Below are 50860 nucleotides of genomic sequence, written 5' to 3'. Positions count from 1 at the left end.
GGCTGCGAAGCAGCCCCAACGATCAATCAGACTTCGAGATAGTCCAGGATCCCTTCGGCAGCGGTGCGACCCTCGAAAATGGCCGTCACCACCAGGTCCGAACCGCGCACCATGTCGCCACCGGCAAACACTTTCGGGTTGCTGGTCTGGTGCTTGAACTTGCCCTTCTCCGGTGCCACCACGCGGCCCTGGCTGTCCAGCTGGATGCCATGTTGCTCGAACCACGGCGCCGGGCTCGGGCGGAAGCCGAAGGCGATCACCACGGCGTCGGCCGGCAGGATCTCCTCGGAACCCGGAATCGGCTCGGGGCTGCGACGGCCACGGGCATCCGGCTCGCCGAGACGGGTCTCGACCACCTTCACGCCTTCGACCTTGTCCTCGCCGACGATGGCGATGGGCTGGCGGTTATAGAGGAACTTCACGCCCTCTTCCTTGGCGTTCTTCACCTCGCGGCGCGAACCCGGCATGTTGGCCTCGTCGCGGCGGTAGGCGCAGGTCACCGACTTGGCGCCCTGGCGAATCGAGGTCCGGTTGCAGTCCATCGCAGTGTCGCCACCACCGAGCACCACGACCTTCTTGCCCTGCATGTCGACGAAGTCTTCCGGCGATTTCTCGAAGCCGAGGTTGCGATTGACGTTGGCGATCAGGAAGTCCAGCGCGTCATGCACGCCCGGCAGGTCCTCGCCCGGGAAGCCGCCCTTCATGTAGGTGTAGGTGCCCATGCCCATGAACACCGCATCGTACTCGGCGAGCAGCTGTTCCAGGGTGATGTCCTTGCCCACCTCGGTGTTCAGGCGGAACTCGATGCCCATGCCGGTGAAGACTTCGCGGCGGTTGCTGAGCACGGTCTTTTCCAGCTTGAACTCGGGGATGCCGAAGGTCAGCAGGCCGCCGATTTCCGGGTTGCGGTCGAACACCACCGGGGTCACGCCCGCGCGCACCAGCACGTCGGCGCAGCCCAGGCCGGCCGGGCCGGCACCGATGATGGCGACGCGCTTGCCGGTGGGCTTGACCTTGGACATGTCCGGACGCCAGCCCATGGCGAAGGCCGTGTCGGTGATGTACTTCTCCACCGAGCCGATGGTCACCGCGCCGAAGCCGTCGTTCAGGGTGCAGGCACCTTCGCACAGACGGTCCTGCGGGCAAACGCGGCCGCACACTTCCGGCAGGGTGTTGGTCTGGTGCGACAGTTCCGCCGCGGCCAGGATGTTGCCTTCGGAGACCAGCTTCAACCAGTTGGGGATGAAGTTGTGCACCGGGCACTTCCACTCGCAATACGGGTTACCGCAGCCCAGGCAGCGATGTGCCTGCTCCACGGACTGCTGGGGCTTGAAGGGTTCGTAGATCTCGACGAACTCCTTCTTGCGCTGGCGCAGCAGTTTTTTCTTCGGGTCCTTGCGGCCCACTTCGATGAACTGGAAGTCGTTGCTCAGACGTTCAGCCATTTTTCAAAACCTCTTTACCGCAGTTGCCGGCTTCAGCCGCAAGCTGCAAGACGATCACTTGAGCCGGGCAAGCCCCGCGTACGGGGCCCGCCACTTGCAGCTGTTGTTACTGCGGGTTGGCGCGGGTGCTGGACAGCAGTTGCTTGAGGTTGGCCGCCTTGGGCTTGACCAGCCAGAAGCGCCGCACGTAGTCGTCCAGGTTCTCCGAGAGCTCACGCCCCCACTCGCTGCCGGTCTCGTCCACGTATTCGCCCAGGACCCGCGCCAGGTGGCTGCGATAGGCCTCCATCGCCTCACCACTGATGCGCTGGATTTCCACCAGCTCGTGGTTGAGTTTGTCGACGAAGGTGTTGTCCATGTCGAGCACGTAGGCGAAACCGCCGGTCATGCCAGAACCGAAGTTGTAACCGGTCTTGCCCAGGACGCAGACAAAGCCGCCGGTCATGTATTCACAGCAGTGATCGCCGGTGCCCTCGACCACGGCGTGGGCGCCAGAGTTACGCACAGCGAAACGCTCGCCCGCGGTGCCGGCGGCGAACAGCTTGCCGCCAGTCGCACCGTACAGGCAGGTGTTGCCGACGATGGCGCTGTGCTGGGTTTCGAACGGGCTGCCGGCTGGCGGCACGATGGTCACCTTGCCGCCGGTCATGCCCTTGCCGACGTAGTCGTTGGCGTCGCCCTCCAGGCGCAGGTTCAGGCCACCGGCGTTCCACACGCCGAAGCTCTGGCCCGCAGTGCCCTTGAAGCGGAAGGTGATCGGCTTGTCGGCCATGCCCTGGTTGCCGTACAGCCTGGCGATTTCGCCGGAGATACGGGCGCCGATGGAACGGTCGCAGTTGCAGATGTCGAGGTCGAACTCGCCACCGGCCTGGTCGCGGATCGCCGCCATGGCCATCTCGACCATCTTCTCGGCCAGCTCGCCCTTGTCGAACGGTGGGTTCTTGTCCACTTCGCAGAACTGCGGCTTGTCGGCGGGGATGTGCGAGCTGCCCAGCAGCGGGGTCAGGTCCAGGTACTGCTGGCGCTCGGTGTCGCCTGGCAGCACGTCGAGCAGGTCGGTACGACCGATCAGCTCGCCGAGGCTGCGCACGCCCAGCTTGGCCAGCCATTCACGGGTCTCTTCGGCGACGAAGGTGAAGAAGTTGATCACCATGTCGACCGTGCCGATGTAGTGGTCCTTGCGCAGCTTGTCGTTCTGGGTGGCTACGCCCGTGGCGCAGTTGTTCAGGTGGCAGATGCGCAGGTACTTGCAGCCCAGGGCGATCATCGGCGCGGTGCCGAAGCCGAAGCTCTCGGCGCCGAGGATAGCGGCCTTGATCACGTCCAGGCCGGTCTTCAGGCCGCCGTCGGTCTGTACCCGCACCTTGCCGCGCAGGTCGTTGCCGCGCAGGGTCTGGTGGGTTTCGGCCAGGCCCAGCTCCCACGGCGCGCCAGCGTACTTGATCGAGGTCAGCGGCGATGCGCCGGTGCCGCCGTCATAGCCGGAGATGGTGATCAGGTCGGCATAGGCCTTGGCCACGCCAGCGGCGATGGTGCCGACACCGGCCTCGGCGACCAGCTTGACCGACACCAGGGCCTGCGGGTTGACCTGCTTGAGGTCGTAGATCAGCTGGGCCAGGTCTTCGATCGAATAGATATCGTGGTGCGGGGGTGGCGAGATCAGGGTCACGCCCGGTACCGCGTAACGCAGCTTGGCGATCAGGCCGTTGACCTTGCCGCCCGGCAACTGGCCGCCCTCGCCGGGCTTGGCGCCCTGGGCCACCTTGATCTGCAGCACCTCGGCGTTGACCAGGTACTCCGGGGTCACGCCGAAGCGACCGGTGGCCACCTGCTTGATCTTCGAGCTCTTGAGGGTGCCGTAGCGGGCCGGGTCTTCGCCGCCCTCGCCGGAGTTGGAGCGGGCGCCCAGGCGGTTCATGGCCTCGGCCAAGGCTTCGTGGGCCTCTGGCGACAGCGCGCCCAGCGAAATGCCGGCGGAGTCGAAACGCTTGAGAATCGCCTCCAGTGGCTCGATCTCCTCCAGGGCCAGCGGCTGGTCGGCGACCTTGACCTTGAGCAGGTCGCGGATCATCGACACCGGGCGCTGGTCGACCAGCGTGGTGTACTCCTTGAACCTGGCGTAGTCGCCCTGCTGCACGGCGGCTTGCAGGGTGTTGACCACATCCGGGTTGTAGGCGTGGTATTCGCCACCGTGGACGAACTTGAGCAGCCCACCCTGCTGGATCGGCTTGCGCGCGCTCCAGGCTTCGGCCGCCAGCAGTTTCTGATCGCCTTCGAGGTCGACGAAGCGCGCACCCTTGATGCGGCTCGACACGCCCTTGAAGCTCAGCCCGACCACTTCCTCGGCCAGGCCCACGGCTTCGAACAGCTGGGCGCCACGGTACGAGGCGATGGTGGAGATGCCCATCTTCGACAGGATCTTCAGCAGGCCCTTGGAGATGCCCTTGCGGTAGTACTTGAACACTTCGTCCAGGTCGCCCAGCACCTCGCCGGTGCGGATCAGGTCGGCCAGCACTTCGTAGGCCAGGTACGGGTAGACGGCCGAGGCACCGAAGCCCAGCAGCACGGCGAAGTGGTGCGGGTCGCGGGCGGTGGCGGTCTCGACCAGGATGTTGCTGTCGCAGCGCAGGCCCTGCTCGGTCAGGCGGTGGTGCACCGCGCCGACGGCCAGCGAGGCATGTACCGGCAGCTTGCCCGGGGCGATGTAGCGGTCGCTCAGCACCAGCTGGGTCTTGCCGCCGCGCACGGCCTCCTCGGCCTGGTCGGCGATGTTGCGGATGGCCGCTTCCAGGCCGACGCTCTCTTCATAATTGAGGTCGATCAGCTGGCGGTCGAAACCTTCGCGTTCCAGGTTCATCAGCGAACGCCACTTGGCGGGCGAGATGACCGGCGAGCTGAGGATCACCCGCGAGGCATGCTCGGGGGATTCCTGGAAGATGTTGCGCTCGGCGCCCAGGCAGATTTCCAGGGACATGACGATCGCTTCACGCAGCGGGTCGATCGGCGGGTTGGTCACCTGGGCGAACTGCTGGCGGAAGAAGTCGTACGGCGAGCGCACGCGCTGGGACAGCACGGCCATCGGCGTATCGTCGCCCATCGAGCCGACCGCTTCCTGACCCTGCTCGCCAAGCGGACGCAGCACCTGATCACGCTCCTCGAAGGTGACCTGGAACATCTTCATGTACTGCTTGAGCTGGTCGGCGTCGTAGCTGGCCACGCCCTGGTCGTCGCTCAGGGTCGCCTGGATGCGCAGGGCGTGCTGACGCAGCCAGCGCTTGTACGGGTGGCGCGACTTGAGGCGGTTGTCGATGGCGTCGGTGTCGAGGATCTGACCGGTCTCGGTATCGACGGCGAAGATCTGGCCCGGACCGACTCGGCCCTTGGCGATGACATCTTCAGGCTTGTAGTCCCATACGCCGATTTCCGACGCGATGGTGATGTAGCCATTGCGGGTGGTGACCCAGCGCGCCGGGCGCAGGCCATTGCGGTCGAGCAGGCAGACCGCGTGGCGACCTTCGGTCATGACGATGCCGGCCGGACCGTCCCACGGCTCCATGTGCATGGAGTTGTACTCGTAGAAGGCGCGCAGGTCGGCGTCCATGGTCTCGACGTTCTGCCAGGCTGGCGGTACCAGCATGCGCACGCCACGGAACAGGTCGATGCCGCCGGTGACCATCAGCTCGAGCATGTTGTCCATGCTCGAGGAGTCGGAGCCGACGCGGTTGACCAGCGGACCGAGCTCTTCGAGGTCGGGGATCTGGTCGTTGGCGAACTTGGTGCGACGGGCCATGGCCCAGTTGCGGTTACCGGTGATGGTGTTGATCTCGCCGTTGTGGGCGAGGAAGCGGAAGGGCTGCGCCAGCGGCCACTTCGGCAGGGTGTTGGTGGAGAAGCGCTGGTGGAATACGCAGATCGCGGTCTGCAGGCGCTCGTCACCGAGGTCCGGATAGAACGCCGCGAGGTCGCGCGGCATCATCAGGCCTTTGTAGATGATGGTCTTGTGCGAAAAGCTGCAGATGTAGTGGTCGGCATCGTGGGCATTGGCCACGGACGAGCGGCGCCGGGCACTGAACAGCTTGATGGCGAACTCCTGGTCGCTCAGGCCTTCGCCGCCGATGAACACCTGCTCGATCTGCGGCAGGCGCTCCAGCGCCAGGCGGCCAAGCACGCGGGTATCGATCGGCACCTTGCGCCAGCCGACCAGCTTGAGGCCGGCGTTGACGATCTCGCGGTCCATGTTGGCGCGAGCGGCCTCGGCTTTGACCGGGTCCTGGTTGAAGAACACCATGCCGACCGCGTACTGCTTCGGCAGCTCGACGGCGAAGTGCTCCTGGGCCACGGCACGCAGGAATTGATCGGGCTTCTGCATCAGCAGACCGCAACCGTCGCCGGTCTTGCCATCGGCGTTGATGCCGCCGCGGTGGGTCATGCAGGTCAGCGCCTGCATGGCGGTTTGCAGAAGGTGGTGACTCGGTTCGCCCGTCATGTGGGCGATCAGGCCGAAACCACAGTTGTCCTTGAATTCTTCGGGATGGTACAGACCTGTTTTCATAGACACTTTCTCACCAGGTTCACCTCTCAACCGGAGGCAAATCTCTTTTTTAACAACCACTTACCATCCACGCCGATCAAACGCCAGCTTTTTTGCGGTGGCCATGGAAAACCATTGTTGCACAGCGACAGTGACGCCCACAAATTTTCATGTCTCACCATTGAAAATTTATGTCGCAATTTTGAATGTTTTTACGCCAGGCGTCGTGATATCGACGTTGGTCGAGTCTGAAGCGTTTCAGCCAGGACTGCAAGGGAGGGCTTGTGGCCGGCAGTCTGGGACAGAAAAGCCTGCCGCGCTTTGGGCGCAGCAGGCTAGTCGTGAATCAGGATTCGCTCAGCAACTGGGCGGCGGGGTGGTGCCGCCCGGAAGGTATCAGCGGGCCGTGGCCAGCTCTTGTTGGACGCTGCCCACGGTACGTGGCCAAGGTTTACCAGCCTGGACCTTGGCTGGCAAGTTCTTGATTGCCGCAGCGGCGGCGTCGCGGCTGGCGAAGTTGCCGTAGGTGACCACGTAGAGCGGCTTGCCCTGCAGGTTTTTCTTGAAGTAGCGATAGTCGCCACCCTGCGCCTTGACGAACGACTGGGCCGACGCCTCGGAGCTGGTGCCGAAGATCTGCACCACATAATTGCCCGGCTTCTGGCCGGCGTACCAGCTACTGTTGCCCGCGCCACCTGCAGTCGGCTTCGCGGCTGGCTTGGCGCTGGCGACCTGGGTCGGCGCCGGTGCGGGCTTGGCAGGTGCAACCGGTTTTGCCGGCTGGGTAGCAACCGGTTTTGGCGCAGGCGCAACCGGCTGCGCAGGTGCGCTGGTGACAGGCTGGGCAGGGGCCGGTGCCGGGCTGGCGGTCGCGCCTTGGGGTGGCGCGATGGTGGTCACGGTCGGCGGAACGGCAGCCGAAGGCGTCGATGGCTGCAATGCGGTGTTGCCGGCCGGTCCGCCTTCTTCCCCTTCACCCATGCCGGCGGCCTGGGCCAGCGGCTCGCGCATCACCGGCTGCGACTGGCCAACCAGCGGCAATGGCATCGGCTGCGAGGAACCGGAGAACTCGATGGCGGGATTGCCGCTCTGCCCCAGAGGCAACTGGGCCTGGGCGGCAGGTGCGTCGGTCGGCGCCTTGTCGCCTTTCTTCGGCATCAGGACCGCCGCGCCAACGGCGACCACGACCACAGCGGACAACGCGAGCACGTGTTTCTTAGGCATTTTGAACCCCATGGATGGTCGCTTTACCGTGGTACGGCTGGCGATCATGGCTTCGATCAAGGTATCGCGGGCGACCTGGTTGATGTTTCCAGGCCAACCGTCGGAGTTTTCGTGGATGTCGACGATCTGCTCGGCAGTGAACACCTCGATCCCCCGGCCGGCGCCTTCCAGGCGCTGCTCCAGGTACTCGCGGGTTTCTTCCTCGCTGTACGGGGCCAATTCGATGACGTGGAACCGCTCGCCATCTGCATTGAGCTCCTCCAGCCCAGCGATCAGCGAAGGCTCACCGAACAGGAAGACATGCGGACGCCCTTCGGCAACGCCTGCCGCCAACTCCAGCAACGCTTGGAGTGCCGACTCGTCGAGTTGTTCCGCATCGTCCACCAGCAGATAGACTTCCTGGCCGGTCAGCGCCAGTTGCACCACCTGCGACAGGATCGCCTGTACTTCCGGTTGCGCCACGTTCAGCGACTGCGCCACCTGGCCGAGCACGCTGGCTGCGTCGCACGCGCCACGGGCGGACACCACCACGCTCTGCACCGACTGCTTGTTGGTGCTGGCCACCAGCGCCTGGCGCAACAAGGTCTTGCCGCTGCCCACCGGGCCGCTGACCACCAGCATCAGCTGGCTGTAGCGCGCCAGGTGGTGCAGTTGCCCCAGCACCGGTTTGCGTTGGGCTGGGAAGAACTTGAAGCCGGGCACCCGCGGGGCGAACGGATCGTGGCTCAACTGGTAATGATCGAGAAACGCCTCATCGGCATGCAGACTGGTCATCGCGTTGTCACAACCTCAAAGCTGGGCCACGATCGCGCGGTAATCCGCCGCCAGCGTGGCCTGAAGAATCTCTGTCGAATAGTCGTCGGTGACGACGGCTTCGCCCAGCTGGCGCAGCAGCACCAGGCGCAGGCGCCCGTCGAGCACTTTCTTGTCGACCGCCATGTGCTCCATGAAATGCGCCGGGGTCATTTCCTGTGGTGGCACCACCGGCAATCCTGCGTCCTGCAGCAGGCGAATTCCGCGATCACGCGCGGGCTGGTCGATCCAGCCGAGGCGCATGGACATCTCCAGCGCCATGACCGTCCCTGCCGCCACCGCTTCACCGTGCAGCCAGACGCCATAGCCCATGTGGGTCTCGATGGCATGCCCGAAAGTGTGGCCAAGATTGAGCGTGGCACGCACGCCAGACTCGCGCTCGTCGGCTCCGACCACGGCGGCCTTGGCCGCGCAGGAGCGACGGATGGCTTCGGTCAGGGCCGCAGGTTCGAGGGCGCGCAAGGCATGGATGTTGTCTTCGAGCCAACCCAGGAATGGCTCGTCGCAGATCAGGCCGTACTTGATGACTTCGGCCAGGCCCGCGGACAGCTCACGCCCCGGCAGGGTCTTGAGGCTGGTGGTGTCGATCAGCACCGCGTTGGGCTGGTAGAAGGCGCCGACCATGTTCTTGCCCAGCGGATGGTTGATGCCGGTCTTGCCACCAACCGAGGAGTCCACCTGAGACAGCAATGTGGTCGGCACCTGGATGAAGTCCACCCCACGCTGATAACAGGCCGCGGCAAAGCCCGCCATGTCGCCGATCACACCGCCGCCAAGAGCGACCACGGTGGTGCGCCGGTCGTGGCGGGCCGTGAGCAGGGCATCGAAGATCAGTTGCAGGGTTTCCCAGTTCTTGTGGGCCTCGCCGTCGGGCAGCACCACCGGCAGTACCGAGTAGGCACCCAGGGTCTTGCTCAGACGCTCGAGATACAGGGGCGCGACAGTCTCGTTGGAAACGATGGCGACCTGCCGGCCGGCAATGTGCGGCGCCAGCAGCTCGGGCTGGTCCAGCAGGCCCTCGCCAATGTAGATCGGGTAGCTACGTTCGCCCAGGTCGACCTTTAGTGTCTGCATGTATCCCCACAATGTACTTGGGCGCGATGGCCGCGGTGCGGCCCCGCGCAGTGACGTTCAACCCCGTCCCGGCGTTGGACGCCGAGGATAGTCCCCCCTCAGCGGGGCGGCAACTTCTGCAGGCGCTCGAGAATGTCGAGCACCACCATGCGCGGTGGCCGTTCGTCGGTTTCCACCACCAGGTCGGCAATTTCGCGATAGAGCGGGTCGCGCGTCTCCAGCAAGGCGCGCAGCGTGGCTTCCGGGTTGGCGGTGCGCAACAGTGGCCGGTTGCGGTCGCGCGAGGTGCGCCCTACCTGTTGCTCCACCGAAGCATGCAGGTAGATCACCCGCCCGCCGGCATGCAGTGCCGCACGGTTGGCATCGCGCATCACCGCGCCGCCACCGGTGGCCAGGACCACGCCATCGAGCGCGCAAAGCTCGGCGATCATCGCCTGCTCACGATCACGAAAGCCCGGCTCGCCTTCCTTGTCGAAGATCCACGGGATGTTGGCGCCGGTTCGCAGTTCGATTTCCTTGTCGGAATCCTTGAACAGCAGGCGCAGCTCTTTGGCCAACAGGCGTCCGATGGTGCTTTTTCCAGCGCCCATGGGCCCCACAAGTATCAAATTTCGCACAGAATCAACGACTCACAGCAATCGCCTGGTCACTCATGATACGCGGAGTCAGGAAGACCAGCAGCTCGGATTTTTTCTCTTGTAATGCATCGCGTCGAAACAGCCGCCCAACATACGGCAGATCGCCAAGAAATGGCACCTTGTCGACCACTTTGTTCTGCGACGTCGAGTACACGCCACCAATCACAATGGTCTGCCCATCGGTCACCCGGACCTTGGCATTGACCTCGTTCTTGCGTATCGGCGGGACATTGTTCAGCGCGTTGACGAAATCCGGCTCATCCTTGGTCACCCGCACCTCCATGACCACCTTGCCGTCCGGGGTGATCTGGGGCGTCACTTCCAGCGACAACGAGGCTTCGCGGAAAGAAATGGAAGTCGCGCCACTGCGGGTGGTCTCCTGGTAAGGCACCTCGGTGCCCTTGAGGATCCGCGCGGTCTCCTTGTCGGCCGTCACGACCCTGGGCTGGGAGATGATTTCACCGTTGCCGCTCTTTTCCATGGCACTGAGCTCCAGGTCCAGCAGGATGTCACTGCGCAGCAGGCCCACACCCAGCCCGCCACTGGCCCGTTCGACGCCAAGGTCGACGAACAGCTCGCTGCCCAGACGGCTGTTCTGCCCATACAGCGGACCACCCCAGCGCACGCCAAGGCTCTTCTCATAGTCGACGCCGGCCTCGACGATACGGGCCTCGATCATGACCTGGCGCACCGGCACGTCCAGCTGCGCCACCAGCTTGCGCAGCTCGGCCAGGCGCTCGTCGGGCTGCACGACCACCAGGGTGTTGGTCCGCTCGTCCACACCCAGGCTGCCACGCCCCGTGAGGATGCCGTCATCGGCGAGGCTGGTCATCAGCAGCTCGGCCAGCTCGGACGCCTTGGCGTGACTGACCGCGATCAACTCACGGCGCAACGGCGCCAGCTGCGCCGCCAGCACCTGTTCCTGGCGCGCGCCCAGGGAGTGATCGGCAAGCTCCGCCAACGGGGCGACCAAGAGCACATTACCTTCCTGGCGCCGTCCCAGGCCTTTGCTGCGCAGGACCAGATCCAGCGCCTGGTCCCAAGGCACATCCTCCAGGCGCAAGGTGATCCGCCCCCGCACCGCATCACTGGCGACCAGGTTGATACCGGCGTAGTCCGCCATGATCTGCAGCACCGAGCGCACCTCCACATCCTGGAAATTCAGCGACAGCGGCTCACCCTGATGATCCGCCGCCAGAACCGTCCGGATGCCCACCAGCATCAGCACCATCCCGCTCAACCAGCTCCTCGGCTTCATCCCTGACCTCCCTTGGCGCACTCTTCCCGAGTGCCAGATAACGGTGGCGCGCCTGCCAGCCACCACTGATGTAGATGCGCTCGCGTACCGTGACCTGTGCCGTGTCGATAGCCACCACGACCCCATCGTCGCGCCCCAGCCGCGCTCCCACCTCGACCCGATAGACACGCCGCCCCGAACGCAGCAGGGCCTGATGACGCCCATCACGGGACAGACTGCCGACCATCTCCAGCTGCTCCAGCGGAATGCGCGCAAGCCCGTTTTCCGCCACCCTCGATGACCAGGCCCGAAACGGGTCGAACGAGCCAGGCGCCAGGGCAATACGGGCCGGCTCATCCGCCAGCGCCTTCGGCACCGGCAATGGCTCCTCGGTTTGATAGGCATTTATCTGCAACTGTGCGGCAAGCAGCCCTGCGTCGTCGTCCATGGCCAGCGCGAGCCGGGACACGCTCAACAAGCGCAATCGCTGCAGCCACTGTTCCAGCCAGGCACGCAATGCCGGGTAATGTCCCCGCACGCGCATTTCCAAGGGCGTCAGGCTGTACTCCGGCTGCTTCTGCGCCTCGAGCACATCGAGGCGCTCGAACAGCAGGCCATGCTCATGCCCGGACATCGCCAGCTCATCGAGCAGCTCACTCATGCCCTCCCCCGCATCGAGCCGCCAGCGCTCTGTGCGCAGGCGTTGCTCGGCGTCTTCCAGCGCGCTCCGCTCGGCGTCCAGCTCGCCGACCTGCAACTGCCGCTCCTCGAGCGTTTGCAGCAGTCGCCGCTCCAGCGCCACGCTCTCGGCATAGGCCTGGGTTGGCGCCTTGAGGCGAATGAAGTAGCCCGACAGCGTCACCACCAGCACCAGCAACAGCACCGACAGCCCCCTGAACGACGAGCGACTCGCCAATCCTTGCCAATCAGGAAACCACATACGGCTCATGAATCACTGGCCGACAGGCGTGCGGCCAGCAGGAACTCGTCGCCGCGCGCCTTATGTCGAAGGTGGATGAGTTCAAGGTCCTGCACGATGCCTACCCGCTGCAGGTCGCGCATGAACTGCGCGACCACCGATGCTGACGCGGCGAGCCCGGTCAGCCGCAGACCGTCGCCCTCCACTGTCACGCCGGTCAATTGCGCACCGTCCGGCAAGGCCTGCTCCAGGCCAAGGAACAGGCCAGGTAACAGTTCCTGACCAGCGCGCAACCTCGATAGCTCGGCGTGCCGCGCCACGACGACGTGGCGCGCTTCACGCAACTGTTCGATCCGGGCTGCCGTGTTATCGAGCCCCTCTAGCGCCACCTGCTGGCGTGCGACAGCTTCGATCTGGCGCCCCAGACGCGCTCGCGCCGCCTGGTCGAGCACCATCACAACCACCAACGCCAATACCAGGCTGGCCAGCAACAGGACCTGAAAGCGGCGCACATCCCGCGCCCTGCGCCGCTCCCGCCAAGGCATCAGATTGAGCCGCACCCTCATGCCAGCCCGCCCAGCGCAAGCCCGTAGGCCAAGGCCATGGAGGGTTCCTGGCCAGCCTCGATGGCGCCAGGGCCCGACTGCACGCCCGGACGGACCATGCGGCACGCTACACCGAGGAGTTGCGCAAGCTGCGCGGCGCGCTCGGCGCTGGCCAGGGCGCCGGTCAGCAACAGCTCGTCGCCCCGCGCCTGGCCACCACTCGCATGCCAGAGCCTTTCGACACTCTGCGCCCACTGATCTGACGCCATCGGCGCAACATGCTGACGCTGTGGCACGCATGCGTGCAGCCAGCAATGCATCACCATTTCACCCGCTTCCAGCTGAAGCATGGTCTTGCCGGCGCAGCCACCCTCCACCAGCGCACGCTGCAGGGCGATGCTGTCCACCTCCACAGCCACCAGTCGCAGACCGGCCTGCGCGAACAGTTGTTCGAGCGGATCGATCTGACTCTGCCGGCACGCCACGACCAGTGCATCCACCTGGCCCGGATCGTCAACGGACGCGCCCAGCACCTGGAAGTCCAGGGCAAGGTCGTCCAGCGGAAAGGGGAAGAGTTGGTCGGCCTGGTCGAGCAATTGGCTTTCGATGCCGAGATCGGACTCTCCGGCTGGCAATCGGCAAATTTTGCAGATCACCTGGGAGGCCGGCAAAGCCAGTGCGACCTCACGCTGGCGCGTCGCGCAGCGACCATGCGCCTGTCGCAATGCCCTGACCAGGGTGCCTGCGTCGTCCAGCAGACCAGGACCTCGCAATGTCGCGCCGAAGGGTTCTCGGGCCCACCCGGCAACCCTGCAGCGCCCGCGCTGATGGCGCAGTTGCAGCATCCGTATGGAGTCATGGGCGATTTCCACTCCCAGCAGTGAACCTGTCCCCCTGCCAAAGCGTCCAAGCATGGCTGTCACTTCCTTGTCGTCGGTAGCCCGCGCCATCGCTGCGCAGGCGGTCGTCGCCCTGTCCCGGGCGGTCACCCGGTGGGGCGAAAAATGCTTATAATGCCCAGCGAATTTTCCTGTCCGCCGGCCCTGCGCGCCCTTCACTCCTCAACCAGGACACCCCAAAGCCTTGATACGCCTGCTGAAGTTCTTCTGGTGGTCTTTCGTCGCAGTCATCTGCGCGCTCGTACTCGGTGTGAGCGGTGCGTTTCTGTATCTTAGCCCCAGCCTGCCCTCGGTCGATTCGCTCAGAAGCGTCCAGTTGCAAATCCCCCTGAGGGTGTACAGCGGCGATGGCAAGCTGATTGCCGAATTCGGCGAGATGCGGCGCTCGCCCATCAAGTTCGAGGAAATCCCCCCACAGTTCATCCAGGCGCTTCTCTCTGCCGAGGACGACAATTTCCTCAACCACTATGGCGTCGACCCGAGCAGCCTGATGCGTGCCGCCACGCAACTGCTCAAGTCCGGGCACATCCAGACGGGCGGAAGCACCATCACCATGCAGGTGGCGAAGAACTTCTTCCTGACCAGCGAACGCAGCTTCTCGCGCAAGACCAACGAAATTCTCCTGGCCCTGCAGATCGAGCGCGAGCTGACCAAGGACGAGATCCTCGAGCTCTACGTCAACAAGATCTACCTGGGCAACCGTGCCTACGGCATCGACGCCGCGGCACAGGTGTACTACGGCAAGTCGATCCGCGACGTCAGCCTGGCGCAAATGGCCATGATCGCCGGCCTGCCCAAGGCGCCATCGCGCTTCAACCCGCTGGCCAACCCGGTGCGTGCCAAGGAGCGCCGCGACTGGATCCTCGGGCGCATGTACAAGCTTGGCAAGATCGACGAGGCCAGCTACCAGACCGCCCTGGCAGAACCGCTGAACGCCAGCTACCACGTGCCGACCCCTGAAGTGAGCGCACCTTATGTCGCCGAGATGGCCCGCGCCGAGATGGTCGGCCGCTACGGTAGCGACGCCTACACCGAAGGTTTCCGCGTCACCACCACGGTGCCGAGCGACATGCAGCAGATGGCCAACAACGCGGTGCTCAACGGCCTTTCTGCTTACGACGAACGCCACGGCTACCGTGGCCCTGAGTCGCGCTTCCCCGGCAAGACCCGCGCGGCCTGGCTGCAGGATCTGAGCAAGCAACGCCCCCTTGGCGGCCTGGAACCGGCGATCGTCACCCAGGTCGAGAAGGGCGGACTGAAGGTGATGACCCGTGGTGGCCTGGAAGAGGATGTGGCCTGGGACACCATGAAGTGGGCCCGCCCGTACCTCAACAGCAATTCCCAGGGACGCTCGCCGCAGTCGCCGGCCGACGTGGCCCAGGTGGGCGACCTGATTCGCCTGCAGCGCCTGGACGACGGCAAGCTCAAGTTCAGCCAGGTGCCTGGCGCCCAGAGCGCCCTGGTGACCCTCGACCCGAACAACGGCGCGATCCGCGCCCTGGTCGGCGGTTTCTCCTTCGAGCAGAGTAACTACAACCGCGCCATGCAGGCCAAGCGTCAGCCTGGCTCGAGTTTCAAGCCCTTCGTCTATAGCGCCGCCCTGGACAATGGCTACACCGCCGCCAGCCTGGTCAACGACGCACCGATCGTGTTCGTCGACGAGTACCTGGACAAGGTCTGGCGTCCGAAGAACGACACCAACACCTTCCTTGGCCCGATCCGTATGCGCGAGGCGCTGTACAAGTCGCGCAACCTGGTGTCGATCCGCCTGCTGCAGGCCATGGGCGTGAACCGCACCATCGACTACATCACCAAGTTCGGTTTCAACAAGCAGGACCTGCCGCCCAACCTGTCCCTGGCGCTGGGCACCGCGACGCTGACACCGATGGAAATCGCCACCGGCTGGAGCGCCTTCGCCAACGGTGGCTACAAGATCAACCCGTACCTGATCGAGCGCATCGAGAGCCGCAACGGCGAGACGCTGTTCACCGCCAACCCGGCGCGCGTCCCCCAGGGCCATCAGGACCAGGGCGGCGTGGCCGCGCCAGAGCAGGCGATCAGCGTCGCGCCGATGCCGGGCGAGGCGCCATCGGCCAATGGCCAGGCCGCGCCGGCGCCGCAGGCACCGGTGCTGGCCGAGCAGATCATCGATGGCCGCACCTCGTACATTCTCACCAGCATGCTGCAGGACGTGATCAAGCGCGGCACCGGCCGCCGCGCCCTGGCGCTCGGACGCTCGGACCTGGCCGGCAAGACCGGCACCACCAACGAGTCCAAGGACGCCTGGTTCTCCGGCTACAACGCCGACTACGTCACCACCGTGTGGGTGGGCTTCGACCAGCCGGAAACGCTGGGACGCCGCGAGTATGGCGGCACCGTGGCGCTGCCGATCTGGATGAGCTTCATGGGCGCGGCGCTCAAAGGCATGCCGGAGCACCCACCGGCCGAACCTGAGGGCATCCTCAGCCTGCGCGTGGACCCGGTCAGTGGCCGCGCCGCCACGCCGAGCACGCCTAACGCCTACTTCGAGCTGTTCAAGGCCGAGGACACCCCGCCTTCGGTGGACGAGCTGGGCAATGGCGTGGCACCGGGCAGCCCGCTGCCGGCGGATGAAGCGGCGCCGATGGATCTGTTCTGATCGGGCGCGATACAACTGCAAAGGCAACTTCGATCCTGTGGGAGCGGGTTTACCCGCGAAGCAAGCAACGTGGAGCCTGGCACCGGCTGCGCCGGTGTTCGCGGGCAAGCCCGCTCCCACAGGGATCGCGCCAGATCGAGAAAGCTCAGCAAGACTGCTGCTCCCACAACGACTTCGTTGCCCCCCCCACAAACAAAAAGCCCCGACTCTTGCGAGCCGGGGCTTTTTCATGTCGCTACGACCGGATCAGCCGTTGAACACTTCATCCACGCTGTTCAGCGGGTAGTGCTTCGGATACGGCAGGGTGGCCACACCGGATTCGATGGCAGCCTTGGCCACGGCATCGGACACCACGGTGATCAGGCGCGCATCCAGCGGTTTCGGAATGATGTACTCACGACCGAACTCCAGCGCTTGCACGCCGTAGGCCTCGCACACTTCCTTCGGTACCGGCAGTTTGGCCAGGTCCTTCAGGGCGATGGCGGCAGCGATCTTCATTTCTTCGTTGATGCGTTTGGCGCGAACGTCCAGGGCACCGCGGAAGATGAACGGGAAGCCCAGTACGTTGTTGACCTGGTTCGGGTAGTCGGAACGACCGGTGGCCATGATCACGTCGCTGCGGGTGGCATGGGCCAGCTCCGGCTTGATTTCCGGATCCGGGTTCGAGCAGGCGAACACGATCGGGTTGGCTGCCATCGACTTCAGGCCTTCAGGGCTCAGCAGGTTCGGGCCGGACAGGCCGACGAACACATCGGCGCCGTCCAGGGCGTCAGCCAGGGTACGCTTGTCGGTGGCGTGGGCGAACTGGGCCTTGTACTGGTTCAGGTCGTCGCGGCCAGCGTGGATCACGCCGCTGCGGTCGATCATGAAGATGTTCTCGACCTTGGCACCCATGCTCACCAGCAGTTTCATGCAGGAGATGGCAGCAGCACCGGCGCCCAGGCAGACGATCTTGGCGTCTTCGAGCTTCTTGCCGGCGATTTCCAGGGCGTTGATCATGCCGGCGGCGGTGACGATCGCGGTGCCGTGCTGGTCATCGTGGAACACCGGGATGTCGCACTGCTCGATCAGGGTGCGCTCGATCTCGAAGCACTCAGGGGCCTTGATGTCTTCGAGGTTGATGCCACCGAAAGTGATGGAGATACGGCGAACGGTGTCGATGAAGGCCTGCGGGCTTTCCGATTCGACTTCGATGTCGAATACATCGATACCGGCAAAACGCTTGAACAGAACGCCCTTGCCTTCCATGACCGGCTTCGAGGCCAGCGGACCCAGGTCACCCAGACCGAGGATCGCGGTGCCGTCGGAAATCACCGCGACCAGGTTGCCCTTGCCGGTGTACTTGTAGGCCAGCTCCGGATCACGGCCGATCTCGCGCACAGGCTCGGCGACGCCTGGGCTGTAGGCCAGGGCGAGGTCACGGGCGGTGGCGGTTGGCTTGGAGAGCTCGACGCTCAGTTTCCCCGGACGAGGCTGAGCGTGGTATTCGAGAGCGGCGGTTTTCAGGTCTGACATGATGGGCATTCCGCTATTTACTGTTCTGACGGACCGCCGAGGATACGCAAAGTGCCGGAGGGCGACAAGACTGCCCGGTCACTATGTGTCAAGGCCTTTAGCCTACGACTTTACGCTATAACCCACGGGGCTTACGGGGCCAAGTGTGTACAATCCAATAGCAAACTGTCTACAACTATTTAGCCGGAAAGACGCTCCAGCATGCTCGGGTCGGTCAATGGCAACACCCAGCGTCGCTGCCCGGGCTTGAGCCCTCCCTTGCGGGAACGGTCCAGCACCCAGCCACGTGCCTCGACCTGGCGTCCCTTGAGGTTAGCGAAGAAGCTGGCGGGGAAGTTGCGCTGCAGACGAGCGGGAATCTGCAGCACCACGGTATCGTCGAGTTCCAGCCAGACGCCGCCGCGATTGCGCTCGATGCCGTTGATTTTGCCGCCGATGACGGCAAAGCCCGACTGCCGCACATCCTGCGCCCGCTGCACCGGCGACTGGCGCCAGATGCCCGCCCTGGCCTGGCGCGCCTGCTGCTCGGCCTGCTGCTGGCACCCCGCCAGGTCTACGTTGGGCGCGACGGCAACCCGGTAACCAAGCCCCTCGCTGAGCAGTTGCGCTTCCAGATTGTCGCCATTACGGCTGTACAGATGCGCCAGGGTGCGGCCGTACTTGTCCTTGCCCTCGACACCCGGCACCAGCCCGACACGACCGTCGCTGGCCTTGACCAACGCCTGCAGGCGCCGCTTCGCCGCCTCGGCGTAGGGTTCGCTGGTACGCCCCTTGCGCCCGATCTCGGGGGCGTTGATACCGATCAACCGCACGCTGCGGCCGTCGACCAGGCGCACGGTATCGCCGTCGACCACATTGCGCACGGCCACCTGCTGCGGCTGGCCAGGCAACGGGCAGAACGCCTGGGCGGGGAAATGCCAGATCGCGCCCACAAAAAAGGCGCTCACGAGGAGCGCCTTTTTTTGCAGCAGCGCGAACCTCGAAAGATTCGCCATGCGCATGATTACTTCTTGGTACCGAACATACCGAAGCGATCGGCGAACTTCTGTACGCGACCACCGGTGTCCAGGACTTTCTGCTTACCGGTGTAGAACGGGTGGCACAGGTTGCAAACGTCGATCGCCAGGACGCTGCCCAGGGTCGAACGGGTTTCAAACTTGTTGCCGCAGCTGCAGGTGACTGCAACTACTTCGTAGTTCGGATGAATATCTGCTTTCATGGTCACTTCCTCGAGCTGCGTGCCGCCACCCAACACCTATTGTTGAATACCGCACGTAATTAGGCGGCGAATAATACCAGAGCGTCGGGCCAACGCAAGTTGTCGCTTGCACCGACCGTCGTCTGCTAGGCTCGCCTGATTTGCGAAATACCCTTCAGAGACCTTCCGCGTGTCCGACGTCATCCTGCGCCTAGCCCTGCCCTCGCCCCTGCGTCGCCTGTTCGACTACCGGGCCACCGCGAGCATGGCGCGCCAGGCGCTGACCCCCGGCATGCGCATCCGCGTGCCGTTCGGCCGCCGCGAGATGATCGGCGTGCTGGTGGAAGTCGCCGAGCGCAGCGAAGTGCCCGCCGACAAGCTCAAGCCGGCCAGCGCGCTGCTCGACCCGGTATCGCCGCTGCCACCGGCGCTGTTCAAGCTGTGCCTGTGGACGGCCCAGTACTACCAGCACAGCCTGGGCGACACCCTGAACTGGGCGCTGCCGACCCTGCTGCGTCAGGGCGAACCGGCCGAGGCACGCCAGGAGCGCTTCTGGCACGTCGCCCCCGGCGCACGCCTGGAAGACCCTCGCATCGCCCGCGCACCGCGCCAGCGCGATGCCCTCAAGACGCTTTCGCAACACCCGCACGGCGTGGCTCACAGCCTGCTGAGCAAGCTCGGCCTGAACAAGGACAGCCTCGACCTGTTGCTGGCCAAGGAGCTGGTCGACGTCGAGGTGCGTCGTCACCTGCCAGCGGCTCGACACGAGCACTGGCTGGCGCAGCCGGAACTGCCGCTCAACGACGAACAGCGCGCCGCCTTCGAGGCCGTGCGTGCAGGTTTCGGCGCGTTCCACGCCTTCCTGCTGGCCGGCGTCACCGGCAGCGGCAAGACCGAGGTGTACCTGCAACTGATTCGTGAAACCCTCGAAGCCGGCAAACAGGCCCTGATCCTCATTCCCGAGATCAACCTCGGTCCGCAGACCCTGCAACGCTTCGAACAACGCTTCAACGCGCGCATCGCCCTGCTGCACTCGGCGGTGGGCGACCGCGAGCGCCTGGACGCATGGCTGGCGGCCCGCGACGGCGACGCCGACATCATCATCGGCACCCGCTCGGCGCTGTTCACGCCGATGAAGAACCCGGGCCTGATCATCATCGATGAAGAACACGACGGCTCCTATAAACAGCAGGAGGGCTTGCGCTACCACGCCCGCGACCTGGCCGTGGTGCGGGCGCACCAGGAGAACATCCCGATCCTGCTGGGCTCGGCCACACCGTCGCTGGAAAGCCTGCACAACGCCCACAGCGGCCGCTACGGCCTGCTGCGCATGAACCAACGCGCCGGTGGTGCCAAGGCCCCGCGCTTCCTGCGCCTGGACGTGCGCAGCCTGCCGCTGGACAGCGGTATCAGCGGCCCGTTGCAGCAGGCCATCCGCCAGACGCTCGAGGCCGGCCAGCAAGTGCTGGTATTCCTCAACCGCCGCGGCTTCGCCCCCACGTTGCTGTGCCACGACTGCGGCTGGCTCTCCGAGTGCCCGCGCTGCGATGCGCGCATGACCGTGCACCAGCGCTCCGCCGTGCTGCGCTGCCACCATTGCGGCTACGACGAACGCCTGCCGCTGCAGTGCCCGCAGTGCGCCCACGTCGATCTGCGCCCGGTGGGCGCCGGCACCGAACGCGCCGAGGAGCGCCTGAAGGTGCTGTTCCCCGAATATCCGATCCTGCGCGTGGACCGCGACAGCACCTCGCGCAAGGACGCCATGCACAACCTGTTCGCCACCATCCAACGCGGCCAGCCGAGCATCCTGGTCGGCACCCAGATGCTAGCCAAGGGACACCACTTCCCACGGGTCACCCTGGTCGCCATCCTCGATGCCGACGGCGGGCTGTTCTCCGGCGACTTCCGCGCCAGCGAGCGCATGGCCCAGCTGATCGTGCAAGTCGCCGGGCGGGCCGGCCGGGCCGAAGAGCCAGGCAAGGTGATCGTGCAAACCCACCTGGCCGACCACCCGCTGCTGGTGCAACTGACCGAGCAGGGCTATTTCGCTTTCGCCGAGCAGGCCTTGAGCGAGCGCCGCGCCGCCGGCCTGCCGCCATTCGCCCACCTGGCGCTGCTGCGCGCCGATGCGCACAAGCCAGGCCAGGCCGAAGGCTTTCTCGACGAGGCCTGCGCCGCCGCCGAACGCGTGCTCGCCGAGCAGGGGCTGCACGGCATCGAGCTGCTGGGCCCGGTCCCGGCGCCCATGGAGCGACGGGCGGGGCGCTTCCGTGCGCAACTCTTGCTCCAGGCCAATGCCCGGGCACCGTTGCATCGACTGATCAGTGCCTGGTTGCTAGTGTTGGAGCAGATGCCGTCGGGGCGGCAGGTGCGCTGGTCGCTGGATGTCGATCCCGTCGACCTTTATTGAGCGACAAGCTTCAAGCAGCAAGAAACAGCTGCCTTGTGCCGGGGCCTGTACTTGCAGCTCGCCCCCAAAAGGTTGGCAACCCGCCCCCAGCAACGGATAATGCCCAGTTTTTCCACCTGCGCATCGAAGCGCTGCACCGCGCTTGCGGTCGAAAAGAGAACCCCATGAAAGACACCATTCGCCAGCTGATCCAGCAAGCCCTCACCCAACTCGTCGCCGACGGTGTGCTGCCTGAAGGGCTGACGCCGGCGATCCAGGTGGAAAACGCCCGGGACAAGACCCACGGCGACTTCGCCAGCAACATCGCCATGATGCTGGCCAAGCCGGCCGGCATGAAGCCACGCGACCTGGCCGAAAAGCTCATCAAGGCCCTGCCGGCCAGCGCCGACATCACCAAGGTCGAGATCGCAGGTCCAGGCTTTCTGAACTTCTTCCAGAACACCGACGCCCTGGCCTCCCGCCTCGACGCCGCCCTGACCGACGAGCATCTGGGCGTGCGCAAGGCCGGCCCGGCCGAGAAGGTGGTGATCGACATGTCGGCGCCGAACCTGGCCAAGGAAATGCACGTCGGCCACCTGCGCTCGACCATCATCGGCGACAGCGTGGCCCGTGTGCTGGAGTTCCTCGGCGACCGGGTGATCCGCCAGAACCACGTGGGCGACTGGGGCACCCAGTTCGGCATGCTGCTGGCCTATCTGGAAGAAAACCCGATCACCAGCGACGAGCTGTCGGACCTGGAGAACTTCTACCGCGCCGCCAAGAAGCGCTTCGACGAGTCCGAGGACTTCGCCACCCGCGCCCGCGGCCTGGTGGTCAAGCTGCAGGCCGGTGATCCTGAGTGCATGGCCCTGTGGACGCGCTTCAAGGACATTTCCCTGTCGCACTGCCAGAAGACCTACGAGCTGCTCAACGTCAAGCTGACCATGGCCGACGTGATGGGCGAGAGCGCCTACAACGCCGACCTGGCCAACGTAGTCGCCGATCTAAAGGCCAAAGGCCTGCTGGTCGAGGACCAGGGCGCCCAGTGCGTGTTCCTCGAAGAATTCAAGAACGCCGAAGGCGAGCCGCTGCCGGTAATCGTGCAGAAGGCCGACGGCGGCTACCTGTACGCCACCACCGACCTGGCCGCCGTCCGTTACCGCAGCAACACGCTGAACGCCGATCGCGCCCTGTACTTCGTCGACCAGCGCCAGGCCCTGCACTTCAACCAGGTGTTCGAAGTGGCCCGCCGCGCCGGTTTCGTCGGCCATCCGATGAAAATGGAGCACATGGGCTTCGGCACCATGAACGGCGCCGATGGCCGTCCGTTCAAGACCCGCGACGGCGGCACCGTCAAGCTGATCGACCTGCTCACCGAGGCCAAGGACCGCGCCTACGCGCTGGTCAAGGAGAAGAACCCGTCGCTGGCCGAGGACGAGCTGCGCCACATCGGTGAAGTGGTCGGCATCGGCGCGGTCAAATATGCCGACCTGTCGAAGCACCGCACCAGCGACTACAGCTTCAACTTCGAGCTGATGCTCAACTTCGAAGGCAACACCGCCCCATACCTGCTGTATGCCTACACCCGCGTGGCTGGCGTGTTCCGCAAGCTGGGCAAGGGCTTCGACGAAGTCGACGGCAAGATCGTCCTGCAGGCGCCGCACGAGCAGGACCTGGCCGCACGCCTGGCGCAATTCGGCGAAATCCTGAACAACGTCGCCGAAAAAGGTACCCCGCACGTGCTGTGCAGCTACCTGTACGACCTCGCCGGCCTGTTCTCCAGCTTCTACGAGAATTGCCCGATCCTTTCCGCCGAAACCACCGAACAGCAGCAGAGCCGCCTGCGCCTGGCCGCCCTGACCGGCCGCACCCTCAAGCAGGGCCTGGAACTGCTCGGCCTGGAAACCCTGGAGCGCATGTAAGTTGGCTGCAAAGAAAAAGCCCGCGCCAAAGCGCGGCGCCAGCCGTCACCAGCCGCCCGCCAAGCAGCCGATCCCGGGCTGGGTATGGCTGGCGGTCGGCCTGACCGTGGGTGCATTCATCGTCTTCCTGATGAAGCTCGAACCGGGTGGTGAAGACATCAAGCGCACCAAGCCCGAGCAGCAGAAGCCGGAGAAGGTCGCCGAGGCGAGCAAGACCACCACCCCAACGCCACAGCAGCCGGTGAAGCCGAAGTACGACTTCTACACCCTGCTGCCGGAGTCGGAGGTGATCGTGCCGCCGGAAGCCGTGCCCGAGAAAACGCCGCCGGTACCAGCGCAACCGCCCGTGCCGACCACGCCGGTCACCCCCGCGCAAGCGGCGAAGATCGACACCGCCCGCGCCCAGGCCGCATTGATGGGGCAGACACCGCCGCCAGCACCACCGGTAATCAAGCCGGCGACCACCACCCAGTTCTTCCTGCAGGCGGGCTCGTTCCGCAAGCAGGCGGATGCCGACAAGGTCCGCGCGCAGATCATCCTGCTCGGCCAGGCGGTAAAGGTGGAGTCGGGCACCGTCAAGGAAGAGACCTGGTACCGTGTGATGGTCGGCCCGTTCAGCAACCGCGAACAGCTGACCGTGGCGCAGAAGCAACTGGCCGGCGCGGGCTTCAGCAACCTGCTGCTGCAACAGCGCCGCCAGTGACGAAAAAGGCCTTGCCGCTTTCAGCGACAAGGCCTTTTTTCATACCCGACGCCGCTCGGCGTTGACCTGGGAAATCTGGCTGTTGAGTGTCCAGAAGTCATACAACACGCCCAGCAGGAACAAGCCACCGGTGAACAGGTAGATCAGCGCGCTGATCCACTTGCCCTGGTACAGGCGATGCACGCCGAAGATGCCCAGGAAGGTCAGGAGGATCCACGCCAGGTTGTAGTCCACGCCACCGGATTCGAAGCGCAGGTCCGCCTCGCGGTCCATCGACGGAATCAGGAACAGGTCGATCAGCCAGCCAATGCCCAGCAAGCCCAAGGTGAAGAACCAGATCGTCCCGGTGATCGGCTTGCCGTAGTAGAAACGGTGCGAGCCGGTGAAGCCGAAGATCCACAGCAGATAGCCGAGGACCTTGCTGTGGGTGTCATGCGCAGGCCCACCCTGTTGATAACCATTCATTCGAAGCCCTCGTGAATTAGCTGAAAATTTTCTAACGAGAAATGTGACTTTTTCGTTTTTGCCCGACATATGGTACGTGGCTGAGCGACCAACGGATCAGAATTTGATCAAAAAGCTGTTATAAAGTTGCGCGCCAACACTTATAAGAGCTTCATCTATGCCACCTTTCTTCAAGACATGGCTGACCCTCTGCCTTTTATTGCCCCTGGCCGCCCACGCCACCAACCGTGAGCAACGACTTCCCAGCGGATTCACCGGCTACACGACCAATGCCGACACCTCGGTGAAACGCGCCCCGATCCAGTACCGCAAGGCAAGCCTGCAGGCCCGCCCCGGCAACGCCGCCAGGCAACAGGCGATGCAAGCCGTGGCCATGTCCCCCAAACAGAGCAGCGAAGTGCTCAGCCGCGCGGTGAACGTACTCGGCACGCCTTATCGCTGGGGCGGCAGCAGCCCGAAGAAGGGCTTCGACTGCAGCGGCCTGGTCAAGTACGCCTTCAACGATGTGGCCGATGTCGATCTGCCGCGCACCTCCAATGCCATGGCCCAGGGCCAGGGCGTGAAGGTGGCCAAGAGCGACCTTAAACCGGGTGACCTGATCTTCTTCAACATCAAGAGCCGCCGGGTCAACCATGTGGCCATCTACCTGGGCAACGACCGCTTCATCCATGCGCCACGCACCGGCAAGCGGGTGAGCATCGACAGCCTTGAGAAACCGTACTGGCAGAAGCATTACGTGGTGGCCAAGCGGGTGCTGCCCAAGCAACAGGCGCTGAGCCTGGCTAAACGCTAACCGTGGGGTATGGCACCCGCTTCGCGGTTGATCGCGGGCAAGCCCGCTCCCACAGCAGCGGGGCTGTAGCAGTTCCGCGAGAACGATCCGGGGGATCGTCTACAGGTTCGCTATCACGCCCTGTGCCCTCAGCGTCTGCATCGCCCCTTCCATCGTCCGCATTCCCAGCGCCGCCCCGGCCTGCATCAACGAGCACACCTGGGCCATGCGCCCCTCGCGGATCAGGTTGCGCACTGCGGGCGTCGCCACCAGCACCTCCCTCGCGGCGACCCTGCCACCCCCGACGCGCCGGACCAGCACCTGTGCCACCACCAGCCGCAGCGACTCGGCCAGCATCGTGCGCACCAACGCTTTTTCCTCGGCGGCGAACACCTCCACCAGGCGATCGATACTGTTGACCGCCGAGCGCGTGTGCACCGTAGCCAGCACCAAGTGCCCGGTTTCGGCGGCGCGCAGTGCCAGGCGGATACTTTCCAGGTCACGCAGTTCACCGACCATGATCACATCGGGGTCCTGGCGCAGCGCGCTGCGCAACCCCTGGGCAAAGTCGCGACTGTCACGACCTATCTCCCGCTGGTTGATCAGGCTGCGCCGGCCTTGGTGAATGAACTCGATGGGATCTTCCAAGGTAACGACATGGACCGCGCGCTCACGATTGATCTGGTCGAGCAGTGCCGCCAGGGTGCTCGATTTGCCGCTGCCCGTCGGGCCGCCGACCAGCACCAGGCCATCCCGGTGTCGAGCGATGATGTGAAACACATCGTGCAGATCGAGCTCATCGAGGCTCGGGACTCGCGCCGGGATCAGCCGCGCGCTCGCCCCCGGGCCATTGTGCTGGCGGAACAGGCTCAGCCGAAAGCGGCCCAGTTCTGGTAGCACCAAGGCGAGATCCAGCTCGTCACCAGACGCCCATTGCAGGCGTTGCCCTTCATCGAGCAGGCGCGCCAGGCCGTGCTCCAGCAGCACAGGCGCGAGCGCCGGCAGCTCCATCCGCTCCAACTCGCCATCCTTGCGCAGCAGTGGCGGCTCGCCAGCGGCCAGGTGCAGGTCGCTGGCGCCCGCTGCCACCGCCCGGGCCAGCAGATCGGTCACATCCATGAGACTCCCCAATGGCGATCAAGCAGGTAGAATGCCGCAGACCCCAAAGCCGTCGGCGACGAACCATGTCCACCCTAGCAGACAACATTGACGCCATTGCCGCCCGTATCGACCAGGCGGCGCACGCCGCCGGACGCGACCCGGCCGGCATCCAGCTGCTGGCGGTCAGCAAGACCAAGTCCGCCAGCGCCATTCGCGAGGCTTACGCCGCCGGACTGCGCGATATGGGCGAGAACTACCTTCAGGAAGCCCTGACCAAACAACAGGCACTTTCCGACCTGCCCTTGATCTGGCACTTCATCGGCCCCATCCAGTCGAACAAGACCAAGGCCATCGCCGAGCACTTCGACTGGGTACACTCCGTGGATCGCCTGAAGATCGCCCAACGCCTCTCCGAGCAGCGCCCTGCCGGCCTGGCGCCGCTGAACATCTGCCTGCAGGTGAACGTCAGTGGCGAGGACAGCAAGTCCGGCTGCGCCCCCGCCGAACTGCCGGCGCTGGCGCAGGCGGTGAACGCCCTGCCCGGCCTGCGCCTGCGCGGGCTGATGGCGATCCCGGAACCCAGCGATGACCGCGCCGAACAGGAAGCTGCCTTCGCCACCCTGCGCCAGTTGCAAGAGCAGCTTGGCCTCGGCCTGGACACCCTGTCGATGGGCATGAGCCACGACCTGGAAGCCGCCGTCGCCCAAGGGGCGACCTGGGTTCGCATCGGCACCGCCCTGTTCGGGGCTCGCGACTACGGCCAGCCCTGAATCCATGCTTAACTCACTCTTTCCTTCAAGGACCTGACATGAGCAAGACTCGTATTGCCTTCATCGGCGCCGGCAACATGGCCGCCAGCCTGATCGGCGGCCTGCGCGCCCAGGGCCTGGACGCCACGCAGATCCGCGCCAGCGACCCGGGTGCCGAGACCCGCGCGCGGATCCAGGCCGAACACGGCATCGACACCTTCGAAAACAACGCCCAGGCCATCGACGGCGTGGAGGTGATCGTCCTCGCGGTCAAGCCGCAGGTCATGAAAGCGGTCTGCGAGACACTCAAGCCGAACCTGAAACCCGGCCAACTGGTCGTCTCCATCGCGGCCGGCATCACCTGCGCCAGCCTGCAGGCATGGCTCGGCGCGATCCCGGTGGTGCGCTGTATGCCCAACACCCCGGCCCTGCTGCGCCAAGGCGCCAGCGGCCTGTACGCCACCCGCGAAGTCACCGTCGAGCAACGCCAGCAGGCCGAGCAGTTGCTGTCCGCCGTGGGCACCGCCCTGTGGCTGGAGGAAGAACGGCAACTGGATGCCGTCACCGCCGTTTCCGGCAGCGGCCCGGCGTATTTCTTCCTGCTGATCGAAGCGATGACCGCCGCCGGCGAAAAACTCGGCCTGCCACGTGAGACCGCCTCGCAACTCACCCTGCAGACCGCCCTCGGCGCCGCCCGCATGGCAGTCGCCAGCGACGTCGACGCCGCCGAGTTGCGTCGCCGCGTCACCTCGCCGGCCGGTACCACCGAAGCGGCAATCAAATCGTTTCAGGCCAACGGCTTCGAAGCGCTCGTCGAGCAGGCACTGCAGGCCGCGGCGAAGCGCTCCGCCGAGCTGGCCGAACAATTGGGCAAATAAGGAGCAATAGATGAATGCACTGTCAGGCGCCGCGATCTTCGTGGTGCAAACCCTGGTCAGCCTGTACCTGGTGATCGTCCTGCTGCGCTTCGTGCTGCAGCTGGTCAAGGCCGACTTCTACAACCCGCTCAGCCAGTTCGCCGTGCGCGCCACCCAGCCGCTGCTCAAGCCGCTGCGCCGGCTGATTCCCAGCATCGCCGGCCTGGATACCTCGTCGCTGCTGCTGGCGATCGCCATCCAGGCGCTGCTGATGGCCTTCGTGCTGATGGTCACCTACGGCACCTTCGGCGACATCCTGCACCTGCTGATGTGGTCGATCCTGGGCATCACCTCGCTGTTCCTGAAGATCTTCTGGGTCGCGATGATCGTCATGGTGATCGTCTCGTGGGTCGCGCCCAACAGCCACAACCCCGCCGCCGAGCTGGCCTACCAGATCAGCGAGCCGGTGCTGGCGCCGTTCCGTCGCCTGGTGCCCAACCTCGGCGGCATGGACATCTCGCCGATCTTCGCCTTCATCGCCATCCAGGTGATCCAGTCGTTCCTGATGCCCCAACTGGCAGCCTACGCCGGCATGCCGCAAGAGCTGTGGCGGATGATCTGACCCCCTCTGCATCCAGCGGCAAGCCTTTGCTTGCCGCTGGGGGTAGCGCTCTTTAGACTTACGCCTCCGTCAAGCGTGAGCAGGGTCGATGTCCACTGTCCTTCCCGAAGATTCCGTCGGTCTGGTAACACCGCAGATCGCCCGGTTCGATGAACCGCTGGCCCTGGCCTGTGGCCGCTCCCTGGCCACGTACGAGCTGATCTACGAAACCTATGGCACCCTCAACAGCACCGCCAGCAATGCCGTGCTGATCTGCCATGCCTTGTCCGGCCACCACCATGCCGCTGGCTACCATGCCACCACCGACCGCAAGCCGGGCTGGTGGGACAGCTGCATCGGCCCAGGCAAGCCGATCGACACCAATCGTTTCTTCGTGGTCAGCCTGAACAACCTTGGCGGCTGCAACGGCAGCACCGGCCCCAGCAGCGTCAACCCGGCCACCGGCAAGCCCTACGGCGCCGACTTCCCGGTGCTGACGGTGGAGGACTGGGTGCACAGCCAGGCACGCCTGGCCGACCGCCTGGGGATCCAGACCTGGGCCGCCATCGTCGGCGGCAGCCTGGGCGGCATGCAGGCCCTGCAATGGACCATCACCTACCCAGACCGCGTGCGTCACTGTGTGGACATCGCCTCGGCGCCCAAGCTGTCGGCGCAGAACATCGCCTTCAACGAAGTGGCGCGCCAGGCCATCCTCACCGACCCCGAATTCCATGGCGGCTCGTTCCAGGACCAGGGCGTGATCCCCAAGCGTGGCCTGATGCTGGCGCGCATGGTCGGCCATATCACTTACCTGTCCGACGACTCGATGGGCGAGAAATTCGGCCGCGAGCTCAAGAGCGACAAGCTCAACTACGACTTCCACAGCGTGGAGTTCCAGGTCGAGAGCTACCTGCGCTACCAGGGCGAGGAATTCTCCGGCCGCTTCGACGCCAACACCTACCTGCTGATGACCAAGGCGCTGGACTACTTCGACCCGGCCGCGGCCCATGGCGGCGACCTGGCGGCCACCCTGGCCGATGTCACGGCGCACTACTGCATCATGTCGTTCACCACCGACTGGCGATTCTCGCCGGCCCGTTCGCGGGAGATCGTCGATGCCCTGATGGCCGCGCGCAAGAACGTCTGCTACCTGGACATCGACTCGCCCTACGGCCACGACGCCTTCCTCATCCCGACGCCCCGCTACATGCAGGGCTTCGCCAACTACATGAACCGCATCGCTGTCTGAGGACCCCATGAGAGCCGACCTGGAAATCATCCAAGACTGGATCCCCGCCGGCAGCCGGGTACTCGACCTGGGCTGCGGCAACGGCGAACTGCTGGCCTCCTTGCGCGAGCGCAAGAACGTCACCGGCTATGGCCTGGAGATCGACGCCGACAACATCGCCGCCTGCGTGGCCAAGGGCGTCAACGTCATCGAGCAGGACCTGGACAAAGGCCTGGGCAACTTCGCCAGCAACAGTTTCGACGTAGTGGTCATGACCCAGGCCCTGCAGGCCGTGGAGTACCCCGACCGGATCCTCGACGAGATGCTGCGGGTGGGTCGCCAGTGCATCATCACCTTCCCCAACTTCGGCCACTGGCGCTGCCGCTGGTACCTGGCGACCAAGGGCCGCATGCCGGTTTCGGACTTCATGCCGTATACCTGGTACAACACCCCGAACATCCACTTCTGCACCTTCGAGGACTTCGAGAACCTGTGCCACGAGCGCAAGGCCAAGGTTCTCGACCGCCTGGCCGTCGACCGTCTGCACCGTAACGGGTTGGGCGGGCGGCTTTGGCCTAATCTTCTAGGTGAGATCGGTATCTATCGGGTCAGCAGCCCGGGCCTGCAGGAGCATCAGCTCGCGGTCTGACCCTCGCGAACGGAGGAATGGGATCATGCGTCGACTAGCACTGTTTCTGATCAGCCTGTGCCTGGCCTTGCCGGTGCTGGCTGCCGATGCCGCCAGGCCCGAACGCAAGCAGGACTTCGGCGACGTGACGGTCCATTACAGCGCCTTCACCTCGAGCATGCTGCAGCCAGACATCGCCGCCGCCACGGGCCTCACCCGCAGCAAGAACCAGGGCGTGCTCAACATCGCCGTGCTCAAGGCCGGCAAACCGGGCATGGCGGTGGTCAGCGGCACCGTGAAGGACCTCACCGGACGCAGCAATCCGCTGTCGTTCAAGCAGATCACCGACCAGGGCGCGGTGTACTACATCGCCCAGTTCAAGATCGAACAGGCCGAAACACTGACCTTCGACCTCAACATCGAAACCGGCGGTGTCAGCCACCCACTCAGCTTCAACCAGGAAGTGTTCCCAGGCGAATGATGAACCTCACGCAACTCGTATTGGCCAGCCACAACGCCGGCAAACTCAAGGAACTTCAGGCCATGCTCGGCGAGTCCGTGCACCTGCGTTCGATCGGCGAATTCAGCCAGGTGGAACCGGAAGAGACCGGCCTGTCGTTCGTCGAGAACGCCATCCTCAAGGCCCGCAATGCCGCGCGTATCTCCGGCATGCCGGCGCTGGCGGACGATTCGGGGCTGGCGGTGGACTTCCTCGGCGGCGCGCCGGGCATCTACTCGGCCCGCTACGCCGACGGCAAGGGCGATGCGGCGAACAACGCCAAGCTGCTCGAAGCGCTCAAGGACGTGCCAGAAGAGCAGCGTGGCGCGCAGTTCGTCTGTGTGCTGGCGTTGGTGCGACATGCCGACGATCCGCTGCCGATCCTCTGTGAAGGCCTGTGGCACGGTAGCATCCTGTTCGAGGCCAGCGGCGAGCACGGCTTCGGCTACGACCCGCTGTTCTGGGTCCCGGAGCGCAACTGCTCCAGTGCCGACCTTGCCCCGCTCGAAAAGAACCAGCTCAGCCACCGCGCCCGCGCCATGGCCCTGCTGCGTCAACGTCTGGGCCTGGCATGACCGACAAGCTGTCCTTGCAGCCGGCGGGCCTGATTCTCCCCGAACTCCCGCCGCTGTCGCTGTATATCCATATCCCCTGGTGCGTGCGCAAATGCCCCTATTGCGACTTCAACTCGCACCAGGCCGGCCCGACGCTGCCGGAAGCCGAATACGTCGATGCCCTGCTCGCCGACCTCGACCAGGAACTGCCTGCCGTCCAGGGCCGCCCCATCAGCACGATCTTCTTCGGCGGTGGCACGCCCAGCCTGTTCAGCGCGGATGCGCTTGGCCGACTGCTGCGCGGTGTCGAGCAACGCATCCCGTTCGCCCCGGATATCGAGATCACCCTCGAGGCCAACCCCGGCACCTTCGAGCAGGAAAAATTCAAGGCCTACCGGCAGACTGGCATCAACCGCCTGTCCATCGGCGTGCAGAGCTTCCAGCCGGCCAAACTGGAGAAGCTGGGGCGCATCCACAACGGTGATGAAGCGGTTCGCGCCGCCGGCATGGCCCGCGCGGCCGGCTTCGACAACTTCAACCTCGACCTGATGCACGGCCTGCCGGACCAATCGCTGGACGATGCGCTGGGCGACCTGCGCCAGGCCATCGACCTGGGGCCGACGCACCTGTCCTGGTACCAGCTGACGCTGGAGCCGAACACGGTGTTCTGGAGCCAACCACCGGAGCTGCCCGAGGACGATATTCTCTGGGACATCCAGGAGGCCGGCCAGACGCTGATGAGCGAGCACGGCTATCGGCAGTACGAAGTGTCGGCCTACGCCCAGGCCGGTCGTGCCGCACGGCACAACCTGAACTACTGGCGCTTCGGCGACTTCATCGGCATCGGGGCCGGCGCCCATGGCAAGCTGTCGTTCCCGGACGGGCGCATCCTGCGCACCTGGAAGACCCGCCTGCCCAAGGATTACCTGAACCCGGCCAAGCCCTTCAAGGCCGGCGAGAAGCTGCTCCCGGCCGATGAGCTACCTTTCGAGTTCCTGATGAACGCGCTGCGCCTCACCGATGGCGTGGAGGCCGAGCTGTTCAGCCTGCGTACCGGCCTGCCCCTGGCGCAACTTGCCGAAGCCCGCCGCGAGGCCGAACGAAAAGGCCTTTTGCGGGTCGAACCGGATCGACTGGCGGCAACGCCGCGCGGCCAGCTGTTCCTCAACGACCTGCTGCAGTACTTCTTGAATTAAGGATGACCCATGGACCTGGTACTTGACCTGCTCTCGACCGTTTCCCGCTGGAGCCGCAGCAACCTGTCGGAGATCTCGCTGGCCCTGGTGGGCTGCTTGCTGGTGCTGTTCGGCACCGATATCAAGGGCTGGGTGGAAGGACGCCTGGGTGGCTTGGCCGGAGCCCTGCGCGTGCCGTTCATGGCGCTGCTGGTGATGATCGGCAGCGGCGCGGCACTGATCTATGCGACGCCGTGGATCGTCAAGGGGCTGGGACAGTTCAACAACTATGCACTGGCGCCGGTGCTGCTGGTGGTGCTGGTGCTGATTGGCGTGGTGGCCGATCGGCGGGGATGAGCGCTTGCTAAAAGCCGCCCTGGCGAGCCAGGACGGCCCCTCACCCGACTAACCCTTAGCGGGCATCGTCAAAGTGATCGCGCAGGAAGTCCCTGACGGACCTGAAAACGATCAGGATCCGGATCAGCTTCCAGACGCGGCTCAGCGTAGTCAGCAAACGCTTCATATGCCTTGGCCTCCGTGTTGGCTGGGCCAATCTTCCAGCGCCTGACCGGCACTTCGGCGCCTTCGGAGATCATGTAGGGTGGTCTCCAGTGAAGTGGCTAGGTGGATGGCCCTTCGAAACTCTGCCGGCGCGGTTCGTAAGCCGCGTCGAAGGGGCCGAGACAACAGAACGAATTCGTTTCCCGGCCCGCCACTGGAAATGCCCCCATGAGAGCGGGGCAATCTTACGACAGCGAAAGATTCAAGGCTGTTACCTGCTCAGTCACACTTGATGCCTGATATTTCCGTGATTGACGCACTCCACAAGTACTCCTAGTATCGCGTTTGTGGGTGGTCTCCAGTGACGCTTGAAATGCGCAGGCTGAGGATTCGTAACCCGAAGCCCGCAAAAAAAAACCGCCCTTCTCAAGGCGGTTTTTTTGTACCTGCAATTTCGCAGGCTTGAAGGGCAGCGCCGAACGAACTCCGCTCAGTCCACCTTCTCGAACTTCAGGTCCCACACCCCATGCCCAAGGCGCTCACCACGGCGCTCGAACTTGGTGATCGGACGCTCTTCCGGGCGTGGCACATAGGTGCCATCAGCCGCCTGGTTGCGATACCCCGGTGCCACGTTCATGACTTCAAGCATGTGCTCGGCATAGGGCTCCCAATCAGTGGCCATATGGAACACGCCACCCACTTTCAGCTTGCTGCGCACCAGCTCGGCAAAAGCCGGCTGAACGATGCGGCGCTTGTGGTGACGGGCCTTGTGCCACGGATCTGGGAAGAACAGCATCAGGCGATCGAGGCTATTGTCGGCCACGCAGCGGTTGAGCACCTCGATGGCGTCGCAGTCGTACACCCGCAGGTTCTTCAGGCCCTGGGTCAGCACGCCGTTGAGCAGCGCGCCGACACCTGGACGGTGCACTTCGACACCGATGAAATCCAGCTCAGGAGCGGCGGCGGCCATCTCCAGCAGCGAGTGGCCCATGCCGAAGCCGATCTCCAGGGTGCGCGGCGCCGAGCGGCCGAACACCTGGTCGTAGTCCACCGGGCTGTCGGCCAGCGGCAGGATGAACAGCGGACCGCCCTGGTCCAGGCCGCGTTGCTGGCCTTCGGTCATGCGCCCGGCGCGCATCACGAAGCTCTTGATGCGGCGGTGCGGACGGGCTTCGCCGTCTTCGGGGATCGGCGTTTCTTGCGATTCAGTCATCAGGGGCTCTTACTTGATCAGACCTTCCAGCGGCGAGGACGCGCTGGCATAGAGTTTCTTCGGCATACGTCCGGCGAGGTATGCCATGCGGCCGGCAACGATGGCGTGCTTCATGGCCTCGGCCATCAGGACCGGCTGCTGGGCGTGGGCGATGGCCGAGTTCATCAGCACGGCCTCGCAGCCCATTTCCATGGCGATGGTGGCGTCGGAAGCGGTGCCCACACCAGCATCGACCAGCACCGGCACCTTGGACTCTTCCAGGATGATCTGCAGGTTGTACGGGTTGCAGATCCCCAGACCGGTGCCGATCAAGCCGGCCAGCGGCATGACCGCGATGCAGCCGACTTCGGCCAGTTGACGGGCGATGATCGGGTCGTCGCTGGTATAGACCATCACGTCGAAACCGTCCTTGACCAGCACTTCGGCGGCCTTGAGCGTTTCGATCACGTTGGGGAACAGGGTCTTCTGGTCGGCCAGCACTTCCAGCTTCACCAGCGTCCGGCTCTCGTGGGACTTGTAGCCATCGAGCAGTTCACGGGCCAGGCGGCAGGTACGTACCGCTTCGACTGCATCGAAGCAGCCTGCGGTGTTCGGCAGGATGGTGTACTTGTCGGGCGACAGCACGTCGAGCAGGTTCGGCTCGCCCGCATTCTGGCCGAGGTTGGTACGACGCACGGCTACGGTGACGATCTCGGCACCCGAGGCCTCTGTGGCCAGGCGGGTTTCTTCCATATCACGGTACTTGCCGGTGCCGACCAGCAGGCGCGACTGGAAAGTGCGCCCGGCCAGGACGAAAGGCTTGTCGCTTCGAACGTTGCTCATCGATGTTCCTCTGGAAAGGTTACGGGGCTTTCGGGTGAATCGGCGGAACGCGCTCAACCACCGCCAATGGCATGAACCACTTCGACCTGGTCGCCGTCGCTCAATTGCGTGCTCTCGTGCTGGCTGCGCGGCACGATGTCCAGGTTCAGTTCCACCGCCACCCGGCGACCGGCCAGTTCCAGTCGGCCCAGCAGCGCCGCGACGCTCTCGCCCTCGGGCAGTTCGTAAGGTTCACCGTTCAGTTGAATGCGCATGCGCACGGCCACCATTGTTCTTTGGGGCCCGCATTCTAGCCCCGATCAGCCCCGCAACCCAAGGGCGGCGCGCGCCATTAGTCGCGATTGTGGACCGACCGGTCAGCCCAGGCGCCAGGCGGCCAGGCCCAGGCACAGCCAGCCGGCGAGGAAGCACGCGCCACCAATGGGCGTGATCATGCCGAGCTTGCCCAGGCCGCTGAGGGTCAACACGTAGAGGCTACCGGAGAACAGCACGATCCCTGTCGCGAACAGACCACCGGCCCAGCCCACCAGGCGTCCGGGCAGGTGCACCGACAACACGGCCACACCCAGGATCGCCAGGGCATGCACCAGTTGATAAGTGACCCCGGTGTGGAAGATTGCCAGGTAATCGGCGCTGAGTCGGCTCTTGAGGCCATGGGCGGCGAAGGCGCCGAGCGCTACGCCGGTAAAGCCGAAGAACGCGGCGAGCATCAGGAAGCTGCGAAGCATGGGACGACTCCTCGGGAGGGGTCTGTATAATGGCCCGTTCCAACGGTCCGGCCAAGCCATCACCATGCTGTCATCCCTCCTCCGCCACCTCTACCGCGCCCTGCTCTGGTTCGCTGCCGGCAGCATTGCCGTGGTGCTGGTGCTGCGCTGGGTGCCGCCACCCGGGACGGCGCTGATGGTCGAGCGCAAGGTGGAGTCGTGGTTCAGTGGCGAGCCCATCGACCTGCAGCGCGACTGGACGCCGTGGAAGGACATTTCCGACGAGCTCAAGGTGGCGGTGATCGCCGGCGAGGACCAGAAGTTCGCCAGCCACTGGGGTTTCGACATCCCCGCGATCCAGGCGGCACTGGCCTACAACGAGCGCGGCGGCAAGGTCCGCGGCGCCAGCACGCTGACCCAGCAGGTGGCCAAGAATCTGTTCCTGTGGTCCGGGCGCAGCTGGCTGCGCAAGGGGCTTGAAGCCTGGTTCACCGCGCTGATCGAACTGTTCTGGTCGAAGGAGCGGATTCTCGAGGTCTATCTGAACAGCGCCGAGTGGGGCAAGGGCGTGTTCGGCGCCCAGGCAGCGGCGCGCTATCACTTCGGCGTCGATGCCAGCCGCCTGACGCGACAACAGGCCGCACAGCTCGCGGCGGTGCTGCCCAGCCCGATCAAGTGGAGCGCCAGCCGGCCGAGCGCCTATGTAGCCAGCCGGGCGGGGTGGATTCGCCGGCAGATGAGCCAGCTGGGTGGGCCGAGCTACCTGATGCAGCTGGATGCTTCGCGCAGGCTTTGAGGCCCGCTCCCACGCCCCGCCACGCCGCACACAAAAAAGCCGCTGCCTCTTACGAGAGCAGCGGCTTTTTCACTCCAGTCAGGGCGCCGATCAGATCGTAATCAGTGCCTTGACCTTGTTCATCGCGTTCTTCTCCAGCTGACGAATGCGCTCAGCCGATACGCTGTACTTTTCCGCCAGCTCATGCAGCGTGGCCTTTTCCTCGGCCAGCCAGCGCTGGTAGAGGATATCGCGACTGCGATCATCCAGGCCTTGCAGCGCTTCATGCAGGTTGCTGGTGGAGTTGTCGCTCCAATCAGCGTCCTCCAGCTGCACGGCCGGGTCGTAACGGTGGTCTTCCAGGTAATGCGCAGGCGACTGGAAGGCGCTGTCGTCGTCGGCTTCCGCCGCCGGGTCGAAGGCCATGTCCTGACCGCTCAACCGGCTTTCCATCTCCCGCACTTCACGGGGCTCGACGCCAAGGCTTTCGGCCACGCGATGCACTTCGTCGTTGTTCAGCCAGGCCAGGCGCTTCTTCTGGCTGCGCAGGTTGAAGAACAACTTGCGCTGGGCCTTGGTGGTAGCCACCTTGACGATGCGCCAGTTGCGCAGGATGAACTCATGGATCTCGGCCTTGATCCAGTGCACCGCGAAGGACACCAGACGCACGCCCATTTCCGGGTTGAAACGCTTTACCGCCTTCATCAGGCCGACGTTGCCTTCCTGGACCAGGTCGGCCTGGGCCAGCCCGTAGCCTGCATAGCTACGGGCGATGTGAACAACGAAACGCAGGTGGGCCATCACCATTTGCCGAGCGGCCTCGAGATCCTGCTCGTAGTAGAGACGCTCGGCCAGTTCACGCTCCTGCTCCGGTGTCAGCAGGGGAATGCTGTTCACCGTGTGCACATAGGCTTCCAGGTTTGCACCGGGAACCAGGGCATAGGCAGGTTGCAACGAATTGGTCATTCAAGTACCTCCGGCTTACAGACTCATGCCTTTTGGGCATTGCCAGCATAGACAAGAAACCGTTGTACAAGTTCCATGATGAAAAATTTGTCAATACTGGCCAAGAAACATTATCGCGGCGCCAGCTCGTTCAAGTGACGAGCGACCGCGATCCATGCACCGATATACCCCAACAGCACCGCGCCGATCAAGAGTGACAGACCGTCCGAGGCAGGAACGCCACCCAGGGCGAAATCGCTGCCGTACAGGCCGGAAAGCCCGACCACCGCGTCGTTGAGCCAGTTCAGGCCAAACGCCAGGATGCCCCAGGCCAGCACGCCGGCACCCAGCCCATAGAGCGCGCCCATATAGAGGAAAGGCCGGCGCACGTAGCTGTCGGTGCCGCCGACGAGCTTGATCACTTCGATCTCCACCCGGCGGTTTTCAATATGTAGACGAATTGTGTTGCCGATTACTAACAGCAGCGCGGAAATCAGCATTACCGCCAGACCGAAGACGAAACGATCACCCAGCTTGAGTATCGCCGCCAGACGCTCGACCCACAGCAGGTCCAGCTGCGCCACCTCGACCCGTGGCAGCTCGGACAGACGCTGGCGCAGCGCCTCGAGGGCCGGCTTGTCGACTTCGGTCGGGGTCACTACCACCACGCCCGGCAGCGGGTTGTCCGGCAACTCGCGCAAGGCCTCGCCCAGCCCGGACTGCTGCTGGAACTCTTCCAACGCCTGCTCGCGGCTGACGTATTGCGCCTCGGCAACCCCTGGCATGCCCTTGATCTCGTCGCGCAGGGCCTCGCCGTCGCGGCTGCTGGCGTCCAGCTTGAGATAGAGCGAAATCTGCGCCGCGCGCTGCCACGAACCGCCGAGCTTCTCGACGTTCTTCAACAACAGCGACAGGCCCATGGGCATGCTCAGCGCCACGGCCATCACCAGGCAGGTGAAGAAGCTGCCGATCGGTTGCTTGCCCAGGCGACGCAGGCTGTCGGCCAGGCTGGCACGGTGGCTTTCCAGCCAGGCATGCAGCAAGGTGCGAAAATCCGGGCCATCGTCGTCATGATCGCCGCGCTTTTTCCTGGGCTGCTGCGGATCGGCAGCCTTGGGCGCGACGCGCTCGGAAACCTTTGGTGTACGTGTGGTGCTCATTGCCCGGCCTCCCCATCGCCGATCAAGCGGCCGCGTTGCAGCGTCAGCATGCGGTGGCGCATGCGCGCGATCAGCGCCAGGTCGTGACTGGCGATCAAAACGGTGGTGCCCAGGCGGTTGATGTCCTCGAACACGCCCATGATCTCGGCGGCCAGGCGTGGGTCGAGGTTACCGGTGGGTTCGTCCGCCAGCAGCAGGGCCGGCTGGTGGACGATGGCGCGGGCGATGCCGACCCGCTGCTGCTGGCCGGTGGACAGGTCGGCCGGGAACAGCTCGCCCTTGTCGCTCAGCGACACGCGCTCCAGCGCCGAGTCCACGCGCTTGGCGATCTCGGCCTTGGACAGCCCGAGGATCTGCAACGGCAGCGCGATGTTGTTGAACACGGTGCGATCGAACAGCAGTTGGTGGTTCTGGAACACCACGCCGATCTGGCGCCGCAGGAACGGAATCTGCGCGTTGCTGATCTGGCCCAGGTCCTGCCCGGCCAGCAGCAGCTTGCCGCTGGTCGGACGCTCCATGGCCAGCAGCAGGCGCAGCAGGGTGCTCTTGCCGGCGCCGGAGTGACCGGTGACGAACAGGAACTCGCCACGACGCGCCCGGAAGCTCAGTTCGTGCAGGCCGACATGGCCATTGGGATAGCGCTTGGCTACCTGTTCGAATCGGATCATGAAGGTTCCCGCTCGGCGAACAGCGCCTTGACGAAGGGTTCGGCCTCGAAGGTGCGCAGGTCGTCGATACCTTCGCCCACACCAATGAAGCGGATCGGGATGTTGAACTGCTTGGCCAGGGCGAAGATGACGCCACCCTTGGCGGTGCCGTCCAGCTTGGTCAGGGCCAGGCCGGTCAGTTCGACGCTCTGGTTGAAGTACTTGGCCTGGCTGATGGCGTTCTGCCCGGTGCCGGCATCGAGTACCAACAGCACCTCGTGCGGTGCCTCGGCGTCAAGTTTGCCGATCACCCGACGAACCTTCTTCAGCTCTTCCATCAGGTTGTCCTTGGTGTGCAGACGACCGGCGGTATCGGCGATCAGCACATCGACGCCACGGGCCTTGGCGGCCTGCACGGCGTCGAAGATCACCGAAGCCGAGTCGGCGCCAGTGTGCTGGGCGATCACCGGGATCTGGTTGCGCTCGCCCCACACCTGCAACTGCTCCACCGCCGCAGCGCGGAAGGTGTCGCCGGCGGCGAGCATGACCTTCTTGCCTTCGAGCTGCAGCTTCTTGGCCAGCTTGCCGATGGTGGTGGTCTTGCCGGCGCCGTTCACGCCGACCACCAGGATCACGTAGGGCTTGCTCTGGGCCTCGATCTTCAACGGCTGCTCGACCGGACGCAGCAGCGCGGCCAGCTCATCCTGCAGCGACTTGTACAGCGCGTCGGCGTCGGCCAACTGCTTGCGGGCGACCTTCTGCGTGAGGTTCTGGACGATGGTCGAGGTCGCCTCGACACCGACGTCGGCGGTCAGCAGGCGGGTCTCGATCTCGTCGAGCAGGTCGTCGTCGATGACTTTCTTGCCAAGGAACAGGCTGGCCATGCCCTCGCCGATGCTGGCGCTGGTCTTGGACAAGCCCTGCTTGAGGCGGGCAAAGAAGCCTTGCTTGGCGGGCTCGGCGACGACGGGGTCGGGTTCCACGACAGTCGGAACGGAAGCGTCAGGCGCTGCGGGCTCAGGCTCGACCACAGGGGCAACCACCACCGGTGCAGGCTCGGGGACCACCATCTCAGGGGCCGGACGCTCGGGGATGACCGGCGGCGCCTTGGGTTCGAGGTCCGGCACCAGTGCAACCGGCTCTTCCGCAACCGGCAGCACCAGGTTGCTCACGGGGGTAGCTGGCGTTGGCTCGACCTCGACTGTCGGCAGGTCAGCCGCATTCGCGAGCAAGCCCGCTCCCACAGGGGGCTGCGGGGCTTGTACATGAACAACGGGCTCAGCCTCGGCCACCGGGGCAGGCTCGACCGGGGCTTCCATCGGCACGGGCCGAGTTGCTTCGACCACTTGGGTGGGCTGCACCGCCTGCGCAGCAACCGGCTCAGGCTCGATCTGCACGCTTGCCGGCGCAGGCTGGGGTGCCTCGGCCAGCGGAGCGGGCTGCTCGACGGGAGGCTGCTGTACCACCGGCGCCTCGACGGGCGGTTGAGGGGCGTGCGGCTGTTCGGCGACAGGTTGCTCCGGCTTCTTGCGGAACCAGCTGAACAGGCCTTTCTTCTCGCCAGCCGCGGCCGGCGCTTTTTTGTCGTCGTTGGAACCAAACATGGAAGACGGCTATCTCAGGGTAGCGATGGGCCAGCAGTGGCGCATCGGGAATTCTTGACTCACGCAGAACAGACTGCCGGGAGGCCAGCGGGTTCATGCGCAGCATTTTGTCGTATGGGCCTGCGGGCCAGAACGGCGACAGGCATGGTCGCCAGGCAACCGGATCAGTATCCTAGCACCTCCTGGCCCGCCGACGCTAAACCCAAGCGGGCCGCCGAACAGGTTGAACACCGTATGAATGCTCTAGCCCGCCGCGCCGCTGGCCTGTTGCTCGGCACGCTGTGCCTGCCGCTGGCGGCCTTCGCCGCCGATGTGCAACCCACCCACGAATTCATCCTCGACAACGGCCTGAAAGTGGTCGTGCGCGAGGACCATCGCGCGCCCGTGGTGGTCTCGCAGATCTGGTACAAGGTCGGTTCCAGCTACGAGACGCCCGGCCAGACCGGCCTGTCCCACGCCCTGGAACACATGATGTTCAAGGGCAGCGCCAAGCTCGGCCCCGGCGAGGCCTCGCGCATCCTGCGCGACCTCGGCGCCGAGGAGAACGCCTTCACCAGCGACGACTACACCGCCTACTACCAGGTGCTGGCCCGCGACCGCCTGCCGGTGGCCTTCGAGCTCGAAGCCGATCGCCTGGCCAGCCTGCGCCTGCCGGCCGACGAGTTCAGCCGGGAAATCGAGGTGATCAAGGAAGAGCGCCGCCTGCGCACCGACGACCAGCCGAACGCCAAGGCCTTCGAACTGTTCCGCGCCATGGCCTATCCGGCCAGCGGCTACCATACCCCGACCATCGGCTGGATGGCCGATCTCGAACGCATGAAGGTCGAGGAACTGCGGCACTGGTACCAATCCTGGTACGCGCCCAACAACGCCACCCTGGTGGTGGTCGGCGACGTCAAGCCCGACGAGGTCAAGGCTCTCGCCCAGAAATACTTCGGCCCCATCCCCAAACGCGCCGTGCCGCCGAGCAAGCTGCCGCTGGAGCTGGCCGAACCGGGCCAGCGCCAGCTCACCCTGCACCTGCGCACGCAGCTGCCCAGCCTGATCTACGGCTTCAACGTCCCGGCCCTGGCCACCGCCAAGGAGCCGCGCAGCGTCAACGCCCTGCGCCTGATCTCGGCCCTGCTCGACGGCGGCTACAGCGCCCGCATGCCGGCGCGCCTGGAGCGTGGCCAGGAGTTGGTCGCCGGGGCCTCGTCCAGCTACAACGCCTTCACCCGCGGCGACAGCCTGTTCATGATCTCGGCCACCCCCAATGTGCAGAAGCACAAGACCTTGGCCGAGGTGGAGAAAGGCATCTGGCAACTGCTCGACGAGCTCAAGACCACACCGCCCACCGCCGAAGAACTGGAGCGCGTACGTGCCCAGGTGATCGCCGGCCTGGTCTACGACCGCGACTCCATCAGCAGCCAGGCCACCACCATCGGCCAGCTGGAAACCGTCGGCCTTTCCTGGAAGCTGATCGACAGCGAGCTCGACGACCTCAAGCGCGTGACGCCTGAGGACATCCAGGCCGCCGCCCGCACCTACTTCACCCGCGAACGCCTGAGCGTTGCCCATGTACTGCCCGAGGAGTCCGCTCATGAGTGATCGCAGCGCACCGCGCTACACCCTGTTCGGTCTGGCGATCATCGTGCTGGTGGTGGGCCTTGCCCTGTTGCTGGCGCGTCCGGCCCAATCCGACAGTGAAAGCCAGCCGGGCACCGCGGCCCGCCCGGCCAACACCCTGCAATCGCTGGCCGAACTGGACGGCAAGGCGCCCAGCCGGCGCCAGCTGAACATCCAGGACTGGACCACCGCCGAAGGCACCCGCGTGCTGTTCGTCGAGGCCCACGAGCTGCCGATGTTCGACCTGCGCCTGACCTTCGCCGCTGGCAGCAGCCAGGACGGCGGCACCCCAGGCCTGGCCACGCTGACCAACGCCATGCTCAACGAGGGCGTGGCCGGCAAGGACGTCACCGCCATCGCCGAAGGTTTCGAAGGTCTGGGCGCCGATTTCGGCAATGGCTCATACCGCGACATGGCCGTGGCCTCGCTGCGCAGCCTCAGCGCGGTGGACAAGCGCGATCCGGCCCTGAAGCTGTTCACCGAGGTGGTGGGCAGGCCGACCTTCCCCGAAGATGCCCTCAAGCGCATCAAGAATCAGCTGCTGGCCGGTTTCGAGTACGAGAAACAGAGCCCGGGCAAGATCGCCGGCAAGACCCTGTTCGCCAATCTTTACGGCAGCCACCCCTACGCCCACCCCAGCGACGGCACCGCCGAGACCATCCCCGGGATCACCCTCGAGCAGCTGCGTACCTTCCATGGCAAGGCCTATGCCGCGGGCAACGCGGTGATCGCCCTGGTCGGCGACCTCAGCCGCGCCGAGGCCGAGGCCATCGCCGCCCAGGTTTCCGCCGGCCTGCCCAAGGGCCCGGCATTGGCCAAGCCTGAGCAGCCTGCCGCGCCCAAGCCAGGCGTGACCCATGTCGACTTCCCGTCCAAGCAGACCCACCTGATGCTGGCCGAGCTGGGCATCGACCGCAACGATCCGGACTGGCCGGCGCTGTCGCTGGGCAACCAGATCCTCGGCGGCGGCGCCTTCGGCACCCGCCTGATGAGCGAGGTCCGTGAGAAGCGCGGCCTGACCTATGGCGTGTACTCGGTATTCAGCCCGATGCAGGTACGCGGCCCGTTCATGATCAACCTGCAGACCCGCGCCGAACTCAGCGAGGGCACGCTCAAGCTGGTCCAGGACATTCTCGCCGAGTACCTGAAGAGTGGCCCGACCCAGCAAGAGCTGGACGACGCCAAGCGTGAACTGGCCGGCAGCTTCCCGCTGTCCAATGCCAGCAACGCCAGCATCGTCGGGCAGCTGGGCGCGATCGGCTTCTACAACCTGCCGCTGAGCTGGCTGGAAGACTTCATGCAGCAGTCCCAGGCGCTGACCGTCGAGCAGGTCAAGGCGGCCATGAGCAAGCACCTCGCGGCGGACCAGCTGGTGATCGTCACCGTCGGCCCGAAGGTGGCGCAGCAGCCGCTGCCGGCCCCCACTGACAAACCCGCCGAGCAGCCGCTCGGCGTACCGGAGCACTAATGGCAAGACCCACTACCCCAGCGCGCCCGGCCCCGGGCACCAGCAAGGGCCCAGGCCAGCTGCGCATCATCGCCGGCGAGTGGCGCAGCCGTCGCCTGGCCGTGCCGGAAGGCGAAGGCCTGCGACCGACGCCCGATCGCGTGCGTGAAACCCTGTTCAACTGGCTGGCGCCGTACATCGAAGGCGCCCTGGTGCTCGATGCCTTCACCGGCAGCGGCGCCCTGGTGCTCGAAGCGCTGTCGCGCGGCGCCGAAAACGCCGTGGCACTGGACAGCAACCCGGCAGCCATCGCCAACCTCAAGCACAACCTCGAACTGCTGCGCTGCCCGCGTGGGCAGATCCTGCAGACCGACGCCCTGCGCTACCTGCAAGGTCCGGCCAAGCAGCAATTCGATATGGTGTTCCTCGACCCGCCGTTCCACCAGGAGCTGCTGGCCAACACCTGCAACTTGCTGGAGCAGGGTCAGTGGCTGCGCGAGCAGGCGTGGATCTACACCGAAAGCGAAGCCGCGCCTTCAACGCTGGCGATGCCCGGCAACTGGCGCCTGCACCGCGAGAAGAAGACCGGCCAGGTGCATTACGCGCTGTGGCAGCGCGGCTGAGCGGCAGACCTAAGTAACACCGATGGCCGTATCCCATGGCTGAAGCTGCGCCCCTTTCCCGCAGAGGAGCCCTTCAGCCATGCCCACCCCCTTCCCCTCCTCGCCTGCCGCTGCGCCCGTGCAGCAGTTCAGGCTCGCCAACGGTCTGCACGTCTGCCTGCGCAACGACCCTCGCGCGCCCCTGGTCACCGCGCAGCTCTGGTACCACATTGGCGCCAGTGACGAAGCACAGGGCAAGTCCGGACTGTCCCACGCCCTGGAGCATCTGATGTTTCAGGGCAGCGGCAAACTTTCGCCCAGCCAGTACCAGTACGCCATCGCCCGCCTGGGTGCCACGCCGGATGCCTATACGACGGCAGACAGCACCGTGTTCGAGATGAGCCTGCCAGTCACCCGCCTGGAGACCGCGCTGGAGATCCTGGCCGACTCCATGCACAGCGCCACGCTTGGCGAGGCGGAATTTTTCAAGGCCATGAGCGTCATCAAGGCCGAACGCAGCAGCCAGATCGACAGCAACGCCACCCAGATCGCCCTCGAGCGCATCCGCCAGTGCGCCTACGGCGACAATGGCTACGCGACCCCGGTGATCGGTCATGCCGGAGACCTGGCTCGCCTGCAACCGGGGGATGTGCGCCACTGGTACGACACCTGGTACCAGCCCAACAATGCCTCGCTGATGGTCGTCGGCGCCATCGGGCTCGAAGAGCTGCGGTCGCTGGTGCAACGGCAGTTCTCGGGTATCGCCCGAGCCGACCTGCCCTCCAGACGGATACCGGTGCTGGCCAGACCCTCCAGCGAGCGGCGCTTGACCCTCGAACACCCGCTACTCAAACCCGGGCTTGCGCTCGCTTTCCCGGTACCGAGCCTGGCAACGGCGAAGCAGGCAAGCCAGGCGTTCTCACTGCTGTCGCTGCGTGAAATCCTCATGAGCCGGCTGAATCGAGTGCTCGTGCAGAACAGCGCCATCCTGTCGGCCGTGAGGTGTGACTACAACCCGATGCAACGGGGCGACAGCCTGTTCACGGTGTATGGCCTGCTCAACCGCGACAGTGACGGCGAACGCGCCCTCGGCATGGTCAAGCAACAGATCGAGCACTTCCGGCAATCGTCACTCGACACCGCCGAGCTGGAACGGACCAAGGTCCGGATGCTGGCCAGGGAAGTGTTCGACCAGGACAGCCGTGTCGCCCAGGCCTGGCACCTCGGCCTGTACGCGAGCAGCGGCCTGGACCCCGCGCAGATGCCCGAGCGCGGCAGCGTCATTCGCACCTTGACCGTCCAGGACATGCGGCAGGCAGCCAGCACATGCCTGACAGCGGCCGCCTCCAGCGTCATGGCCCTGCAGCAGGAGCCCACCTCACATGCTTGAGCTTTCCACCATCCAAGGCCAGACGCAGGGCTTCGGCGGCCTGACGACCCTCCCCACCAGCGGCCTCCCCGCGATCCCCGAGGCAAAGCCCGATATTCAGCAGTGGCTCACCCCGGCCGGCAGCAAGGTCCTGTTCGTGCAAGCCAGCCACCTGCCCATGCTGGACCTCAGGCTGCGCTTCGACGCCGGCAGCGCGCACGATGGCCTCCACCCGGGCCTGGCGGCAGTCACCCTGGAACTGATCGCCCAAGGGACCCTGCGCTTCACCGGGCAGCAGATCACCGATGAACTGGAGGCCCTGGGCTGCGAGTTTTCCCGATTCGTGCGGGCGGAGTACAGCACGCTGTCGCTGCGCTGCCTGTCGTCGGCCGACGTGCGCGACAGGGCCGTGGACCTGCTGACCGACATCGTCGGGCGCCCTTTGCTGGCCCCCGAACAACTGCAAAGCGCCAGGCAGAAATGGCGCGACACGCTGACCATGCGCCAAGACCACCCCATTTTTGCCTTGAGGCAGAAGCTCTTCGAGCAACTCCATGGCCTGCATCCTTACGCCACCCACTACCTGGGGGGCACCGTGCAGGGCATAAGCGGAATCGGCGCGCAGCAGGTCCTGGATTTTCATCAGCGCGCCTATTCAGCGCAGAACCTGTGCATCACGCTGGTAGGCGACCTGTCTCGCGCGCAAGCCGAACGTCTTGCCCTCGAAATCAGCCATGTCCTGCCCCGAGAGGGCTTCAGCTGCGGGCTGGATCGCCCCGCGCCCAACCTCGCCCAATCCGCCCATGTCCAGATGAGCGGCACAAGTTGCTGGGCTGGGCTGGCCCTGCCCGTTCACGCAGAAGGAGGCGACCGGCCGGCCCTGATGGCGGCTATCCACATCCTTGCCGAAGGCTCGCAGTCGCGCTTGGCAAAGGCGCTGCGAGGCAGGCACGGGACAAGCTACTCCGTGCGCGGCGGTATCATCCGCCACAGCCTTTCCGAGCTGTTCATGGTGCAGTGGGACATCGCCCCAGAGCTGGTCCAGGCCTCGCTGGCACTGGCCGGACAGGTCATTGACGAATTCATCGACACAGGCCCCGACACGTCGGAGCTCAGCCTTGCTCAGGAAGCGATCGCCAGCCAGTGGCTCAAGCAGTCCGCGAGCAATGCCTCACTCGCCCACGAGTTGAACGAAACCGCCCGGTTCTCCGCCGACCCCGCTCGAGCCCTGTCGGAGCGCTGGGTACGGCTGCGCAACCTGACCACCCAGAGCCTGCGTGACGCGCTGGCTCGCTGCCTGTCGCCACAACGCATGGTCAAGGCCAGCACGGGGCCTGCGGTCAAGCAGCAGGCGCTGCCCGACCAATAGCGCACTTGCAGTGACGATGTTTCATGGCACTCTAGGCAGGCACATCACGAGTCGCCCAGCATGCCCAGTCTCACCGCCACCTTCCGCCCGGCCATCGGCCTGTCCAACCCCCACCTGCAGACGTTATGGGGCCCGCTCTGGCGCAAACTCCCGGCCTTGGCGCGCGATCGCGAGCGCCTGTGGCTGGCCGACGGCGACTTCCTCGATCTCGACTGGCACGGCCCGCATCAGCCGGACAGCCCCCTGGTGCTGGTGCTGCACGGGCTGACCGGTTCGTCCAGTTCGCCTTATGTCAAAGGCCTGCAGCACGCCCTGCAGGCGCGCGGCTGGGCGAGCGTCGCGGCGAACTGGCGCGGCTGTTCGGGCGAACCGAACCTGTTGGCGCGCAGCTACCATTCCGGCGCCAGCGAAGACCTGGCCGAGATCATCCGCCATCTGCGCGCCCAGCGGCCGCTGGCGCCGCTGTATGCGGTGGGCTACTCGCTGGGCGGCAACGTGCTGCTCAAGTACCTGGGAGAAAGCGGCTCGGCCAGCCAGCTGGAAGCGGCGGTGGCGGTTTCGGTGCCCTTTCGCCTGGACCAGTGCGCCGATCGCATCGGCCTGGGCTTCTCGAAGATCTACCAGGCGCATTTCATGCGCGAGATGCTGGCCTACGTGCAAGACAAGCAACGGCACTTCCATGACAACGGCCACCACGAAGGCCTGGCCGCGATCGAGCGCCTGGGTTCGCTGCGCAACCTGCGCACCTTCTGGGACTTCGACGGCAAGGTCACCGCGCCACTCAACGGTTTCAGCGACGCAAATGACTATTACCGCCGCGCGTCCAGCCGCTATTACCTGGGTGAGAACCGCACGCCGACGTTGATCATCCACTCCAGCGATGATCCGTTCGTGTTCGGGCATAGCCTGCCGACGCCGGACGAGCTGGCGCCGCTGACGCAATTCGAGCTGCACCGTCGCGGCGGGCACGTGGGATTCGTCGACGGTAGCCTGCGCAATCCAGGGTATTACCTGGAACGACGGATCCCGCAGTGGCTGCTCGACCAGGGCTGAAAACCGGTCGGCCTCAATCGCCAATAGCCACGCCACGCCGTGGATCATTGATCCACTCACTCCACGACCCGGCATACAACCGACCCAGCGGATACCCCGCCAGTGCCAGCGCGAACAGGTTGTGGCAGGCCGTCACACCCGAGCCGCAATACGCCACCAGTTGCTCGGGCGAACGCCCCGCCAGTTTTTCGGCGAACCGTTGCCTGAGCTGATCGGCCGGCAGGAACCGCCCGTCGGCCCCAAGGTTGTCGGTGAACGCCGCGCACTGGGCGCCAGGTATATGCCCAGCCACCGGGTCGATGGGTTCGACTTCGCCACGAAAGCGCGGCAGCCCCCGGGCATCGATCAAGGTCAACGCAGGATCGCCCAGACGCTTGCCCAGGTGTCCGGCGTCAATCAGCAGCTTCATGTCCGGCTCACCGCTGAAGTTGCCTTCGCGGCGCACTGGCGGGTCCAGGCTCAACGGCAGGTGCGCCGCGTGCCAGGCCTTGAGGCCGCCATCGAGGATGAACACCGCCTCGCGCTTGCCCAGCCAGGCCAGCAGCCACCAGGCACGGGCGGCGAAGGCGCCTGGACCGTCGTCGTAGAGCACCACCTGACTGTCATTGTCCACGCCCCATTCGCGCAGGCGCTCCACCAGCCGCTGCGGATCCGGCAGCGGATGACGCCCGGTACGGCCCTTGACCACCAGGCCGCTCAGGTCGCGTTCCAGATCGGCGAAGTGCGCCCCGGCGATATGCCCCTCGGCATAGCTGCGTTGGCCGTAGTCGACATCTTCCAGGGCGAAGCGACAATCGAGAATCACCAGGCCGGGTGCATCCAGGCGTTCGGCCAGCTGTTGCGGGGTGATCAGTTGCGCAAGGGGCATGACAATCTCCTGACAAGTGACTCGAAGGCCCTGGATCAATGCTCCAGGGCCTGGTTGAACGGTACGTGGAATTCGTTGCAGAGGGTGTCCACGGCACCGCGCGCGGAGGGCGTGACGAAGCCCAGTTCCAGCACCAGTACCTGGTAGACGCCGCGCATGAACGCTTCTTCACCCAGATGCGCGGAGTGCTCACGGGTGGTGCTGAGAAAGCGCACCCAGGAGGTCAGCACGATCCAGGCATTGATGGTCAGTGACTCGATCTGCGCGGCATCCATGGCCAGGATGCCGGCCTCGACGAAGCCGCGGTAGATCGCCTGCCCCTGCTGCAGACAGCGCCGGGAAAAACGCCGGTAGCGGGCGGCCAGTTCCGGATCGCTTTCGAGCAGGTGCTCGAGGTCGCGGTGCAGGAAACGGTAGTTCCACATCGCCGCCAGCAGCGCCTTCAAGTAGAAGCGCTTGTCCTCGACGGTGGCGACGCGGCCCTGGGGCGGGCGCAAAAAGCTGTCCACCAGTTCTTCGTACTGGCTGAACAACAGGGCGATGATCGCCTGCTTGTTGGGGAAGTGGTAGTACAGGTTGCCGGGCGAGATCTCCATGTGCGCGGCAATGTGGTTGGTGCTGACGCAACGCTCGCCCTGCTGGTTGAACAGCTCCAGGCTGCTCTGCACGATGCGCTCTCGGGTCTTCATGCGCGGGGCCATGCTCAGCTCCAGTCTCCAGCTTGAATGATCCGGCTCATCTTACGGCCTCCGGCTCGTCGGGTGCACCGCCGGCTGCGTGAAATAGAATGCACCATCGTGCCAATTAGAGTATATGCTCTACACATTCTTCACACCCGGAGCCGCCATGACCTCGCCTGCCGTTCTCCCGCCCGTACAATCCGACCTCGATCTGCAGGCGGCGTTCGACGCCCAGCGCCAGGCGTTCGCCAGCAACCCCATGCCCTCGGCGGCGCAACGCCGGCAGTGGCTCAAGAGCCTGCGCGAGGCGCTGCTGGCGGACCAGGAAACGCTGATCGCCAGCATCGATGCCGATTTCAGCGGACGCAGCCGCGACGAGACCTCGATCGCCGAGCTGATGCCGTCGGTCATGGGTTTGCGCGATGCCGAAAAACAGCTGGGGCGCTGGATGCGGGCATCGCGCCGCAAGGTCGGCCTGGCCTTCCAGCCGGCCAGCGCACGGGTGCAGTACCAACCACTGGGCGTGGTGGGCGTCATCGTGCCGTGGAACTACCCGCTGTTCCTCGCCATCGGTCCGCTGACCGGCGCCCTCGCCGCCGGCAACCGGGTAATGCTCAAGCTCAGCGAGTCCACCCCGGCCAGCGGCCAGGCGCTCAAGAACCTGATCGAACGCGTGTTCCCCAGCGACCTGGTCAGTGTCGTGCTGGGCGAGGTGGAGGTCGGCCAGGCCTTTGCCCGTTTGCCGTTCGACCACCTGCTGTTCACCGGCGCCACCAGCGTCGGGCGCCATGTGATGTTGGCCGCGGCGCAGAACCTCACCCCGGTGACCCTGGAGCTGGGCGGAAAATCACCGGCCATCGTCTCCAGCGACGTCCCCCTGGACACCGCCGCCGAACGCATCGCCTTCGGTAAGACCCTCAACGCCGGCCAGACCTGCGTCGCACCCGACTACGTGCTGGTGCCCCGCGAGCGCCTGGCCGCCTTCGCCGACGCCTACCGGCGCGCCGTGCACCGCTTCTACCCACGCCTCACCGACAACCCCGACTACAGCGCGATCATCAACGAGCGCCAGCTCGGCCGCCTCAACCACCTGCTGGAAGACGCCCGCGAGCACGGCGCCCAGGTGCTCGACCTGTATCCCGACGAACCGCGCCAAGGCAGGCACCTGCCG

General features: G+C 65.2%; 47 protein-coding genes (1 of these 47 only partly in view). 22 read left to right on the top strand and 25 right to left on the bottom strand.

The window, feature by feature from the left end; all coding sequences use genetic code 11:
• Positions 1–26: 26 nt before the first annotated feature.
• The 9 genes from N7422_RS13110 to pilM all read right to left on the bottom strand — a co-directional run bounded on the left by N7422_RS13110 (position 27) and on the right by pilM (position 13340).
• Positions 27–1445, bottom strand: coding sequence for an FAD-dependent oxidoreductase (locus tag N7422_RS13110; RefSeq protein WP_279806937.1), 1419 nt, complete (start codon positions 1443–1445; stop codon positions 27–29).
• A 106-nt stretch (positions 1446–1551) separates the two neighbouring features.
• Positions 1552–5997 (bottom strand): glutamate synthase large subunit, encoded by a 4446-nt coding sequence (gene gltB / locus N7422_RS13105; RefSeq protein WP_279806936.1) that lies wholly within the window; start codon positions 5995–5997, stop codon positions 1552–1554.
• A 375-nt stretch (positions 5998–6372) separates the two neighbouring features.
• On the bottom strand, positions 6373–7974 hold the full coding sequence (locus N7422_RS13100; protein ID WP_279806935.1) for an AAA family ATPase: 1602 nt from the start codon (positions 7972–7974) through the stop codon (positions 6373–6375).
• Between the two features lie 15 nt (positions 7975–7989).
• Complete coding sequence (aroB, locus tag N7422_RS13095; protein ID WP_279806934.1) at positions 7990–9087, bottom strand: 3-dehydroquinate synthase; 1098 nt, start codon at positions 9085–9087, stop codon at positions 7990–7992.
• A 98-nt stretch (positions 9088–9185) separates the two neighbouring features.
• Positions 9186–9704: a shikimate kinase AroK gene (aroK, locus tag N7422_RS13090; protein ID WP_038706967.1), complete on the bottom strand. Its 519-nt coding sequence runs from the start codon at positions 9702–9704 to the stop codon at positions 9186–9188.
• Between the two features lie 4 nt (positions 9705–9708).
• Positions 9709–10947, bottom strand: a complete 1239-nt coding sequence (locus tag N7422_RS13085) for a secretin N-terminal domain-containing protein (RefSeq protein WP_279806941.1) — start codon at positions 10945–10947, stop codon at positions 9709–9711.
• Entirely contained in the window at positions 10901–11902 is a 1002-nt protein-coding gene (locus N7422_RS13080; protein ID WP_279806933.1) for a pilus assembly protein PilP, read from the bottom strand. The genes N7422_RS13085 and N7422_RS13080 overlap by 47 nt, the downstream gene beginning before the upstream one ends.
• 5 nt (positions 11903–11907) lie before the next feature.
• Complete coding sequence (locus N7422_RS13075) at positions 11908–12441, bottom strand: PilN domain-containing protein (RefSeq protein ID WP_279806932.1); 534 nt, start codon at positions 12439–12441, stop codon at positions 11908–11910.
• A gap of 2 nt (positions 12442–12443) precedes the next feature.
• Entirely contained in the window at positions 12444–13340 is an 897-nt protein-coding gene (gene pilM / locus N7422_RS13070; protein WP_279806931.1) for a pilus assembly protein PilM, read from the bottom strand.
• 169 nt (positions 13341–13509) lie between these two features.
• Between pilM and N7422_RS13065 the strand changes: the two genes are divergently transcribed.
• The gene (locus N7422_RS13065; protein WP_279806930.1) at positions 13510–15963 is read left to right on the top strand and encodes a penicillin-binding protein 1A; all 2454 of its coding nucleotides are present in this window, start codon (positions 13510–13512) and stop codon (positions 15961–15963) included.
• Between the two features lie 246 nt (positions 15964–16209).
• On the opposite strand, the gene N7422_RS13060 is transcribed toward N7422_RS13065, so the two are convergent.
• The 3 genes from N7422_RS13060 to rpmE all read right to left on the bottom strand — a co-directional run bounded on the left by N7422_RS13060 (position 16210) and on the right by rpmE (position 18697).
• On the bottom strand, positions 16210–17478 hold the full coding sequence (locus N7422_RS13060; RefSeq protein WP_279806929.1) for a malic enzyme-like NAD(P)-binding protein: 1269 nt from the start codon (positions 17476–17478) through the stop codon (positions 16210–16212).
• 179 nt (positions 17479–17657) lie between these two features.
• Positions 17658–18479 carry a thermonuclease family protein gene (locus N7422_RS13055; protein ID WP_279806928.1) on the bottom strand — a complete coding sequence of 274 codons (822 nt, stop codon included), beginning with the start codon at positions 18477–18479 and terminating at the stop codon, positions 17658–17660.
• Positions 18480–18481: 2 nt separating this feature from the next.
• Positions 18482–18697, bottom strand: a complete 216-nt coding sequence (gene rpmE, locus N7422_RS13050; protein ID WP_011531746.1) for a 50S ribosomal protein L31 — start codon at positions 18695–18697, stop codon at positions 18482–18484.
• A gap of 169 nt (positions 18698–18866) precedes the next feature.
• On the opposite strand from rpmE, the gene N7422_RS13045 reads away from it, so the two are divergent.
• From N7422_RS13045 to N7422_RS13035, 3 genes are all read left to right on the top strand, one after another.
• Positions 18867–21086: a primosomal protein N' gene (locus N7422_RS13045; RefSeq protein WP_279806927.1), complete on the top strand. Its 2220-nt coding sequence runs from the start codon at positions 18867–18869 to the stop codon at positions 21084–21086.
• 164 nt (positions 21087–21250) lie between these two features.
• Positions 21251–22987 carry an arginine--tRNA ligase gene (gene argS, locus N7422_RS13040; RefSeq protein ID WP_279806926.1) on the top strand — a complete coding sequence of 579 codons (1737 nt, stop codon included), beginning with the start codon at positions 21251–21253 and terminating at the stop codon, positions 22985–22987.
• 1 nt (position 22988) lies between these two features.
• Positions 22989–23690 carry an SPOR domain-containing protein gene (locus N7422_RS13035; protein ID WP_279806925.1) on the top strand — a complete coding sequence of 234 codons (702 nt, stop codon included), beginning with the start codon at positions 22989–22991 and terminating at the stop codon, positions 23688–23690.
• Between the two features lie 39 nt (positions 23691–23729).
• On the opposite strand, the gene N7422_RS13030 is transcribed toward N7422_RS13035, so the two are convergent.
• Positions 23730–24155 (bottom strand): TM2 domain-containing protein, encoded by a 426-nt coding sequence (locus N7422_RS13030; protein WP_279806924.1) that lies wholly within the window; start codon positions 24153–24155, stop codon positions 23730–23732.
• A gap of 157 nt (positions 24156–24312) precedes the next feature.
• Between N7422_RS13030 and N7422_RS13025 the strand changes: the two genes are divergently transcribed.
• Positions 24313–24948: an NlpC/P60 family protein gene (locus N7422_RS13025; RefSeq protein WP_279806923.1), complete on the top strand. Its 636-nt coding sequence runs from the start codon at positions 24313–24315 to the stop codon at positions 24946–24948.
• A gap of 99 nt (positions 24949–25047) precedes the next feature.
• Here N7422_RS13025 and N7422_RS13020 read toward each other — a convergent pair whose 3' ends face one another.
• Complete coding sequence (locus tag N7422_RS13020; protein WP_279806922.1) at positions 25048–26046, bottom strand: PilT/PilU family type 4a pilus ATPase; 999 nt, start codon at positions 26044–26046, stop codon at positions 25048–25050.
• Between the two features lie 65 nt (positions 26047–26111).
• Between N7422_RS13020 and N7422_RS13015 the strand changes: the two genes are divergently transcribed.
• From N7422_RS13015 to N7422_RS12975, 9 genes are all read left to right on the top strand, one after another.
• Positions 26112–26798 carry a YggS family pyridoxal phosphate-dependent enzyme gene (locus N7422_RS13015; protein WP_279806921.1) on the top strand — a complete coding sequence of 229 codons (687 nt, stop codon included), beginning with the start codon at positions 26112–26114 and terminating at the stop codon, positions 26796–26798.
• 38 nt (positions 26799–26836) lie between these two features.
• Positions 26837–27655, top strand: coding sequence for a pyrroline-5-carboxylate reductase (gene proC / locus N7422_RS13010; RefSeq protein WP_279806920.1), 819 nt, complete (start codon positions 26837–26839; stop codon positions 27653–27655).
• 10 nt (positions 27656–27665) lie between these two features.
• The gene (locus tag N7422_RS13005; RefSeq protein ID WP_279806919.1) at positions 27666–28256 is read left to right on the top strand and encodes a YggT family protein; all 591 of its coding nucleotides are present in this window, start codon (positions 27666–27668) and stop codon (positions 28254–28256) included.
• Between the two features lie 88 nt (positions 28257–28344).
• On the top strand, positions 28345–29484 hold the full coding sequence (locus N7422_RS13000) for a homoserine O-acetyltransferase (protein ID WP_279806918.1): 1140 nt from the start codon (positions 28345–28347) through the stop codon (positions 29482–29484).
• 7 nt (positions 29485–29491) lie between these two features.
• Positions 29492–30112: a methionine biosynthesis protein MetW gene (gene metW, locus N7422_RS12995; RefSeq protein ID WP_166885701.1), complete on the top strand. Its 621-nt coding sequence runs from the start codon at positions 29492–29494 to the stop codon at positions 30110–30112.
• Positions 30113–30137: 25 nt separating this feature from the next.
• Positions 30138–30572 (top strand): DUF4426 domain-containing protein, encoded by a 435-nt coding sequence (locus N7422_RS12990; RefSeq protein WP_279806917.1) that lies wholly within the window; start codon positions 30138–30140, stop codon positions 30570–30572.
• The gene (gene rdgB, locus N7422_RS12985) at positions 30569–31165 is read left to right on the top strand and encodes an RdgB/HAM1 family non-canonical purine NTP pyrophosphatase (protein WP_279806916.1); all 597 of its coding nucleotides are present in this window, start codon (positions 30569–30571) and stop codon (positions 31163–31165) included. Before N7422_RS12990 ends, rdgB begins: the two co-directional genes overlap by 4 nt.
• Complete coding sequence (gene hemW / locus N7422_RS12980) at positions 31162–32340, top strand: radical SAM family heme chaperone HemW (RefSeq protein ID WP_279806915.1); 1179 nt, start codon at positions 31162–31164, stop codon at positions 32338–32340. Before rdgB ends, hemW begins: the two co-directional genes overlap by 4 nt.
• Before the next feature lie 9 nt (positions 32341–32349).
• Entirely contained in the window at positions 32350–32676 is a 327-nt protein-coding gene (locus N7422_RS12975) for a DUF3392 family protein (RefSeq protein ID WP_011531731.1), read from the top strand.
• Between the two features lie 68 nt (positions 32677–32744).
• On the opposite strand, the gene N7422_RS12970 is transcribed toward N7422_RS12975, so the two are convergent.
• The 5 genes from N7422_RS12970 to N7422_RS12950 all read right to left on the bottom strand — a co-directional run bounded on the left by N7422_RS12970 (position 32745) and on the right by N7422_RS12950 (position 35583).
• Positions 32745–32915 carry a hypothetical protein gene (locus N7422_RS12970; protein WP_279806914.1) on the bottom strand — a complete coding sequence of 57 codons (171 nt, stop codon included), beginning with the start codon at positions 32913–32915 and terminating at the stop codon, positions 32745–32747.
• Positions 32916–33310: 395 nt separating this feature from the next.
• A complete protein-coding gene (trmB, locus tag N7422_RS12965; protein WP_279806913.1) occupies positions 33311–34033 on the bottom strand; it encodes a tRNA (guanosine(46)-N7)-methyltransferase TrmB in 723 nt (240 codons plus the stop codon).
• A 9-nt stretch (positions 34034–34042) separates the two neighbouring features.
• Positions 34043–34855, bottom strand: coding sequence for a thiazole synthase (locus N7422_RS12960; protein ID WP_279806912.1), 813 nt, complete (start codon positions 34853–34855; stop codon positions 34043–34045).
• A gap of 53 nt (positions 34856–34908) precedes the next feature.
• Positions 34909–35109, bottom strand: a complete 201-nt coding sequence (gene thiS, locus N7422_RS12955; RefSeq protein ID WP_279806911.1) for a sulfur carrier protein ThiS — start codon at positions 35107–35109, stop codon at positions 34909–34911.
• 102 nt (positions 35110–35211) lie between these two features.
• The gene (locus N7422_RS12950; protein WP_279806910.1) at positions 35212–35583 is read right to left on the bottom strand and encodes a DUF423 domain-containing protein; all 372 of its coding nucleotides are present in this window, start codon (positions 35581–35583) and stop codon (positions 35212–35214) included.
• 64 nt (positions 35584–35647) lie between these two features.
• Here N7422_RS12950 and mtgA point away from each other — a divergent pair, with 64 nt between their 5' ends.
• The gene (mtgA, locus tag N7422_RS12945) at positions 35648–36358 is read left to right on the top strand and encodes a monofunctional biosynthetic peptidoglycan transglycosylase (RefSeq protein ID WP_279806909.1); all 711 of its coding nucleotides are present in this window, start codon (positions 35648–35650) and stop codon (positions 36356–36358) included.
• Positions 36359–36448: 90 nt separating this feature from the next.
• On the opposite strand, the gene rpoH is transcribed toward mtgA, so the two are convergent.
• The 4 genes from rpoH to ftsY all read right to left on the bottom strand — a co-directional run bounded on the left by rpoH (position 36449) and on the right by ftsY (position 40693).
• Complete coding sequence (rpoH, locus tag N7422_RS12940) at positions 36449–37303, bottom strand: RNA polymerase sigma factor RpoH (RefSeq protein ID WP_279806908.1); 855 nt, start codon at positions 37301–37303, stop codon at positions 36449–36451.
• A gap of 110 nt (positions 37304–37413) precedes the next feature.
• Entirely contained in the window at positions 37414–38442 is a 1029-nt protein-coding gene (gene ftsX / locus N7422_RS12935; RefSeq protein WP_279806907.1) for a permease-like cell division protein FtsX, read from the bottom strand.
• On the bottom strand, positions 38439–39110 hold the full coding sequence (ftsE, locus tag N7422_RS12930) for a cell division ATP-binding protein FtsE (RefSeq protein WP_011531723.1): 672 nt from the start codon (positions 39108–39110) through the stop codon (positions 38439–38441). Before ftsE ends, ftsX begins: the two co-directional genes overlap by 4 nt.
• The gene (gene ftsY / locus N7422_RS12925; RefSeq protein WP_279806906.1) at positions 39107–40693 is read right to left on the bottom strand and encodes a signal recognition particle-docking protein FtsY; all 1587 of its coding nucleotides are present in this window, start codon (positions 40691–40693) and stop codon (positions 39107–39109) included. The genes ftsE and ftsY overlap by 4 nt, the downstream gene beginning before the upstream one ends.
• A gap of 234 nt (positions 40694–40927) precedes the next feature.
• Here ftsY and N7422_RS12920 point away from each other — a divergent pair, with 234 nt between their 5' ends.
• From N7422_RS12920 to N7422_RS12895, 6 genes are all read left to right on the top strand, one after another.
• A complete protein-coding gene (locus N7422_RS12920; RefSeq protein ID WP_279806905.1) occupies positions 40928–42283 on the top strand; it encodes a pitrilysin family protein in 1356 nt (451 codons plus the stop codon).
• Positions 42276–43769, top strand: a complete 1494-nt coding sequence (locus N7422_RS12915; protein WP_279806904.1) for a pitrilysin family protein — start codon at positions 42276–42278, stop codon at positions 43767–43769. The genes N7422_RS12920 and N7422_RS12915 overlap by 8 nt, the downstream gene beginning before the upstream one ends.
• Entirely contained in the window at positions 43769–44371 is a 603-nt protein-coding gene (gene rsmD, locus N7422_RS12910) for a 16S rRNA (guanine(966)-N(2))-methyltransferase RsmD (protein ID WP_279806903.1), read from the top strand. The genes N7422_RS12915 and rsmD overlap by 1 nt, the downstream gene beginning before the upstream one ends.
• A gap of 79 nt (positions 44372–44450) precedes the next feature.
• Positions 44451–45740: a pitrilysin family protein gene (locus tag N7422_RS12905; RefSeq protein WP_279806902.1), complete on the top strand. Its 1290-nt coding sequence runs from the start codon at positions 44451–44453 to the stop codon at positions 45738–45740.
• Entirely contained in the window at positions 45733–47088 is a 1356-nt protein-coding gene (locus N7422_RS12900) for a pitrilysin family protein (protein ID WP_279806901.1), read from the top strand. The genes N7422_RS12905 and N7422_RS12900 overlap by 8 nt, the downstream gene beginning before the upstream one ends.
• 60 nt (positions 47089–47148) lie before the next feature.
• Positions 47149–48141 carry a hydrolase gene (locus N7422_RS12895; RefSeq protein ID WP_279806900.1) on the top strand — a complete coding sequence of 331 codons (993 nt, stop codon included), beginning with the start codon at positions 47149–47151 and terminating at the stop codon, positions 48139–48141.
• Between the two features lie 13 nt (positions 48142–48154).
• Here N7422_RS12895 and N7422_RS12890 read toward each other — a convergent pair whose 3' ends face one another.
• Together N7422_RS12890 and N7422_RS12885 are read right to left on the bottom strand one after the other, a co-directional pair.
• On the bottom strand, positions 48155–49009 hold the full coding sequence (locus N7422_RS12890; RefSeq protein WP_279806899.1) for a sulfurtransferase: 855 nt from the start codon (positions 49007–49009) through the stop codon (positions 48155–48157).
• A gap of 35 nt (positions 49010–49044) precedes the next feature.
• Positions 49045–49710, bottom strand: a complete 666-nt coding sequence (locus N7422_RS12885; protein WP_279806898.1) for a TetR/AcrR family transcriptional regulator — start codon at positions 49708–49710, stop codon at positions 49045–49047.
• Between the two features lie 145 nt (positions 49711–49855).
• On the opposite strand from N7422_RS12885, the gene N7422_RS12880 reads away from it, so the two are divergent.
• Positions 49856–50860, top strand: partial view of a coniferyl aldehyde dehydrogenase gene (locus tag N7422_RS12880; protein ID WP_279806897.1) — the 5' portion only. Its footprint extends 426 nt past the window's final position; only the first 1005 of its 1431 coding nucleotides appear in the window; its start codon is at positions 49856–49858; the stop codon falls past the right edge of the window.

This window comes from Pseudomonas sp. GD04091, assembly GCF_029836165.1.
GTDB lineage: Bacteria > Pseudomonadota > Gammaproteobacteria > Pseudomonadales > Pseudomonadaceae > Aquipseudomonas.
Note: the sequence above shows the minus strand (reverse complement) of the source record. Positions and strands in the feature narration are given on the sequence as shown.

Bases quoted from the DNA above. Each gene is read 5' to 3' on its own strand.
- N7422_RS13110 (WP_279806937.1), bottom strand. From the start codon at position 1,445: ATGGCTGAACGTCTGAGCAACGACTTCCAGTTCATCGAAGTGGGCCGC.
- gltB (WP_279806936.1), bottom strand. From the start codon at position 5,997: ATGAAAACAGGTCTGTACCATCCCGAAGAATTCAAGGACAACTGTGGT.
- N7422_RS13100 (WP_279806935.1), bottom strand. From the start codon at position 7,974: ATGACCAGTCTGCATGCCGATGAGGCGTTTCTCGATCATTACCAGTTG.
- aroB (WP_279806934.1), bottom strand. From the start codon at position 9,087: ATGCAGACACTAAAGGTCGACCTGGGCGAACGTAGCTACCCGATCTAC.
- N7422_RS13085 (WP_279806941.1), bottom strand. From the start codon at position 10,947: ATGCTGGTGGGCATCCGGACGGTTCTGGCGGCGGATCATCAGGGTGAG.
- N7422_RS13080 (WP_279806933.1), bottom strand. From the start codon at position 11,902: ATGTGGTTTCCTGATTGGCAAGGATTGGCGAGTCGCTCGTCGTTCAGG.
- pilM (WP_279806931.1), bottom strand. From the start codon at position 13,340: ATGCTTGGACGCTTTGGCAGGGGGACAGGTTCACTGCTGGGAGTGGAA.
- N7422_RS13060 (WP_279806929.1), bottom strand. From the start codon at position 17,478: ATGTCAGACCTGAAAACCGCCGCTCTCGAATACCACGCTCAGCCTCGT.
- N7422_RS13055 (WP_279806928.1), bottom strand. From the start codon at position 18,479: ATGCGCATGGCGAATCTTTCGAGGTTCGCGCTGCTGCAAAAAAAGGCG.
- rpmE (WP_011531746.1), bottom strand. From the start codon at position 18,697: ATGAAAGCAGATATTCATCCGAACTACGAAGTAGTTGCAGTCACCTGC.
- argS (WP_279806926.1), top strand. From the start codon at position 21,251: ATGAAAGACACCATTCGCCAGCTGATCCAGCAAGCCCTCACCCAACTC.
- N7422_RS13030 (WP_279806924.1), bottom strand. From the start codon at position 24,155: ATGAATGGTTATCAACAGGGTGGGCCTGCGCATGACACCCACAGCAAG.
- N7422_RS13025 (WP_279806923.1), top strand. From the start codon at position 24,313: ATGCCACCTTTCTTCAAGACATGGCTGACCCTCTGCCTTTTATTGCCC.
- N7422_RS13020 (WP_279806922.1), bottom strand. From the start codon at position 26,046: ATGGATGTGACCGATCTGCTGGCCCGGGCGGTGGCAGCGGGCGCCAGC.
- N7422_RS13015 (WP_279806921.1), top strand. From the start codon at position 26,112: ATGTCCACCCTAGCAGACAACATTGACGCCATTGCCGCCCGTATCGAC.
- proC (WP_279806920.1), top strand. From the start codon at position 26,837: ATGAGCAAGACTCGTATTGCCTTCATCGGCGCCGGCAACATGGCCGCC.
- N7422_RS13005 (WP_279806919.1), top strand. From the start codon at position 27,666: ATGAATGCACTGTCAGGCGCCGCGATCTTCGTGGTGCAAACCCTGGTC.
- N7422_RS13000 (WP_279806918.1), top strand. From the start codon at position 28,345: ATGTCCACTGTCCTTCCCGAAGATTCCGTCGGTCTGGTAACACCGCAG.
- metW (WP_166885701.1), top strand. From the start codon at position 29,492: ATGAGAGCCGACCTGGAAATCATCCAAGACTGGATCCCCGCCGGCAGC.
- N7422_RS12990 (WP_279806917.1), top strand. From the start codon at position 30,138: ATGCGTCGACTAGCACTGTTTCTGATCAGCCTGTGCCTGGCCTTGCCG.
- rdgB (WP_279806916.1), top strand. From the start codon at position 30,569: ATGATGAACCTCACGCAACTCGTATTGGCCAGCCACAACGCCGGCAAA.
- hemW (WP_279806915.1), top strand. From the start codon at position 31,162: ATGACCGACAAGCTGTCCTTGCAGCCGGCGGGCCTGATTCTCCCCGAA.
- N7422_RS12975 (WP_011531731.1), top strand. From the start codon at position 32,350: ATGGACCTGGTACTTGACCTGCTCTCGACCGTTTCCCGCTGGAGCCGC.
- N7422_RS12970 (WP_279806914.1), bottom strand. From the start codon at position 32,915: ATGATCTCCGAAGGCGCCGAAGTGCCGGTCAGGCGCTGGAAGATTGGC.
- trmB (WP_279806913.1), bottom strand. From the start codon at position 34,033: ATGACTGAATCGCAAGAAACGCCGATCCCCGAAGACGGCGAAGCCCGT.
- N7422_RS12960 (WP_279806912.1), bottom strand. From the start codon at position 34,855: ATGAGCAACGTTCGAAGCGACAAGCCTTTCGTCCTGGCCGGGCGCACT.
- thiS (WP_279806911.1), bottom strand. From the start codon at position 35,109: ATGCGCATTCAACTGAACGGTGAACCTTACGAACTGCCCGAGGGCGAG.
- N7422_RS12950 (WP_279806910.1), bottom strand. From the start codon at position 35,583: ATGCTTCGCAGCTTCCTGATGCTCGCCGCGTTCTTCGGCTTTACCGGC.
- mtgA (WP_279806909.1), top strand. From the start codon at position 35,648: ATGCTGTCATCCCTCCTCCGCCACCTCTACCGCGCCCTGCTCTGGTTC.
- rpoH (WP_279806908.1), bottom strand. From the start codon at position 37,303: ATGACCAATTCGTTGCAACCTGCCTATGCCCTGGTTCCCGGTGCAAAC.
- ftsX (WP_279806907.1), bottom strand. From the start codon at position 38,442: ATGAGCACCACACGTACACCAAAGGTTTCCGAGCGCGTCGCGCCCAAG.
- ftsE (WP_011531723.1), bottom strand. From the start codon at position 39,110: ATGATCCGATTCGAACAGGTAGCCAAGCGCTATCCCAATGGCCATGTC.
- ftsY (WP_279806906.1), bottom strand. From the start codon at position 40,693: ATGTTTGGTTCCAACGACGACAAAAAAGCGCCGGCCGCGGCTGGCGAG.
- N7422_RS12920 (WP_279806905.1), top strand. From the start codon at position 40,928: ATGAATGCTCTAGCCCGCCGCGCCGCTGGCCTGTTGCTCGGCACGCTG.
- N7422_RS12915 (WP_279806904.1), top strand. From the start codon at position 42,276: ATGAGTGATCGCAGCGCACCGCGCTACACCCTGTTCGGTCTGGCGATC.
- rsmD (WP_279806903.1), top strand. From the start codon at position 43,769: ATGGCAAGACCCACTACCCCAGCGCGCCCGGCCCCGGGCACCAGCAAG.
- N7422_RS12905 (WP_279806902.1), top strand. From the start codon at position 44,451: ATGCCCACCCCCTTCCCCTCCTCGCCTGCCGCTGCGCCCGTGCAGCAG.
- N7422_RS12900 (WP_279806901.1), top strand. From the start codon at position 45,733: ATGCTTGAGCTTTCCACCATCCAAGGCCAGACGCAGGGCTTCGGCGGC.
- N7422_RS12895 (WP_279806900.1), top strand. From the start codon at position 47,149: ATGCCCAGTCTCACCGCCACCTTCCGCCCGGCCATCGGCCTGTCCAAC.
- N7422_RS12890 (WP_279806899.1), bottom strand. From the start codon at position 49,009: ATGCCCCTTGCGCAACTGATCACCCCGCAACAGCTGGCCGAACGCCTG.
- N7422_RS12885 (WP_279806898.1), bottom strand. From the start codon at position 49,710: ATGGCCCCGCGCATGAAGACCCGAGAGCGCATCGTGCAGAGCAGCCTG.